This is a genomic window from Diaminobutyricimonas sp. LJ205 (assembly GCF_009755725.1).
Taxonomy (GTDB): Bacteria; Actinomycetota; Actinomycetes; order Actinomycetales; family Microbacteriaceae; genus Ruicaihuangia.
Map to the genome: position 1 here is coordinate 1827841 of NZ_CP046619.1, position 54408 is coordinate 1882248.

Below are 54408 nucleotides of genomic sequence, written 5' to 3' on the forward strand. Positions count from 1 at the left end.
GGATGATCAACTGCTCGGTCACCTTGTGCTCGGGGGCGAGCACCAGCGTCGTCTCCTGCGCATCAGGGGTGCTCGTGTAGGCCACCTGCTTGATCCCTGCTGCCTTGGCCGCCTCGAGCACGTTCGTATGCTGGGCTACGCGCTGGCCGACCTCGCTGCCCGAGATCATGAGCAGCTTGTCGGCGCCGGCGAAGGCAGCCGTGAGGGATGCCTCGTCGGAGTACTCTGCCTGACGGGTCTGCACGCCGAGAGCACCGAGCGCCGCCAGTTTGTCGGCCGAACGGCCGACCGCAATCAGGTCGGCGGCTTCGATTCCCCGTTCCAGCAGGGCGTCGATGGCGAGGCGTCCGAGGTGTCCAGTAGCTCCGGTCACGGCAATTGTCATGAGGTTCCTTTCGGTTGGATCCCCGACTGCAACCGGTTGCCGCCGCGGGGCATTCCCCCGGATCGTTAGATTGGGCAGAATCGTTCACCCCGACGAAGGAGCGACGGATGCCCCGACCCACGCCCGGCATGACCGGAACCTTCGACACGATCATCATCGGCGCGGGGCTGGCCGGTCTCGTCACCGCGGCTGAGCTCCTCGACGCCGGACGGCGGGTGATCATCCTCGAGCAGGAGCCGGAGGCAAGTCTGGGCGGCCAGGCGTGGTGGTCGTTCGGCGGCCTGTTTCTCGTGAACTCCCCCGAGCAGCGCCGGATGGGTGTGCGCGACAGCCACGCCCTCGCCCGGCAGGACTGGCACGGCACGGCGGGCTTCGACCGCGAGGACGACGACTGGGGGCGCGCCTGGGCGGAGGCCTACGTCGCCTTCGCCGCGAACGAGAAACGCGACTGGCTCGCCGAGATCGGCGTGAAGGTGTTTCCGATCGTCGGCTGGGCGGAACGCGGTGGCGGAGGGGCGGCCGGCCCCGGCAACTCAGTCCCCCGCTTCCACATCGTCTGGGGCACAGGACCAGCCCTGCTGGCACCGTTCATCGAGCGGGTCAGGGTCGGCATCCGCCGCGGAATGTGCGACATCCGCTACCGGCACAAGGCCGACGGGCTGGTTGTCTCAAACGGGGCGGTCGTCGGCGTGCGCGGCACCGTGCTGCGCCCCGACAACGCGGGCCGTGGCTTCGCGAGCAACCGGGAGGTCGTCGATGAGTTCGAACTGCACTCGCGCACGGTCGTGGTGGCGAGCGGTGGCATCGGCGGCAACCACGACCTGGTGCGTGAATTCTGGCCGAGCCGGATGGGAACCCCACCGGCGTCGATGCTCTCGGGCGTGCCTGCCCATGTCGACGGCCGCATGCTGGGCATCGCGGAGGCTGCCGGGGCGCGACTGGTGAACCGGGATCGGATGTGGCACTACACCGAGGGCATCACGAACTGGAATCCGGTGTGGGCAGGCCACGGCATCCGGATCCTGCCAGGGCCGTCCTCGCTCTGGTTTGACGCGCGCGGACGGCGACTGCCAGGCCCGCTCTACCCCGGCTTCGACACGCTGGGCACACTCGCGCACCTGCGCCGGGTGGGCTACGACCACAGCTGGTTCGTGCTCACCCAGAAGATCATCGAGAAGGAGTTCGCCCTCTCGGGCAGTGAGCAGAACCCGGATCTCACCGGCCGCAGCATCGCCCGGCTGCTGCGGCGGCTCGGTCCCGGCGCGCCAGGGCCGGTCGAGGCATTCAAGAAGAACGGGTCCGACTTCGTCGTGGCCGACACCCTCGACGAACTGTTCGGCGGCATGCAGGCACTCTCCCCCGACGTCGAGATCGATCTGACCAGCCTGCGCACCGAGATCGAGTCCCATGATCGCGCGCTCGACAACCGATTCGGCAAGGACAGCCAACTGACGGCGGTGCGGGCGGCCAGGAACTACCGGGGCGACCGGCTGATCCGGGTAGCCAGCCCGCACCGCATCCTCGACCGGCGTTCAGGCCCGCTGATTGCGGTGAAGCTGCACACCCTGACCAGGAAGACGCTCGGCGGACTGCAGACCGACCTCAGCGGGCGGGTACTCGGCGTGGACAAGAAACCCATGCGCGGCCTGTACGCGGTCGGAGAAGCGGCCGGCTTCGGCGGGGGCGGCATGCATGGCTACCGCTCACTCGAAGGCACGTTCCTGGGCGGCTGCCTGTTCACCGGGCGGGTCACCGGACGGGCGATTGCCGCGAGCCTGTGACGGGTCCAGCTCAGCGCGCGGTCAGGGCGCGATCGACCAGGACCGCCGCTTGACCAGCACGTGGCCGCGGGCGGTGCTGAGACGGGTCCACGGACCGGTCTCATGCAGGCTGACCTCATCGTCGGCGAGGAAGCCGAGGCTCACGGCGGCGAACGCCGCACCGGCGGGCACGTGCTCGAGACCGTCGATTCCGCGTCCCCAGACATCGCTGCGCACCTTGTGCACGATCTGCTCACCGGCGCCGTTCGGCACGGCCCCGGCAACCTGGTCGATGCCGGCACGGGCGGAGGCATCCAGCACCGAGGCGTCCGCTTGACCGCGACGCTCCCAGCCGCCTCGGGGCGGGGTGATCGCGGTCCAGGTCACAGTGTTCACGCCGAGCGGCAGCGTCATCTCGACCGGGGCGGCGGGATCGGTGACCTCGCCCTTCTTGCGTTCCAGCCGCTCGATCAGTGAACGCACCGGAACGACCTCGTCAAAGGTCGCCGTCTCAGCGAGGGCGAACGTGCGCAGGCCGAGCACCGTCGGAGTCTCGTCCATCAGGCCGATCGGGTAGAGCACGGCGACGTAGACGGCGAGCACCGCCGAGTCGGCGATCAACCGGACGGATCCCTCTTCGACCCGCGCGGCACGGCCGAGAAGGGTGTGAAGGTCGTCGAGGGCGTAGGAATCCACGAGGGTAAATGTGCTGCTCATCTGCTTCTAAACTTACATGCGATGACCGACCTGACTCCCACCGCCCTCGGCGGCATGCTGCACACGCTCGATCTCGTCGACACCGGCGCCCGGACCAGCGAGGACATCTTCACCGGACCAAGCCAGAGGATGCCGCATGGCCGGGTCTTCGGTGGCCAGGTTCTCGCGCAGTCCCTGGTCGCCGCGATGCGCACGGTCGACGACCGGACGGTGCACTCACTGCACGGCTACTTCCTGCGTGCCGGCGACAGCGACCTGCCGATCACGTTCTCGGTCGACCGCATTCACGACGGTCGCTCGTTCAGCACCCGGCGGGTGCAGGCTTACCAGCATGGACTGCCAATTCTGTCGATGATCCTGTCGTTCCAGACCGAGGATGTCGGACTGGAACACCAGGTCGAGATGCCGGATGACATTCCCGAGCCGGACAGCCTGCCAACGATTGAGAACATCCTCGTCGCGGTGGGTGCCGGTGAGACGGCTGCGCAGTTCGCGCAGGGTCGGGCGTTCGACCTGCGCCACGTCGAGGGTCCGGTGTACTTCAGCGCCGACGGCGAGCGGGTTGCGCATCAGGCCGTCTGGATGCGCGCGATGGGCACAATGCCGGATGACCCGAACCTGCACCGTGCCGCGCTCGCCTACGGCAGTGACTACTCGCTCCTCGAGCCGATCTTCCGCCGGCACGGGATCGCGTGGATCACACCGGGACTCAAGACCGCGAGCCTCGACCACGCCATGTGGTGGCACCGACCGGCGCGAGTCGACGAGTGGCTGCTGTACGTGCAGGAGTCGCCGAGCGCCACCGGTGGTCGCGGGCTGTCTCTCGGCCGGTTTTACACGCGTGACGGCGTGCTCGTCGCGAGTGTCGCCCAGGAGGGCATGGTTCGGCTCCCGCAGTACAAGAGCTGAGCCAGTACAAGAGCTGAGCCAGTTCGAGAGCTGAGCCAGGGCAAGAACCGGGCAGGTTTGTTTGGCACTGCGCGCCGGGATTGCCCTGGTTACGGTTCGCGGTCAGCGGGCGTGCTTGAACTTAACCGGCTCGTCGACGTAGGGCAGCCAGGCTTCCCGCTCGTGCGCGCTGATCCGTCGGGGTGTTCCCTGTCGGGAGTCCACGAGCACAACCGTTGTCGTCGCTCGGGCGTACACCGCGAACGGTTCCGCGCCGAGTGGCGTGCAGACCTCGTAGCAGACGTCGAGGCTCGCCCCGCCGAGGCGACCGATCCACAGTTGCACATCGAGCGGTTGCCGCAGGTACGGTACTGCCCCGAGATACTCGATCTCCTGCCGGGCGATCAGGGTCACGGTGTCGGCCTCAGGTCCGGCAGCAATCACCGCAGTGGAAGCTCCGACGGCGTGCTCGCCGCCCACGAGGGACTCGTCGAGCCAGAACGCCTGGATGCGCGCCTCCTCCAGGAGGCGCAGCATCGAGGCATTGTTGACGTGACCGTAAGCATCCAGATCCGACCAGCGCACCCGGATCGGGACATGCAACCGTGCCATCGGTCCGCGGCCTAGCTGCGGGTGAGCTTGCGGTAGGTCGAGCGGTGCGGCTTCGCCGCGTCCGGCCCGAGACGTTCGATCTTGTTCTGCTCGTAGGACTCGAAGTTGCCCTCGAACCAGTGCCAGTTCCCGGGCTCTTCGTCGGTGCCCTCGTAGGCCAGGATGTGCGTCGCGATTCGGTCGAGGAACCACCGGTCGTGGGTGATGACCACCGCGCAGCCGGGGAACTCGAGCAGCGCGTTCTCGAGGCTGGAGAGGGTTTCGACGTCGAGGTCGTTGGTCGGCTCATCGAGCAGCAGCAGGTTGCCGCCCTGCTTCAGGGTCAGCGCGAGGTTCAGCCGGTTGCGCTCACCACCGGAGAGCACACCTGCCTTCTTCTGCTGGTCAGGCCCCTTGAACCCGAACTGCGAGACGTAGGCCCGCGACGGGATCTCGGTCTTGCCGACCTGGATGATGTCCAGCCCATCGGAGACGACCTCCCAGAGCGACTTGTTCGGGTCGATACCCGCGCGGCTCTGGTCGACGTAGGAGATCTGCACGGTGTCGCCGAACTTGAGGTCGCCGCCGTCGAGCGGCTCCAGGCCGACGATGGTCTTGAACAGCGTGGTCTTGCCGACGCCGTTCGGGCCGATCACGCCGACGATGCCGTTGCGGGGAAGCGTGAAGGTCAGCCCGTCGATGAGCACGCGGTCATCGAAGCCCTTCTGCAGCTTCTTCGCGTCGATCACGATCTGCCCGAGCCGGGGACCGGCGGGGATCACGATTTCCTCGAAGTCAAGCTTCCTGGTGCGCTCCGCCTCGGTCGCCATCTCTTCGTAGCGAGCCAGACGCGCCTTCGACTTGGCCTGACGACCCTTGGCGTTCGAGCGAACCCACTCGAGCTCATTGGCGAGCCGCTTGGCGAGCTTCTGGTCCTTCTTGCCCTGCACCTGAAGGCGCTCGGCCTTCTTCTCGAGGTAGGTCGAGTAGTTGCCCTCGTACGGGTACAGCCGGCCACGGTCGACCTCGGCGATCCACTGTGCAACATGGTCGAGGAAGTACCGGTCGTGGGTGATCGCGATGACGGCGCCGTGGTACTGCTGCAGGTGCTGCTCGAGCCAGAGAACGCTTTCGGCGTCGAGGTGGTTAGTGGGCTCATCCAGCAGCAGCAGGTCGGGCTTCTGCAGCAGCAGCTTGCAGAGTGCGACACGGCGCTTCTCACCACCGGAGAGGAAGCTGATCTCGGCGTCGCCGGGCGGGCAACGCAGCGCATCCATTGCCTGTTCGAGCTGGGAGTCGAGGTCCCAGGCGTCGGCTGCGTCGATCTCCTCCTGCAGGGAGCCCATCTCGGCCAGCAGCGCGTCGAAGTCGGCATCCGGCTCGGCCATCGCGGCCGAGATCTCGTTGAACCGGTCGAGCTTGGCCTTGATCTCGCCGACGCCCTCTTGCACGTTCTCGAGAACGGTCTTGGTTTCGTCGAGCACCGGCTCCTGCATCAGGATGCCGACGCTGAAGCCGGGCGACAGCTTGGCCTCACCGTTGCTCGGAGTGTCCAGGCCCGCCATGATCTTCAGGATCGTGGACTTACCGGCACCGTTCGGGCCGACCATTCCGATCTTCGCTCCGGGCAGGAACGCCATCGTGACGTCGTCGAGGATGAGCTTGTCGCCAACTGCCTTACGGGCGCGGACCATCGAGTAAATGTATTCGGCCATGCCGATCAGTCTAGGCGGGATCAACTGACAACACGCTCCGCAGCCGGGCCACGGCGGGGCCTCAGCGCGGGGCCTGAGAACGCTGCCCGGATCGGGGTGTCGAACGCTGCCCGGATCGGGGTGTCGAACGCGGCCCGAAACGGCATCGCACACGCTCCGTTGAACCGACTCTCAGAACGGGGTCGCGCTGAGCGTGCTCTCGGCGGCGTGTGCGGCGGCATGCTCGCGCTCGGCGGACGGCTGCCCGTCGGCATCCTGTTCCTCCGCACCTTCACGCTCGTCACCGCCGATGACATCCGACTCACGTGCGTCGCCGGTCGGCGCCCCGTCGTAGTGGGAAGGCACGGCAGCCTGGGGATCAGCTTGTTGCTGGTTGCCAGAGACGGCCGACCGCGTGAACATGCTGGTGCCGAAGGTCAGATCGTGACCGATTGACTCGGCGTCGATCTCGACTGCGGTGCCGTTCTTCTCGCCGGCGGTCCATTCGCGCACCTTGAGCCTTCCGGTGACGACCACTCGTTCGCCTTTGTGGAGGGACACGAGCGCGTGCAGCGCGAGCGCCCGGAAGGCACTCACGCCGTACCAGTTCGTACCGACGTCGACCCATTCCTGCTTGCCGCGGTCGTACCGCCGCTGGTTGGAGGCGAGCCGGAAGCTCGTGATCGGGACGGCGGCGCTGGTGACGAACTTCGTCGGCTCCGTGGCGACGACGCCGGTGACGGTGATCATGTCGGTCATGGTGGGTCCGTTCTCCGTGGCAGGCCGTAGCCGTGCCGGTGGGTGGGAGGAGGACCCCGACCGCGATATTCGTGCCGGGAGTGTCACGCCCGGGGTCCGTGAGCCCAGTGTGCGACCAGAGCCCGGCGCGCTGTCGAACGAACTTCGGGAAGTGGGGATGGCGGTGGCGGATCGGCCCTGGGGAGGACAAGTGGGCTGATTGTCCCGGTCACCTACCCGTTCAATGTTCCCGATACTCGGGCCGCTCAGAACCAACCGGCAGGCTCGCCTGCAATGCGCTCTTCGCGACTTCCAGCGACGGATACACGCCGCGACTCGCGTCATCCCCGATCAGCCGGAAGGTGTAGCCGTTCTCCATCCGGTGGATCGAGCCGATCGCCCCGGCCGGGCCGATCGCCACCCAGGTCTGCAGGAACTCGCGCTGTGCTGCGGTGTCATTCATCGTTGAACCTCCGTTGCAAGCGACGCTACGCCGGAAGCCGTCACCGGTCGACCCTGCGGGGCGGCTCGGCCAGAGCGCCGGTCAGACGGCGCGTGCGTATTGCGAGAAGCTCGACCGGATCTTATTGACCTTGGGCAGTGCCACCGCCATGCAGTAGCCCTGGCCGGGGTTCTTGGCGAAGAAGTCCTGGTGGTAGTCCTCGGCGACGAAGAACTCGCCGAGCGGCGCCAACTCGGTCACGATGCCGCCGTCCCAGTAGCCGGACGCACGCTCGAGAGCCTGCTCGAACAGTTGCTTCTGCGCGTCATCCGTGTAGAACATCGCCGAGCGGTACTGGGTTCCGATGTCGTTGCCCTGACGATTCAGCTGGCGCGGGTCGTGCAAGGTGAAGAAGACATCGAGGATGACCTCTGCCGGAATCACGTTCTCGTCGAAGGTGACGGCCACCGCCTCGGCGTGGCCGGTCGTGCCGGTGCACACCAGTTCATAGCTCGGGCGGGGTGTGGCGCCGCCGGTGTATCCCGACACCACCTCGGATACCCCGTCCAACGTGCGGTAAACCGCGTCGAGACACCAGAAACAGCCACCGGCGAGCACGAAAGTCTGCATGGGAGAACCCTATGCTGTGCTCATGATGAGCGCCCACAGGTCACAGGGTCTTGGGAGCACCGGATGTCTCCGGCCGACCCGCACCAACTGCTGACGTGGGCTACCTCTACGCGCTGCTCGCCGCAGTGCTCTTCGGTCTGAATGGAAGCGCCAGCAAGGTTGTCATGGCGTCCGGGCTTGATCCGGTGCAGTTGACGCAGTTCCGGGTGCTCGGCACCGCTTTGCTCGCCGGTGGCGTGCTCCTGGTCATCGATCGTGGCGCGTTCCGGATCAGCGGACGCCAGCTCATCCGACTGGCCCTGCTCGGCGTCTTCGGGGTTGCCCTGCTGCAGGCGACCTACGCTGTCGCGGTCCAGCTGCTGCCCGTCGGAATCGCGCTGCTGCTCGAATACATGGCCGTGTTGCTGGTCGCGGTGATCGCCTTCTTCTTCTTCAAGGAGCCGGTCAGGGCACGGCTCTGGGTCGCGATCGGCTGCGTGCTGGTTGGGCTCGCTCTGGTCGCGCGCGTCTGGTCCAGTGAGCTGAATCCGCTCGGCGTCGTGATGGCGTTGGCTGCCGCGGTCTCCCTGACCATCTACTTCATCGGCGGCGAGAAGCAGGTGTCGACGATCCCTCCGCTCACCGTCGCGTTCTGGACGATGACGGCCGCCACGGTGTTCTGGGGTGTACTCAGCGGCTGGTGGCGAATCGAGGTCTCCACGTTCACCGCTGAAGTCTCGCTCGGCGGCGCGCTCTCGGCGATCGAGCTGCCGATGATCCTGGTGCTGCTCTGGGTCATCGTGCTCGGCTCGTTTGCGCCGTTCGTGCTGTCGTTCCTCGCACTGCGACACCTCACCGCAACTGCCGCGGGCGTCGTCGCCTCGTCCGAAGTGCTGTTCGCGTTCCTGTTCGCCTGGTTGTGGCTTGGCGAGACCCTCGACGTCGTGCAGCTCATCGGCGCGGGCGTGGTGCTGGCCGGCATTGTGCTGGCCCAGACGGCCAGGGCGGGCAAGGTCGTGGTGGATGCCGACCTCGCCCTCCCCGAGCCGAAAGCCGCGACATCCGGCCGTTGACCGAATCGGGCATCCCCGCCTGTCGTTACGCGAACTGTCCCCACCTTGTGGGTATCGTGCCAACCATGCAGTGGTGGAATGACCTCGTTGACTGGCTCACTTCCGAAGATGGCTGGAGCGTTCTCACGACCGCCGTCTTCCCGTTCCTGGCGATCCTCGTCGCAGGTATCGTCGCCGCCCTGATTGGGCGCGCCTCGACCAAGCGAGTGATCACCTTCCAGGATCGTGAATTGAAGGCGGCCGCCGTGTCGGCCTTGATCGGCGTTGGCCGCAAGGCGGCGAGCTGGAACACCCTCAGCACGCAGGAGCAGCTGCACTACGACAACCTGATCGGCGAGGCCGACGCCCGCGTGCGTCTGCTGCCGGTGGCGGGTGCCGCAGCCGCAGCCGACTGGGCAGCGCACCAGCTCGCGGAGATGAAGAAGAACTCCGCAATCTTCAGCTTCCAGGCCGAGCAGACTCTCGACGAGTTCCGCGACCGGCTGGTCGAGTGGCAGCACAAGCCCGCCCGGGCCCGCAAGCAGTTCAAGTTCGACCTTGAGCAGTGGAAGTACTCGCAGCCGACGCCGGAGCAGGAGTTGTCGGTGCAGCAGCAGGAATGGGCCGCTTCCAACCGCGCCGCCCAGGTTGCCGCAGCAGCCCTGCCGGAGCGCACGTCGACGACGCCAGCTGCACCGGCCGCGTCGCCCGCGGCACCGACCATCGCCTCGCTCGCCACATCGCGTGCTGCCGATTCAGTCGGTGATTCGACTCAGGCGCCCGCTCGCGACCAGAAGCCTGTCACCATCCACCGCGACGACGTGTTTGCCGCCCCGCGGTCCGAGTCTGCGCTGCCGACGACCGCCGCTCCCGTGATGCAGCCGTTCGCGCCGGCATCTCCGTCGAGCGCGGCTGGCGCCACCGCGGCTCCGGCCAGCGCAGCTCCGGCCGGCGCAGCTCCTGCCAGCGCTGCTCCTGCCAACGCAGCGACGCCGGTCAGCCCGGCCGAGGCGTCGGACTTCGCACGCGAGTCGGCCACTTCTACGGAGGGTTATTCCTCCCCGGTGACCGCGAACACGGTGCGCCAGCGGATCAACCCGCCCACCGACGACTGAACGAAGCCCGCTCACTCCCCCGAGTGCAGCGCGGTGATCTCGAGGTAGCGGTCTGCGTTCGCACGCAGGCCGCTTACTTCTTCGTCGGTGAGTTCGCGGCGTACCTTCGCCGGGACTCCGGCGACCAGCGATCGTGGCGGCACGATCGTGCCCTCGAGCACCACAGCTCCGGCGGCAACCAGGGTCTCGTCACCGATCACCGCGCCGTTCAGCACCGTTGCGCTCATACCGATCAGCGAGCCGTCGCCAATGGTGCAACCGTGCAGCACCGCCCGGTGTCCCACCGAGACGTAGGCGCCGACGGTGGTCGGCTTGCCCGGGTCGCAGTGCACGACGACACTATCCTGCAGGTTCGCGCCCTCGCCCACGCTGATCCGGTCGCGGTCGCCGCGCAGCACGGCGCCGTACCAGATGCTCGCCTTCCGGCTGATATGCACGTCGCCCAGCAGGGCGGCGTTCGGGGCCACCCAGGCCTCGGCATCCACTTCAGGGGTGTATCCGGCAATGGTTCGCAGCAGCGGTGCGTGCTCAGTCATGCGCCCCCGGCAGGAATCGAACCTGCGACCAAGAGATTAGAAGGCTCCTGCTCTATCCTCTGAGCTACGGGGGCCGGGCGATTTATCACGATACCGCCATTCGGCTGCCTGCCTGGTGAACGCGGCCACGAGTGTCTCGAGTTGTGCCGGGTCGCCGTCGGGATCTTCCGGATGCCACTGCACGCCGACCGCCCAGGAACCGTTCACCGACTCAAGTGCCTCGGTGATCCCGTCAGCCGCCCAAGCCGTGACCCGCAGGCCGGCACCTAGCCGGTCCACCGCCTGGTGGTGACCGGAACGGATGCGGAGCACCTGCCGGGCGTACAACTGACCCAACCGCGATTCGGGTTCGACGGCGACGTCATGGTCAACGAGCGGCGCACCCTCCCCCGGGACGTTGTGCATGGTTCCCCGGCCGAGATCCTGCACGAGGCTCCCGCCCGCGGCGACGTTCATCAACTGCATCCCCCGACAGATGCCGAGCAGCGGGACACCGTCATCAAGCGCACGGCGCGCCAGGTCGATTTCGAACGCATCGGCAGCCGGGTCCACCGCGTACAGGTTGTCGACCGCCGGTTCCTCGCCGTACGCGGCGGGGTCCACGTCGGCACCGCCGAGGATCAGCACGCCATCGACATCGCTCACCAATTGCTGCGGGTCCTCAGTGGATCGGCTGGAATCGACCAGCACCACGTCGGCACCCACACCATTCAGAGCATCCAGCGCGCCCCGCGCCAGCGCGTGCAGTTGTGAGCGGAAAGCGGGCGTCGCCGCATCCGCATCCATCGAGTACGCGACCGCGATCCGCGGTCGAACAGCCTCGTCCCCGGTCACGGAGCCTCAGTGCTCGTTGCGCTCGTCGAGATCTTCGACCTCGTCGCTGTCGATGGCGTCCCACAGATAGGTCACCTGCACCTGATTGCCGACCTCGCGAGCGGTCTGCGCCTGGTAGACGAGCATCGTCTCGGTGCCATCGACGGACGCGAGCACGGTGATCTCGTCGTCCCAGCCGCCTTCGCCGGCCACGCGACGTTCGATCTGACCGTCGAACGCACCGCCCTTGAAGAAGACCACATACTGCTCACCGCGCGGAACCACGGGGGTGTTCTCTGCCATGTGACAGTCCTATCAGAAGGGAGGCAGGAACGCAGAGGAAACCGCGGCGTGGACAGCTGCTGTGTGTACGGATGCTGAACTTTCTGCGAACCCGTGAGCGGCGACACCCACGGGCCCCGCCGCGCGGAGACACTGTCATCGTGAGTGACACACCCTGGCGGCGATACGTTGCAGTCGGAGACTCGATCACGGAGGGCTTCTGTGACCCGGGCTCCACCCCTGGTGAGGCATGGCTCGGCTGGGCGGATCGCCTCGCCCGAATCCTCGACGGCAACGCCCGCATCGGGGGTCGCAGCATCGAGTTCGCCAACCTGGCCGTGCGCGGCCGCCGCGTGGCCGACGTCGTACAGAACCAGATCCCGGGCGCCATCAATCTGAAAGCCGATCTGGTGTCAGTGATGATCGGTGGAAACGATCTGATGGGGGCCCGGGCCGACCCGGACAACCTCGCCGCCGAGCTCGAATCCGGCATCACCTCGCTTCGTGCCGCCGGTGCCGATGTGCTGCTGGCCAACTGCTTCGATCCGCAGTTTGCGATCTTCCTCAAGCCCCTGCGCGGCCGGGCCGCCGTGTTCAACGGGCACCTGTGGTCAATCGCCCGTACCCACGGCACCTTCATGCTGGATGTCTGGGGCATCCGGGAGTTCCACAACCGCCTGATGTGGGCCGAGGACCGCGTGCACCTGACCGCAGCGGGACACCGGCTGCTGGCATCCCGAGCCGCGCATTGCCTGGGCGTGCCGTACTTCGAGCTGGGCGCCACCGACGTCAGCCCCCTCCCCTCGTCGGCCGCACCGCTCGCGACCCTCCCCTGGCTCCGCCGCTATGCGCTGCCGTGGGTCGGCCGCCGGTTGCGGGGCATCTCGGCAGGCGACGGCCTGTCGCCGAAGCTCCCGTCGCCGGTCAGGGTCAGCGCCCCGCGATAGAATCGGGGAATGTCAAACGCCTCGGATCGCCTCGTCTGGATCGACTGTGAAATGACCGGACTCGACGTCGAGGTCGATGAACTCGTCGAGGTCGCCGTGGTGATCACCGACTTCGACCTGGAACCCGTGCACCCCGGATTCGAGATCGTCATCAACCCCGACAAGTCCGCCCTCGACAACATGAGCGAGTTCGTGCGCAACATGCACACCGAGAGCGGCTTGATCGACCTCATCCCGAACGGGGTGTCGCTCGCAGAGGCGGAGTACGAGGTGCTCGAGTACATCCTGCAGCACGTGCCCACCGAACAGCAGGCGCCGCTGGCCGGCAACACGATCGGCACCGATCGGGCATTCCTGGCCAGGTACATGCCGCGCGTCGACGGCCACCTGCACTACCGCAACATCGACGTGTCCACGATCAAGGAACTCTCCCGCCGCTGGTTCCCCCGCGTGTACTTCAACGCGCCGGTGAAGAACGGCGGGCACCGTGCGCTTGCCGACATCCTGGAGTCGATCCGAGAGCTCGATTACTACCGTCGGGCGGGCTTCGTCACCGAGCCCGGACCGACCACCGAAGACGTGCAGGCAATATCTGCGTCCGTGGTGTCCAAATGGGAGTCGCGGTTGTAATAGACTCTTCTGGTTGCCAATGGCAAACATGGTGGGCGTAGCTCAGTTGGTAGAGCGCTGGCTTGTGGTGCCGGATGTCGCGGGTTCGAGTCCCGTCGTTCACCCCACTTAGTAGAAAGGCCCGACTTCGGTCGGGCCTTTCGCATGTCCGTTCCAACTCTGCAAGGCTTGAGGTATGCCCCGCACGCTCGACCGGCCTGACGTTCACGGCCAGCGCACGACGGACCGGCCTTGGATGACCGTGGTCTGGAACGACCCCGTGAATCTGATGTCCTACGTCACCTTCGTTTTCCGCAGCTACTTCGGCTTCCCTCCGCCCGAAGCCGAACGGCTGATGCTGCAGGTGCACAACGACGGGCGCGCGGTCGTCGCAAGCGGCGGACGTGAAGAGATGGAACGGCATGTCGAGGCGATGCACGGATACGGGCTATGGGCCACGCTAGAGAAGACCGCGGCATGACCCCGTGGCGTCGGGACGGCGATGACCTGGTCGCCGAGTTCGTCGACATCGAAGTGGCGGTTCTGCAGGATCTGGCCGCGCAGGTCGCCGAACTTCTCGAGAGCGACGAAGCGACCGATCCGGCGCGTGCGCGATTGCTGCCGGATGCCTACCTGAACGACCCGGATTCCGCTGCCGAGTTCCGCCGGCTCACCGAGAACGAACTCGCCGCTCGCAAGGCATCCGCGGTGCGCTTCGTGGCCGAGTCCGTCGGCCCGGCGGTGCGACTCGACACCACGCAGTCGCTTGACTGGCTGAGAGCGCTCACCGACATCCGGCTGGTGATCGCCTCACGACTGGGCATCGAGAACGACGGCGACGAGGGCGACGACTCGAGTGATGAGGCCCGCTTCCTGCGGAACGCCTTCGACTGGCTCGGATTCCTTCAGGACTCGATGCTGCAGGTCGTGGACGCTTGATGGCCCTCGAGCTGGATGCCGAGGAGTTCGAGGCTCTCGTGGTCGATGAGCTCGACTTGCTGCCCGACGACATGGTCGACGGCCTCGACAATGTCGTCTTCGTCGTCGAAGACCGCCCGGAAGATGGCAGCCTCGACCTGCTCGGACTGTACGACGGGGTCGCGGTCACCGAACGAGGCCAGTACGGTTTCGGCGAACTGCCCGACCGGATCATCCTGTTCCGGGAACCGTTGCTCGACATCAGCGCTGACCTGGACGAGCTGCGCGACCAGATCCACGTGACCCTGGTGCACGAGATCGCGCACTACTACGGCATCGACGACCAGCACCTGCACGAGCTCGGCTGGGCCTGATCAGCGGTAGAGCACTTCGTCGGCCAGCGCCCGCGGGTTCTCCCGTTCGATGAACAGCAGCTCCTGAGCAGCCCACCGCTCCCAATGCGGCGCGTAAGCCTCGCCATCCCGGTCCAGCGCCCGCTGCTTGCGGGTCGCATCGTCGAGTTCGACCCAGATCGCCCAGTCCGCGAGCGCCCGGTTCGCCCGTGACAACGCCCCGCAACCCTCGACGATGATCGGCCGGTCGGCGTCCAACTCGTGCCACTCGGCCGGCCGGCCGGTCACCCAGTCCCAGCGCCGCCAGCGCGGACGGGCGCTCAGCACATGCTGGGCAACGTGGGCGCTGCCCGCCTCCAGCCCGTCCCAGCCCGGGTAGATGTCATCCAGGCGCACGAGTTGCGCCTCGGGCCAGCCCGCGGTCATCGCCCGGGCCAGGTCGGACTTCCCGGAGCCTGACCGGCCATCGATGAGGATCCGTTCAGCCGACAATGAAGTTCCAGTTCCCGGTCGCCACGGATGTCGCGATCGCCGTCGCCCCGACCACCAGGCCGCTGGCGGCAACCGCCCAGTCGGCGGATCGGAACCTGGACGGCCGCGCCCAGGTGCGCGTGCGTGACGAGCCGAAACCGCGGGCTTCCATGGCCGTGGCAAGTTTGCTTCCCCGGCGGATCGACAGCACGAGCAGGGCGAAGGCCTGGCCGAGCATCCTTCGGATCCGTCCTCGGTCAGCGACGCCGCGGGCCCGGCGCGCCAATTCAAGCGATCGCCAGTCGTCGAAGAACAGGCTGATCAGGCGAAGCCCAGCAAGGGCGCCGAGCACGAAGCGCGCGGGCAACCGGAGGACCTGGGCGAGCCCATCGGCCAGGTCCGTCGGGTCGATGGTGACGAACAAGACGACCGCGGGAAGGGCGATCGCCAGCACCCGCAACATCGTGGCCAGCGCGAGTTCCAGCGAGCCGTCACTGACCCTGGCCAGCAGGAACTCCCAGTGCACCTGGCCTGAACTCTGTCCGTACAACGCGATCGTCACGCCCGTCAGCGGCGCCGCGACCCACACCGGCGAGGTGCGCAGCCAGAACTGCCGCCAGCTGAGTCCCGCGAAGGGCAGCAGCAGCGCTTCAAGCAGCAGGGCGACCGAGGCGGACACCCAGTCGACGCTGAGCACCAGGCAGAAGCTGAGCAGGAAGGCGGCGGCAAGCTTCGCCACCGGATTGATCCGGTCGATCGCGCGAGTGCTGCGCACGGTGGGCGCGGTCAAGGTCATGCGGTCACCGCCTCGCCGAGCACGAGCTCCACATCGGCCAGCGCGGCCACGAAGTCGGCGTCGTGGGTGATTGCCACGACGGCACTGCCGCCATCCATCAATTCGGCGAGCAGAGCCACCAGCTCGGCCCAGGTTTTCGCATCCTGGCCGAAGGTCGGCTCATCCAGCACGAGCACGCGCGGACGGGTGGCAAGCACGGTCGCCACGCTCAATCGTCGCTTCTCCCCGCCGGACAGGGTGAACGGGTTCGCCGCGGCGAGGTGAGTCAGCCGCAACCGGTCGAGCAGCCCGTCCACCCGTTCGGAGATTTCTGCCTCGGGCAATCCGAGCGCACGCGGTCCGACCTCGAGTTCGGCGCGCACCGAGCCGGCGAGGAACTGGTGCTCGGGATCCTGGAAGACCGTGCCGATGCGGGTGAGCAGGTCACGACTGCGCCAGCGCACCGGCGTCCGGTCGAGCCCGGCGCTCAGCTCGGCAGCCGCCTCGAGTGTTCCGTCAGCGGGAGCAAGGAGCCCGGCGAGCGTGAGTCCGAGTGTGGACTTGCCCGCGCCGTTTCGTCCCGTGATCGCAAGGCAGCCTGCCGCGACCACGTCAGCGTCGATCCCTTCACGCACAATCTGGCCGCGCACCCGGGCGACGGCAAGCTGCCGCGCCCGAACCAGCGGCGCCCCGGCGGGAAGCCGCGAACGCTGGGGCAGCGGCGGCGGGAACTCGGGGACCCAGACGCCCATCCCGGCAAGCTCCTCACCCCGTCCCGCCAAGACCGCATCCGGTGTGCCGTCGGCGAGCACTCCCCCGTCACCGAGCACGACAACCCGTGTGACCAGGTCACGCCAGACGGCGACCCGATGTTCGATCACGACGAGCGTGGCACCAGAACTGTCGAGCACCCGACCGACGGCATCGCGCACCTCAGCGATCCCGACGGGGTCGAGATTCGCAGTGGGCTCATCCAGCAGCAACAGCCCAGGACGCATCGCCAGCACGCCCGCGAGCGCGAGGCGCTGCTTCTGCCCGCCGGAGAGCGCGCTGGTGGGCGCATCGAGCGGCAGGTCCAGGCCGACGGCGTCGAGCGCCTGACGCACGCGTGGCCAAATCTGCTCTGGCGGAACACCGAGGTTCTCGCATCCGAATGCCACGTCGTCACCGACGCGCGCGAGCACGACCTGGCTGTCCGGGTCCTGCAGCACCAGCCCCGGAACACCGTCGACCTCAAGACTTCCGACCTGCTCACCTTCGTCGGCACCGCCGAGCACCCCGGCGAGCGCATGGATCAGCGTGGACTTGCCTGCCCCGGACGCTCCGAGCAGCAGCACGCGCTCCCCCGGTTCGATGACCAGGTCGAGGTCACGGACGGCCCACTCGGTGCGCCCGGCATGACGCCAGCCCCAGCCGCGAGCGCGCACGCCCGCAGCGGTGCCGGTATCGGTGACGGTCAGACCGCTGCCCTCGCTTCACGGCCGGCGGCGAACCGGTTCAGCGCCCCGGTTCTCGCGAGCCCGCGCGCGGCCAGCCATGGCAGCACTCCCGCGAGCAGCGCGCCGGAGATGATCGAGCTGGCCACGTACATCGTGGCAAACGGCACGTCGGCGCCCGCGAACCAGAGGACCAGGTCGTTCAGCGCGCCGGTGAGCCCGGATGCCGCGCCGGCAAGGACCGCGACGAAGACCCGCCAGTTGGCGTACAGGAACGCGGCGAACACGAGTTCGGCGCCGAGGCCCTGAATCAGGCCGGAAACCAGGGTGAGCGCCCCCCACTGGTTGCCGATCAGCGCGGACACCGCGGCGGCGAGCAGTTCGCCGTACAGCGCCGCTCCGGGCTTGCGGATGATCAGCCCGGTCAGCACTCCCGCGAACAGCCATCCGCCGTTCATGAAGCCCTGCAGCCCGGGCAGCAGTGTCTCCAGCAGGCCGCCGGGCACCTGGTAGGCGATGTTCCAGACGAGGAAGATCACCCCACTGGCCACGCCGATCACGCTGGCGACGACGATGTCGACGACGCGCCATCGGTAAGAAATCTGCTTGGTCAAGGTCGTGCCTTTCGGTAGAAACGGCACGGGTTTAAGAGATTCAGTCACTCCCTGCGCTGGCATGATCCAGATCAGGTTCGACGGTCGAAGCTTGGAGAAGCTTCCTCTCAGCCCGGCTCACCGGACTCCCGTGTTCGTGCTCATTCTATCGCCATGCCGACCAGTACGCTCCGCGTATGGACTTCCGGATCTTCACCGAACCGCAGCAGGGTGCCAGCTACTCCGACCTGCTCGCCGTCGCCCAGGCGACCGAGCAACTCGGCTTCGACGGCTTCTTCCGCAGCGACCACTACTTGGGCATGGGACTCGACGGCTTGCCCGGGCCCACCGACGCCTGGACCACGCTCGCCGGCCTCGCCCGGGAGACCAGCCGGATCCGGCTGGGCACCCTGGTCTCCAGTGTCACCTTCCGTCATCCCGGCATCCTCGCCATCCAGGTGGCCCAGGTCGACGAGATGTCCTGCGGTCGCATCGAGCTGGGGCTCGGCACCGGCTGGTTCGAGGCAGAACACAAGGCCCTCGGCATCCCCTTCCCGCACAAACGCTTCGGGCATCTGGAGGAACAGCTCGAGATCGTCTCCGGGCTCTGGTCCACGCCCGTCGGCGAGACGTTCAATTTCGAGGGCAGGCACTACCGGTTGCAGGATGCCCCTGGCCTGCCGAAGCCCGTGCAGTCACCGCTGCCGATCATCGTCGGCGGCACCGGCCCCACCCGGACGCCCGCGCTCGCAGCCCGGTTCGCCGCCGAGTTCAACATCGCCTTCAAGGACGAGACAACGATCGGCGCCCGATTCAGCGCTGTGCGGGAGGCAGCAGAATCCATCGGGCGTGACCCGGCCAGCATCACCTATTCGGCTGCGCTGACGTGCGCGGTCGGCCGGACCGAAGCCGACTACCGGCGCCGGGCGGAAGCGATCCGCCGCGACCCGGACACCTTCCGGCACGGCAACATCGCCGGCACCGCGACCGAGGCCGCTGACACGATCGGCCGGCTGCGTGAACTCGGCGCCGACCGGGTCTACCTGCAGATCCTGGATCTGCACGATCTGGACCACCTGGCGTTCATCGCCGCCGACGTCATCCCCGTCGTTTGACGCCGGATTACCGGTTCGCCTTCTCGGATCGCACCGTTGGTGCTGTAATGATTCCACCCCCTTAGTGGGTAGACCCGACGGAGGGAGCAATGGTGATCTTCCCCGAAAAACGAAGCAGTAAGTCGACCGCCGATCTCAGCCTCATCAGTGACGACACGTGGGCAGTTCTCTCTGAGAACGACACGCTGGGGTTCGTGGTCCGCGCCGGCGAAATCTATGTGGCGCTCAGCGGATCCGATCTTCATCATGCCGTGGAGATCAGCCAGAAGCACCGGTTCGACGAGGCCGTCGCGAGCGTGCGCCGGCACTGAGTTCGACCGAATTCAGTCGCTGGATTCGGTGACCGGAGCGGCCAGCAGAGCAACGGTCACCGCGCCACCTTTCGTCGCCTGCCTGCCCACCTCGCGGAACCCGAGCCGCTCGTGGAACGCCATCGAACCGGGGTTCGGCGGGTCGACGTTGACCTCGCAGGTCACCTCCTCACGGCCCTCTGCGCGGGCGGCTTGGAAGACCGCCTGGTAGAGCACCGCGCCGAGGCCCTGCGACCGAGCCGATTCGGCGATCACGATGCGATCCACGTACAGGCTGTCGGTGCCGCGTTGCTCGAAGAACCGATAGTTCTCGCTGTCGTACGGTGAGCCCGGGTGGAACGCGAGCACGAAGCCGAGCAGGTCGCCGTCATCGTCGACGACCATCGCCACATCGGCGAGCCGGGTCAGTTCAGCCATCTCGGCGAGCGGCGTGATGGGAACGGCAGGATAGGCATGGTTGTTCAGTTGCACTACCACGGGCAAGTCGTCGATGGTCATCATCCGCAGCACAGTCACCCTCTGAGCGTAATCGCCGCGGCATCCCTACCCCGCCGAAACTCAAAGTGCGAGCATGGAGCCATGAGCAACCAGAACGCCCTCCCTCCCGCGGAGCAGTGGTGGCCGAATCTTGATGTCGACGCAAAGCACTGGATTCTCGCCAACCTCGATGAAGACCTTCCGTCCGATGTCGCGCAGGCGATCGCCGATGAGGCCGGAGTCCAGCTTCCGGAGGCCGGTCCGTGGCGACTGAGCGACGATGACGTTCAGTTCATTGAAACGCAGGGCGAAGCCGTCGACTGAGGATCGATCAGCCGACAGCTCGGATGACGGCAGAATAGACGAGTGACTATCGACACTCCCCGTCCCTGGCTGTCCAGCTATGCCCCCGGTGTTCCCCACGACATCGAACTGCCCGAGGGCAGCCTGTTCGACATCGTCGAGGAGTCAGCACAGCGTTACCCGAGCCAGGTCGCGCTCGAGTTCTTCGGGGCGGAGACCACCTACGCCAGCCTTTCCGACCAGATCGCCCGTGCCGCCGAAGGCCTGCGCCGCATCGGCGTGCAGAAGGGTGACCCGGTCGCCATCGTGCTGCCGAATGCTCCGCAGCACATCGTCGCGTTCTACGCGGTCGAGCGACTCGGGGCCATCGTGGTCGAGCACAACCCGCTGTACACGCCACGGGAACTGCGGCACCAGTTCGAGGACCACCGCGCGAAGGTGGTGATCGCGTGGGACAAGGTCGTCGAATCCATCCAGGGATTCCCCGAGGACGTCGCCGTGCGCACCATCGTCTCGGTCGACATCACCAAGGCGATGCCACCGGTGATGCGCGCGATGCTTAGGCTGCCGGTGAAGAAGGCGCGCACCTCGCGTGAAGCGCTCACCACCAGGGTTTCCGGAACGGTGCCCTGGGAGAAGCTGGTCGCGAACGAGCCGCTGCGGGCGGACGCGCCGCGGCCGCAGGCGTCGGATGTCGCGCTGATCCAGTACACCAGCGGGACGACCGGCAGCCCCAAGGGCGCCACCCTCACCCACCTGAACCTGACCTCGAACGCCGCCCAGTCGCGTGCGTGGGTGCCGACGATCAAGCGTGGCTCGGCGGTCGTGTACGCGGTGCTGCCGATGTTCCACGCGTACGGCCTGACGCTGTGCCTCACCTTTGCGATGAGCATGGGCGCCCGCCTGGTGCTGTTCCCGAAGTTCGACCCGGATCTGACATTGAAGGCGATGCGCAAGCACCCCCCGACATTCCTGCCCGCGGTTCCGCCGATCTACGAGCGGCTGACCACGGCTGCCGCCGAACAGGGGGTATCGCTCGAGGGCATCCAGATCGCCATCTCCGGTGCCATGCCGCTGTCCGAGAAGGTCGTCGCACCATGGGAAGCAGCCACCGGCGGTTACCTCGTCGAGGGCTACGGGCTGTCGGAATGCTCGCCCGTGCTGATGGCGAACCCCGTCGCGGAGAACCGGGTCGCCGGCACCGTCGGGCTGCCGCTGCCGAACACCGAGTGCCGGGTCGTCGATCCGGAGAACCCCACCGTCGATGTCCCGGCCGGATCCGAGGGGGAACTGGTGGTGCGCGGGCCGCAGGTGTTCAGCGGCTACTGGGGCAAGTCCGAAGCGACCGCGGAAGCGTTCGCCGATGGCTGGTTCCGCACCGGCGACATCGTCACGATCGATGAGGCAGGATTCGTGCGCATCGTCGACCGGATCAAGGAACTGATCATTACCGGCGGATTCAATGTCGCGCCCTCCGAGGTCGAGGACGCCCTCCGTAGCGCCCCGGGCGTGGCCGACGTCGCGGTGATCGGGCTGCCGAGCGAGCACAGCGGCGAGGACGTCGTCGCCGCGGTGGTCATGAAGCCGGGAGCAGTGCTTGATGAGGACGCCATCCGCGATTATGCCCGCGGGCTGCTGACCCCGTACAAGGTTCCGCGCCGCGTTCTGGAGGTCGAGGAACTGCCGAAGTCGATCATCGGCAAGGTGCTGCGGCGCAAGGTGCGCGCACAGCTGATCGGCGCTGACTAACCGCTCGGCTGACCGGCTCGGTTGGCGAACTCGATCAGCCGACCGCGGGATCAGGCGAGGTTGGCGCCGAACGCGAGTCCGAGCAGGTAGGTGACGGCTGCCGCGCCGTAACCGATCAGCAGCTGCCGGATCGCGCGTGCGAGCGGGGATGCTCCCGAGAGCAAGCCGACGACCGCGCCGGTGATCAGCAACGCTATGCCGACAAGGATCGAAGCAACGATGATCGCCACCATCCCCTGGAGGCCGAACAGATACGGCAGTACCGGAATGATCGCGCCCGAGGCGAAGAACAGGAAGCTTGAGGTGGCCGCGCCCCACGCTGATCCGTGGGTCTCGTGCTCGGCGCCGACAACACGGACCGGTCCGGTTGCGTCAGCGCGCCAGTTGGCGATCACGTCGGCCGCGTGCCTGGCAGCCTCGGAGGCTTCCATCCCGCGAGCCCGATAGACCAGGGTCAGTTCGTTCGCATCGACGTCGAGTTTGGGCACCGCGCGCGTGGCATCCGGATCGGGAGTGCTCGCGTCAAGCAGTTCGCGTTGCGATCGCACCGAGACGTACTCGCCGGCACCCATCGACAGTGCTCCCGCGAGGAGACCGGCAACTCCGGTGAACAGCACGGTCTGGTTGGAGACGCCGGTGGCACCGATACCGAGCACGAGGGCCAGGTTCGAGACCAGTCCGTCGTTCATCCCGAAGACCGCGGCCCGGAAGGTGCCCGCCAGCCGGTTTCGGCCTCGCGCGGCGAGGGCTCGCACGACCTCGCCGTGGATGCGCTCGTCGGCGGCCATCGCGTCGGTCGCGTCGACATCCATGTCGTACGGCGACCGTGCCTCGGCGCGTTGCGCGAGCGCGAGCACGAACACCGATCCGAAGCGACGGGCCAGCCAGCCCAGGGCGCGAGTGCGCGGGGCTCCCTTGCGCGGTTTGCCGACCTGATCGCCGAGCAGCGCCAGCCAGTGCGTCTCGTGCCTGCGCTCCGCCTCGGCCAGCTCGAGCAGGATTTCTCGTTCTTCGCCCTCGCGTCGACCGGCCAGGTCGCGGTAGACGGCGGCTTCGGCGCGCTCGTCGGCGAGGTAGCGGCGCCACCGGCGGATGTCGGCCGGGCTTGGGTCGTGAGATACGCGTCGTTCGGTCATGCGGACTCCTCGGTCTGCCGACCGAAGGGCTGCGCGCGCCTTCGGCCGGAATCGGTCGCGCGAGAGCGCGGTCTGGCCGAAGGTCTCGCTCGCCCGCAACGCGGGTGGCACACCGGGCTTATCGCCAGTATGTCGATGTACCGTCACCGTTTCTGTTATACCGAACCGGCGGGAGCTACTCCCCTTCGCCAGCCAGTCTAGCCAATCCCCTCCGCCATCCTTCGCAGCCCGTTCACGGCCACCCGGCCTAACCTGAGCACAACCCGTTTAGTCAAGGAGAACTCACATGGGCTTTTTGGACCGACTGCTTGGCCGCGAGAACAGTGACGAACCCCGCGCTCCGCGCCAGAACACTCCGGCTCCCGCCGCTCAAAGCGACGACCAGCGAGCCGTTGAACGTTACCGCTACCTGCTGCGGACGGCTCCGCCGGAGACGATCGAGCAGGTTCACGAAGAAGCCTTCACCAAGCTCACCCCGGAACAGCGGCGGATGCTGTTCGATGAACTGACCCGCAACGCTCCGGCGGGCGAACAGCCGCGAGGCGACGACGCCCACTCGCTGGCCCAGTCCGCCACGCGCTCCGAACTCCGCCGACCAGGCACGATGGAGCGCTCCATGGGCGGACCGAGCTTCGGCTCGATGCTCGGCGCATCGCTGCTCGGAACCGTGGCCGGCTATGTGGTCGGCTCGGCACTGGTCGGTGCGTTCCTGCCCGGACCGGAAGCGGATGCCGCGGCCGGCGATTCTGGCGCAGAATCAGCTGACGCCGGCGGCGGCGACACCGGTGGTGCCGACACCGCCGGCGCTGAAGGCGGCGACTTCGGTGGTGATTTCGGCGGCGGATTCGGCGATTTCGGCGGCGGCGACTTTGGCGGCGGCGACTTCGGAATCTAAGCCGAGGGGATCAGACGTTCGCGCGGGCGGAAAGCCAGGCGTACGGGTCAACGGCGTTGCCGCCGGCATCCCGGATCTCGAAGTGCAGGTGAGCGCCGGTGCTTGCACCGGTGTTGCCGACCTGACCGACCTGCTGACCCATCTTGACGGTGTCACCCTCGCTCAGGGTGCGCGACCCTGAGATCATGTGGCCGTAGACGCTGGTCCAGGTCTGGCCGTCGATGGTGTGCTGGATCTTGATGTGCGTTCCGAGGCCGCCGGACGAATCTCCAGTGGAGACAACCACGCCGTCGGCGATGGAGTTGATCGGGGTGCCCGAGCCCGGGGTCCAGTCGATGCCCTGGTGGTTGCTCGAGCAGCCGGCGCACGGCGCGTTGCGCGGACCGAAGTCGGCACTCATCTGGACGCCGGCACCCAGCGGCCAGGTGATGACGGTGAAGAAGCTCATCGAGAAGCCGTCGCGGATGGTGGGCTGGGCGGAGACTTCAGCGGGCACGGTGAGCGACTGCAGCGGGGCGTTCAACTGTGCCTCGGCAGTCAGCGGGGCAGCATCGGCGGGCGCAGTGTTGACCAGGGCCATGGCGCCGGCAAAAAGCGTGGCGGTGAAGGCAAGCTGGCGACGGCTGACGTGCAGCAGTCCACCGTAACGGGCAGGGGTAGCGAGGTGACGGGGCAAAGGGGTAATTCTCCGGGTTGTTGACGGCGCAAAGGCCTAGGACGCGCGGGGGCTACGCGCGTCGTCGAGCACGGACAGACACCGACGGGAACGGTGTCGGGGACGTCTTCGTTTCGCGGCGGGCGGTCGAATAGTCACACCCTGGAAACTCAGTCCCGGCGCGTTAGCGCCTCATAAAGTGTGACTTATGACCCTCCGTGTTTCCTGAATGATCACAAATCGTTATCTAAAGATCACTCAAGAGACGAAATAGGTGCTATAGCGGCGCATCCAGCGAGCGGGTGAGCTCCGCCAGCATCGCCTCGATCTGCGGCTCAACCAGCCGCTCGAGCGCCGCTGCGATGCGCTCGCGATGTTCGGTGAGCGACAGGCAAACGGCCATCCCGGTGCGCGTCGCGTGGTCGTCTGCGAGATCCACCTCGTGTCGCAGTGCCGCCTTGGCGGCATCCGTCAGCGGCTCCGGCTCGGGAAGCGGAACGGTCTCGGCTGACGCGGCGAGTTCCGCGATGGTGAACAGGAACGGCTGCCCGGGATCGGGTTCGGGATCCAGGTCCAGGCCCTGGTACTCCGGCGCGAGTCCCTCCCCCGGCCGGTATGACCTGGCCTGTTTGCGCGCCTCCGAGTCGCGCAGTTCGCGCGCGAGCAGCGGGAGGTTGCGCTGGGTGTACTCGTCGACCTCGGCGTCGATCAAATGGGTGAGCCGCATGACCAGGGCGTGCTTCACCGCGTGCGGGACATACCCGTCGAATCCGGCCGCGGCCACCAGAGGCGATCCGACGCAGCGCCGACAGACGCGAGTGCGCGACCGGTGCGTCGGTGGCTCCCAGCGGGGAAGCCACCGCATCCAGGCATCGACCGCGGCACGAACACGACCGTCGATGCTGTCCCCAGCGCCTTGCTGCCCCATGTCATGTCACGCTACTCGGTGCAAGAGCGCGGATCACGCCGGCTCGGCGGGTTTCTCCCGACTGACCACGCGCCGGGCGATGACGATGATCACGAACGCCACCGCTGCTCCGATCCCGGTTTCGATGACCCGGTCGACCAGCAGTGGCCCCCACGGGTCCTGTGGGCCGAGGTTGCTTGCGCCGAGGGCCAGTGGGGTGATGAAGAGCAGCGCGATCCCGTAGTGCAGTCCGACGAACAGTTCGGCACCGAACTGGCAGAGAACGATGATGAGGATCAGCGCCAGCGGACTCGGATTCCAGAGGAACAAGCCCGCTGCGACGACGACACCGGCCGCGGTGCCGAAGAATCGGTGCCACATCCGGCGGTAGACGGTGAGCGAGGCCAGCGTCGGCATGATCGCCGCCACCGCTACCGCCGCCCAGTACGGGTGTCCGATACCCGCCGCAAGGGCCAATGCCCACGCGCCGACGACTCCGACGATATTGACGCCGGCCAAGTACCAGTAGGTGCGGGTCTTCACCGGGGACAGCTTGCGCACCGGTCGGTTGTGCAGCGAACGGAATCTCGCCTTCGCCCGACGTGGCGCGATCTTGCGCAGCAGCCAGCCGCTCATGCCGATGAGGACGGAGAAAGCCGTGACCGCGGCAGTGACCGCGAGCGCCTCCCCCATCGCTGCCGGCTCGATCGGCACATTCGAGATGACGAGCATGGAGAAGACGAAGAAGATCGAGCCGCGCGGGATCCAGCCCATGACCTCGCTGGACGCGATCCCGTAGGCGACCGCCAGGGCGAGCGCAATCGCCAGCAGCCACAGCGGGGCGTCGTACGCGGACAACAGGATGGCCACCCCGATCGTTGCGATGAACGACAGCGCAGAGACGATCAGGGTCTGCGCGCGCAGCCGGTATGGCTCGCTGCGGCCATAGAGCGAGGTGAACGCACCGAAGGCGGCGTAGACCGCGAGGTCGAGCCGGTCCAGGCCGAAAAGAATGAGCAGCGGCACGAGCAGGGAGATGGATGCCCGGACTCCGGCTTCGACATCGAGGGCTCCGATTCCGTTCAACCATCGGGGCCTTCGTGTCGTCATTCCCGCAATTCTATCCAGTGGATCATGTGCGTTCCTCGGGAACGGCGGTGACGAAGTCGATCAGTTCCTCGACCCGACCGAGCAATACCGGCTCCAGGTCGGCGTAACTGCCCACCGTGCCGAGGATGCGTTTCCAGGCCCTGGCGATGTCCGCCTGGTCATCGTGGGGCCAGCCGAGCGCTTCGCAGATGCCGTGCTTCCATTCCGTGCCTCGTGGGATGACCGGCCAGGCGGACAGGTTCAGCCTGGCTGGTTTGACCGCCTGCCAGATGTCGATGAAGGGATGCCCCACCACGAGCACGTTCTGGCCGTGCGGGCCGCGGCGCACGGCATCCGCGATCCGGGACTCCTTGGAGCCCGGGACGAGGTGGTCGACGAGCACGCCGATGCGCTTGCCTGGCCCCGGTTCGTAATCGCGGATGAGGAAGTCGAGGTCATCGATACCGGCCAGGTACTCGACCACGACCCCCTCGATGCGCAGGTCGTCTCCCCAGACACGTTCGACCAGTTCAGCGTCGTGTCGGCCCTCGACGAGGATCCGGCTGGCTCGCGCCACGCGGGCTTTTGCGCCGTCGACGGCGAACGAGCCGGATGCCGTGCGCGCGGTCGTCGACTTGGCCGGTGCAGACTGGCGCACCAGCACAACCGCTTCGCCGTCGATCAAAAAGCCCGGCCCGAGCGGGAACGCGCGCACTTTGCCGAAGCGGTCCTCGAGCTGCACGGCGCCCGCTTCGATGCCGACTACCGCGCCGCAGAATCCGGACATCACCTCCTCGACGACGAGACCCTTCTCGGCGGCGGCCTGCCGGGCGGGCGGCTTTGCCGACCGCTTCTTCCAGTCGCCGGCGAGCACATCGGTTCCGTATTGGTCGTAGTCCACCGAACGAGGGTAACGGCGGGCGGCCGTGGTGCCGGGTGATGGCTCCGGCGTGGGAGAGAATGTGCGGATGCGGGCAACGATGATCTATGGCGAACGCGACATCCGATTGGAAGAGCGGCCGGAGCCGCAGGTACACCTGGCCACGGATGCGGTCGTGCGGGTGGTCGCTGCGTGTGTCTGCGGGTCGGACCTGTGGCCTTATCGGGGTGTGTCAGCGACGCGCAAGCCACGGGCGATCGGTCATGAGTTCGTCGGAATCGTAGAACAGATCGGCGCCGAGGTGCGATCGCTGTCGGTGGGCGATTTCGTGATCTCACCGTTCACGGTGAGCTGCGGAGTGTGCGTGCCGTGCCGAAACGGCGTCACCTCGGCGTGTGAGCGCCTCGGCTCGTTCGGCGGTGTCGATCGGGAGGGGTTCCCGATCGATGCCGGGCAGGGCGAGCGGGTGCGCGTGCCTCTCGCCGACGGCACGTTGGTGGCGGTGCCCGGGCCGGTGGACGACTCCCTCGTTCCCCACCTGCTGACCCTGTCCGACGTCTTCTCGACCGGTCACCACGCCGCGGTGTCGGCTGGGGTCGGACCGGGCTCGACCGTGGTCGTCGTCGGTGACGGTGCGGTCGGATTGAGCGCCGTGCTCGCGTCGGCGAGACTCGGCGCCGAACGGATCGTGGTCATGAGCCGGCATGCCGACCGCCAGGCGCTGGCCAGGGAGTTCGGTGCGACGGATGTAGTCGCCGAGCGCGGTGCTGAGGGGATCTCGGCGGTGCGCTCCGTGCTCGGCGGTCTTGCCGACTGCGGGCTGGAGGCGGTCGGGACCAAGGATTCAATGGTCCAGGCGCTTGGAGTCACCCGTCCGGGCGGGCGGGTGGGCTTCGTCGGCGTGCCCTCGGGCGGTGCGGAGTTGCCGATTCGCCAACTGTTCGACAGCAACATCATCGTCGGTGGCGGGATGGCGCCGGCTCGCGCCTATATCCCCGAACTGCTGCCCGATGTGCTCGCCGGACGGGTGCAGCCCGGCCGGGTCTTCGATCTCGAGTTGCCGCTCGCCGAGGTCGCCGAGGCGTACGCCGCGATGGACGAGCGTCGTGCGATCAAGGTGCTGCTTCGACCGTGACCGCCGTCGCCGTCAGCGCTGCACGCCGTGCTCGCCGATCAGCGGGACAAAGGTGACCGGGATAAGGATCTCCTGTTCCCACTCGCTGTCGGCGGTGCGGGTGAGGCGCACCAATCGCTGACCGCCGTTCGGGATGTCGCGCGGCAGCACCAGCCGCCCGCCGATGGCCAGCTGCTCGCGCAGCGGTGGCGGAATCTCCGGGCCGGCCGCGGTGACCAGAATCGCGTCAAACGGCGCCTCCTCCGGCAGTCCGAGCGTGCCGTCGCCGGTGATCACCGTCACGTTCGGGTACGCCTGAAGCCGAGCGGTCGCGGTCTCGGCAAGCGCCGGAATCCGCTCCATCGTGAACACCCTGGCGGCGAGCATGGCGAGCACGGCGGCCGCGTATCCGGAGCCGGTCCCGACCTCCAGCACCCGGTCGTCGGGCAGGATACGGGCCGCCTCGGTCATGACCGCGACGATGTACGGCTGCGAGATGGTCTGCCGTTCCGGGATGTGCAGCGGGAAGTCGGAGTAGGCGCTGTCGGCGGAACCGGGGGCGACGAACTCGTGCCGCGGGACCGTCCGCATCGCCTCCAGCACCCGCTGGTCACGCACGCCGCGACGCGCGATCTGCTCATCGACCATGCGTTCGCGGTCGCGCTGGTAGTCGCGCATATCCCCAGTGTCGTCCCTGTGGACACGCCGCGCATCAACGGCAGGCGGCCGACGGTCTTGCTAGGCGCTGCGCACCAGGCAGAACGGATGTCCGGCGGGGTCGAGGTAGACCGCCCACGGGGCCGTACTGAGGTCGACGTCCTCCTGCGCAGGCACCGCCCCGAGCGCGAGCACCTGAGCGTGCGCATCGTGCAGGTCGGCGACATTCACGTCGAGATGCAGCTGCTGCGGAACGTCCTGTCCTGGCCACTGCGGCGCGCGATATCCGTCCACCTGCTGGAACAGGAGGCCGTATCCCTCACCGGTCACGCTCGGCCACGCCGGGTCGCTCGAGTCGACCGGCAGGCCGAGCACGCGGCCGTAGAAGGCGGCAAGGCCCGTGGCATCCGGGCAGTCAATGACGATATGGCCGAGGCGGCCGACGGCGGTGTCAGTCATGACCGCGACCGTACACGAGAGCGGTGAATTCCGGTGACGGCGAGGCGCCACCCGATCAGGAATGCGCCGAGTACCAGCGCGGTGACCAGGATGAAGCTCCAGGCGGTCCCCTGACCGGAGACTGCCCGCAGGACCATCCCGACCACGACCACGATCGGCCAGAGCAGCACGCCGGTCAGCGGCGCGGTCGGCCGGCGCCATGCCCTGGTCACCAGCCAGCCGACGCCGAGGGCGGCGAGGAACGGCCAGAGGGTGGTCAGAAACCCGATGAAGGCTCCGGCAGAGTCATGCTCGCGGCGGCCGATCGCAACGAACACGACGATCAGCGCCACGTCCGCGAGCAGCGCGACGATCACGAGTCGTCGGTCAGTCATTGTCGTGTCCGTCCAGGTCAGTCCCATCGAGCCGGAGGATTCCGTTGTCGATGAGATCGCGCACCCGGGGCAGCACGTCGCGCAGCACGTCGCCGCCGTCGACGTCGAGCAGCTGGCCGATGGCCGCGCAGATTGCCGCGATGCTCAGGGTGCCGTCGCAGGCGCCGACCACCGCGGCGAGTGCCGTGTCCAGGCTGATGGTGCGCGCGAATCCGCCGCCCTGGCGGAGCAGCATCACTGTCGGATCGTCGTCGCCCGGCCAGTAGTGGCGTTCCTCGGTCGCATCGGTGGCGACGGTGAGTGCGGATGCCGCCAGCTCGGCGTCGCTCAGCCGAGTTTGCGCGTCCCACGCGGCGATGCAGTCGGCGAGGTGCCTGCCGAGGCCTGCGGGGTTGTCGCCGAGCGGCCCGTGCTGCCGTTCCAGCCGGCGCAGCGAGGGCGCGCCTGGCTGCGGGCGGCGCAGGGTGACGTAGCCGAAGCCGACCTGGGCGACCCCGCGGGCTTCGAAGTCGGCGAGCCACGCCGCATACAGAGTGTCGAACTCGGCGCCCGGAAGGGTTCCGCCATCCCTGATCCAGGTTTCGGCGTAGAGCGGAGCATCCTGCAACTCACGCTCGATCACCCAGCCGTCGAGGCCGGCCGTGTCGAGCCAGCCGCGCACGCGGTCGAAGGCGTGCACCGAGCCGCGATACTCCCAGTTGCCGAGCAGCTGCGCGATGCCCCCGTCGGCGAGGTGATCGGCGGCGCCGACGATCACCGCCTCGACGATGCCGTCGCCGATGAGCCCGCCGTCCCTGTATTCGTATTCCGGGACGCCCTCGCCGCGCGGCGTGATCACGAACGGCGGGTTGGACACGATGGCATCAAACCGCTCCCCGGCAACCGGTTCGTACAGGCTGCCCAGCCGGAACTCGATGTTCTCGATCCGGTTCAGCCGCGCGTTCAGTGCGGCAAGCTGAAGGGCCCGCTCAGAGATGTCGGTCGCGACCACCTGCTCGGCGTGCCTGGATGCATGCATGGCCTGGATGCCGCACCCGGTGCCGAGGTCGAGCACCCGCTGAACCGGGGTCTGGATCATCAGGCCGCTGAGTGTCATCGACGCCCCACCAACACCGAGCACGTGCCCCTCGGGCAGCTCCGCACCGAGGGCGAGCTCGCCGAGGTCGGAGACGATCCACCACGACCCGGAGCCGAGTGCGTCCGTGAAGCTGTACGGACGCAGGTCGAGCAGGGGCCGCACCGATCGTTCATCGAGAGCGGCGAGATCTCCGCCGGCCCGATCCGCGGAGGTGAGTCCGAGTTCACTCGCTCCGGCTACGCCCACGGTGGGCAACGCCCGGGCGAGCGCTTCCTGATCGACCGGCAGCCCGAGCACGAACAACCTCGCCAGGGTGGCCGCTGCCGAGTGCTGCGATTCCAGCGCGCGCAAGGCCGGCACCCGGTGCCCGCGTAAGAGGGCAGCCTCGGCTTGGCCTCCCCACAGCGCCTGCAGAGACTCGACGGTGAAATCGGCTGCGGTCAGGTCGGCACGGAGGCGATCGATGAGGGTGTCCACCCGACCATTCAATCGTGTTGGGATCCCGGCAAGCTCGATCAGCCGGGGCGCAGGTGAGCGCAACGCGAGTTTGCATGAATTGCTTAGGTAAGGCTAACCTCAGCGGATAAAGCATATTTGGGGATGGCCTTACATGCTTGCCCTGCCGCCAGACAGTACGGAGTTTCACCCCGATGTTCGATCTCAAACGTCCCCGGCTCGCTGTCGGTGTTCTGGCCGCTGGCCTCGCTCTGGCTCTGACCGGTTGCGCGGCTTCGGCTGCCCCGGCCGAAGAGTCCGCGGCATCCGTCACCATCGAGACGAACAACGGTCCCATGGAGGTGCCGGTCGAGCCGCTGCGCGTCGCCGCCCTCGACAACACGTCGTTCGCGACGCTGGAGGCGTTCGGTGTCGAACCGGTTGCGCTGCCGAAGCCGCTGCTGCCGCGCGAGGGATTCAACGAGTGGGCGTCGGATGACGAGATCCTCGACGCCGGCACCCACCGCGAGCCGGATCTGGAGGCGATCAGCGAAGCAGCGCCCGACCTGATCATCGGCGGCTACCGGTTCGCCGACTTCACCGACGAACTCGAGAAGATCGCCCCGGTCGTCGACGTGTCGCCGTCGGACGAGTCCGAGGACGGTTTCGTCGAGGGTCTGAAGACCCAGACCACCGCGCTCGGCGCCATCTTCAACAAGGCGGACGAGGCCGAGTCCCTGATCGCCGGCCTGGATGAAGCCATCGAGGCTGCGGCAACCGCGACCGACGGTGAGAGCGTCTTCCTTGCCAACGTCTCGGCCGGAAAGATCGACAACGGCGCCGGCCGTATCGGCCGCCTGCTGGAGCCGCTCACGCTCAAGGATGTCTTCGCATCCGAGGATCTCGACAGCGACTCCGTGCACGTCGACTCCGGAATCGCCCCCGAGACCATCGCCCAGGCGAACCCCGACTGGATGATCGTGCTCGATCGCGACGCTGCCACCGCAGATGGTGAGGTCACCCCTGCGAAGCAGGTCGTCGCCGCCCAGGAGGCGTTCACGAAAACCACCTTCGTGACCAAGGACCAGATCATCTACCTCGACTCGTACTTCTACGTGACCGAGGGGATCCAGGCCTATACCGACGCCTTCGAGAGCATCGCCTCGGCCTTCAACGCCGCCTGACCATCAGCCACCAGGGGCGCCGGTTGCCCGCATCCGGCGCCCCTCACCCGTGAGATCCACCAGTGCCCTCTCGAACCATCATCCAGACGACCAGTGTCGTGGTCGTCATCGCGCTGGTCGCCGCCTCGCTGTTCGTCGGCGGGTACAACATCTCGCTCGGCAACCTGTTCACCGATCCTGCCGCGGCCGAGATGTTCTTAATCTCCCGGGTGCCGCGCACCCTCGCGCTGATCTTCGCGGCACTGGCGATGAGCATCTCCGGCGTGATCATGCAGCTCATCACCCAGAACCGTTTCGTTGAGCCGACCACCGCAGGCACCAGCCAGTGGGCCGGGCTCGGACTGCTGGTGATGCTGATCGTGTTCCCTGAGGCACCACCGATGCTGCGCATGGTCGCTGCGACGGCGTTCGCCTTCGCCGGCACGGCCGTCTTCCTTGCCGTGCTGCGCCGGGTCGCGGTGCGCTCCTCGATCATCGTCCCGCTGGTCGGCATCATGCTGGGCGCGGTGGTGGGCGCCATCACCACCTACCTGGCCGGCACCTTCAACCTGCTGCAGGCCATGGCGGCCTGGCGCTCTGGCGGATTCAGCGGCATCGTGCGCGGTTTCTACGAGCCGCTCTGGATCGTTGCGATCGTCGCCGTGGTCGCCTTCATCGTGGCGAACCGGTTCACCGTGGTCGGCCTCGGTCGAGACCTGGCCACGAACGTCGGGCTGAACTACGACAAGGTGGTGCTGCTCGGCGTCACCATGGTGGCGCTGTCGACCGGCGTCTCCACGGTCGTGGTCGGGTTCATCCCCTTCCTCGGGTTGATCGTGCCCAATATCGTCTCGATGGTCCGCGGCGACGACATGCGCTCGAACCTGCCCTGGGTGGCCATGATCGGAGTCGGACTGCTGCTGGCCTGCGACCTGATCGGCCGCACGATCGTGGCGCCGATGGAGATCCCGGCCTCGGTGGTGCTCGGCGCCCTCGGCGCCGCCGTGTTCATCGTGCTCGTGCTCAAGCAACGGAGGACAGTCAGTGCTTGAGACTGTGGCCGTGGCATCCGCCAGCCGGATGAAGCGCCTGACACCGGGCATGCGACTCGTGATCGTCGGCGTGCTGGTCGCGATCGCCATCGCATGCTTTTTGCTGCTGTTCATTCGCGGCGGGTTCTGGTTCAGCTTCGAACGCCGGGCAACCATGCTCGGCGCGATGACAATCGCCGCGTTCACGCAGGGTGTCGGCACGGTGGTATTCCACACCATCACGAACAACCGCATCCTCACCCCGTCGATCATGGGCTTCGACTCGCTGTACGCGCTCATGCAGACCGTGACCGTGTTCATCTTCGGCGGCGCGGTACTCGCTGAGACCGAGGGGCTGCCGAAGCTGATCACCCAGACGGTGCTCATGGTGATCTTCGCAACGCTGCTGTACCGCTGGCTGTTCTCCGGCCGCTTCGGCAGCCTGTACCTGCTGCTGCTGGTCGGCGTCGTCTTCGGACTCGCATTCGACAGCGTGTCCGTGTTCCTGCAGCGGTTGCTCAACCCGACCGACTACGACCTGCTGTCGACGCGGCTGTTCGGACGGATGAGCAACGTGGACGACAGCTACCTGCCGCTCGCGTTCGGGGTCTGTCTGGTGGTTGGCGCGGTGCTCTGGGCGAGGCGGTACCGGCTGGATGCGTTGCTGCTCGGCCGGGATACGGCGACGGCGATCGGCGTGCGGCACAAGCGCGAGATGACCCTGATGCTGATCCTCATCGCGGTGCTGGTCGCCTTCTCGACCGCACTGGTCGGCCCGATGACCTTCTACGGCTTCGTCGTCGCGCTGCTCGCCTACCAGGCGGCGGGTACTCACCGGCACGCGTTTGTGATGCCGATGGCGTTCCTGCTCGGGCTGCTCACCCTGGTGGGCGGGCAGTTCATCATGGAGCACGTGTTCTCGGCATCCGGCTTCCTCACCGTGATCATCGAGTTCGCCGGCGGCATCATCTTCCTCATCCTGCTTCTTAGGAAGGGCACCCTGTGATCGACTTCGTCGACGTCCGCATGACCTACAACGACACCGTCGTGCTCGGGCCGGTCACCGGTTCGATCGCCCGCGGCGGGATCACCGCCCTCGTCGGCCCGAACGGCGCAGGCAAGTCGACGCTGCTCGGCATCATCGGCCGGCTGATCGAGCCCGGGAGCGGCACGGTCACCGTCGGCGGGCTGGATGTTCGGGCATCCGACGCCCGTGAACTGGCTCGCACGCTGTCAATCCTTCGCCAGGAGAACCAGGTGTCCGCGCGGTTGACCGTGCGTGACCTGGTCGGTTTCGGCCGGTTCCCGCACTGCCAGGGCCGGTTGCGCGCCGAGGACCACGCCCAGGTGGCGAGTTCGCTCGAGTTCTTGAACCTGACCCCGCTGGCCGACCGGTTCATCGATGAACTGTCGGGCGGGCAACGCCAGCGCGCGTTCGTGGCGATGGTGCTCGCGCAGGACACCGAGTACGTGCTGCTGGACGAGCCGCTGAACAGCATGGACATGAAGCATGCAGTGCTGATGATGCGGCAGCTGCGCCGGGCTGCCGACGAACTCGGCAAGACCATCGTGCTCGTCGTGCACGACATCAACATCGCCGCGGCCTACTCCGACCGCATCGTCGCGCTCTGCGAGGGCCAGATCGCAGGATCGGGCACGCCGGCGGAAATCATGCGGGAGGACGTGCTCAGCCGCGTGTTCGACACCCCGGTGCGGGTGTTCGACGTCGACGGCCAGCCAACGGCGGTCTACACACGCTGAGCGTTGCCTGCTCGCTCGGGATGCCGCGCGCTCTGGACGCCGGGCGCGACGAGGCGTACCGTGCCACGCATGAGTGAGACCAACCGTGGCGGCGACGACGAGCAGGTGCGGCGCGACACCTCGTACAGCCCAGCCAGCGACAAGGAAACCGAGCAGCGTCAGCAGGACCCGGCCCAAAGCGCGGCCACCGACGATGCAGCCATCGACGAGAACGATGTGAAGGTGCTGCCCGGTACCGGCGGGCCGGATGACACTGGCGACGTTGAGGTCGATGACGACGAGCTCAACATGCCGAGGAATCCGAGCTGAGGATCAGCGTTTCGCCGGTTCTCAGCGCTTCTCGCCGGGGATGACGATCCAGAGGACGAGGTACAGCAGGATCTGCGGCCCCGGCAGCAGCAGACTGAGCAGGGTCAGCACGCGAACGGTAGTGGGATTCCAGCCGAACCGGTTGGCGATCGCGAGGCAGACGCCCGCGATGACACGGCCACGACGGGGTCTTCTGAGTTCCATGACTCCAGCCTTCCCGGCATGAAGCGGCGCCGCAATCCGGGGTTCCCCTGATTGCAGCGCCGGTGCCGTCAGACGATCAGCTGTTCTGATCCTTGGTTTGGGACTTTGCCCGCTTCTCGGCTCGCTTCTGCTTGATCGACTTCGTTGCGGCGGTCTTATGTTCGGACTTCTTCGGTGACTTGTCAGGCATATCGACTCCTCCCACGACGTGTTGTTCCCGGCAGAATACGCCGCGTGGCCGGTCGATGCGAGCGGGTACGGGTGATGCTCAGGATGCCGCGGCCTCGGCCTGTCCAGCGTGTTCAGTCGAGGCATCCAATGGGTGCTCCAGTTCGTCCCGATGCATCCGGAACAGGAGAATCGCCCCGATCGCGAGGAAGGTCGGAATGACACCGGCGATCAGGAACGCGGGGCCGAGCCCGATCGCCAGCCCGATCGGGCCGGCGATCGCCATGGAGATCGGCATCAGCGCGAGCGAGACGAAGAAGTCGAGACTCGAAACCCGGCCGAGCAGTGCCGCGGGGACTCGGCGTTGCAGCAGCGTGCCCCAGATGACGCTGCCGGCTGAGAAGGTGAACCCGACGATGAACAGAGCGATCACCATCAGCCAGAGCTGTGAGGTGTAGCCGATGATCGCGAGCGGGAGACATCCGACTCCCCACGCCAGGTTCATGATCGTGAGGTAGCGGCGTGGCAGGCGGACGGATGCCACCAGCATCGAGCCGGCCGCACCGCCGATGCCGAACGCGGCGAGGGCTAGGGCGAAGCCTTCGGGGCCACCGTTGGCCTGATCCTTGACCGCGAACGGCAACAGCACCTCGATCGGTCCCATGATGACCAGGATGAGCAGGCAGGCAAAGACGAGCGTGCCCAGCAGCCACGGTGTCTTCACCATGTAGACGAAGCCGTCGCGCATGTCCTTCAGCACCAGCATGACCGGGTGCTGGGGTACTGCCTCACCGCGCGTGCTGCGCAGGGGCGTGGGCTTCATGAGGCTCAGCCCGATCACGGCGAGGAGCTGCGAGCTCGCGACGAGCGCGAAAGTGAGTCCGGGTGAGAACGCGGAGATCGCCGCGCTCGCCACCGCCGGACCGGCCGCCTGCATGATCACCGGACGCAGCATCCCCTCAACGCCGTTCGCGACCAGTAATTGGTCCGCGGGCAGGATGCCAGGGAGCAGCGCCGAGTATGCGGGGTAGAAGAACCCGTCGGCGACTCCGAGCACGAACGAGATCAGGGCGAGGTGCCAGATTTCGAGGGTGCCGGTGAGAGCCAGCACGGCGCCGGTGGCGATGCTCGCCGTCTTGGTCGCTTCGACGGCGACCATGATCCGTCGTTGCGGGATGCGGTCGGCGGCGACCCCGCCGAAGAGCACCGCGGCGACCAGGCCGACCGCCGAGCCGGTGGCGACGATCGAGAGTTCGATCGGTCCGCCATCCAGCTCGATGACCTGCCAGACGACGGCGACCAGCCACATTCCCGCGCCGAACAGCGACAGGGTGAGGGCACCCATCAGGATGCGGTATTGCGATTCCAGGAATGGGCGCGCGGCGCGGGGCAGGCGGCTGGGGCGAACGGGAGTCTTAGGGGCGTCATCCGACACTGGATGCGTTCCTCTCGAGATGTTGGGATGTATCGGCTTCGCGCCGGATTTTGGTTTATTGCCGGGCGCGTCGGGCCATTTCCTCCTGGGCCGCGATTGCCTCCTGGTTGTTGCCCACCAGACCGAGGACGTTGCCAGCAGGATCCTTAAACCAGGCCATCATGGCCAGGTTGTTCTCGTCGCGCCAGATGCCCTTGGAGTCGTTGGGCATGTCAGGTAGCTCGTCGTCGCCGTAGATCTTGGTCTGCACGCCGGCCGAGTTCAGCTCGTCGACCGCCTTCTCGACGTCTTCGACGCCGAAGTGCAGCACCGTGAAGCTGGCCGGCCGGTGGTTGTCCTTCGGGTAGACGAAGACCTGGCCGCCACTCGCGAGGGTGATGTCGATTCCGCCGAGCTGATTGTCGGCAACCTTCAATCCGAGCTTCTGTCCGTAGAACTCCTTCGCTGCCTCGATGTCGTCGGTCGAGAAGGAGCTGAATACCTGGGTGTGTGTAAGCATCTGTGCCTCCCGGCATCGGGTCGATCCAATGTGTACGCTGTCAACACTCTCACTTCGTCATTGCCACTGTCCAGAGGAATCCCGCCATGTCCCTCGCCCGAAGCACCTACCACCACGGAGACCTGCGCGATGCGCTGATCGCCGCCGGGCTCGCGCTGGCGCGGGTCGGCGGACCGGACGCCGTGGGCGTCCGCGAGGTCACCCGCCAGGTCGGAGTGTCGCCCTCGGCTGCGTACCGCCACTTCTCGGACCGGCAGGCTTTGCTCGACGCCGTCTCCGCCGCCGCGCAGGGGCTCGCCGCGGATCGGATGGAGCAGGAGTTGCTGAAGGTTTCGACGGGTTCTTCGGGTTCGACTGGTTCTTCTGGTTCGTCAGGTTCCGGTTCGCCAGGTTCTTCCGGTTCGCCAGGTTCTTCCGGTTCGCCAGGTCCTTCCCGTTCGTCAGGTTCGCCCGGTACGCCCGCTTCCTCCGCTCCTTCAGTGGCTCCCGCTACTCCCGCTCCTTCAGCAGCTCGTGACCGTTTACGTGCGGTCGGTGTCGGCTATCTCGCGTTCGCTCGTGAGGAGCCTGGACTATTCCGAGTGGCATTCACGGTGCCCCACGATCTCAGTGAGGCTGTCGCGCCCGACAAGGCGGGGGCATCCGGTCGCACCCCATTCCAGTTGCTGTCGCTCGCGCTTGATGAATTGGTCGCTGCTGGATCCCTTCCAGCATCGCGGCGGCCCGGAGCGGAGCTGCACGCCTGGTCGGCGGTTCACGGGCTCGGGATGCTTGTGATCGACGGGCCGTTGCGCGGGCTGACCGATGAGATGGTGGATGCCGCCACGGTGCAGCTGCTCGACATGGTCGAGCGCGGGTTGTAGCGCAGCACAAAACGCCGCACTCATCTCCTCTTCCTGTTTCTCCGCTCTTCTGTCTTATTGCCCTTCCCCATTTCCCCGCGACGTCGCTCCTCTGGCCCCGTCTCTTCGCGGACTGTCTCACCCCGTCTTCCTGCTTCCTGCCTCTCCCTGCTCCCCGCCTCTTCCTGCTTCCTGCCTCTCCCCGCCTCTTCCTGCTTCCCGCCTCGCCCTGCTCCCGGTCTCGCCCTGCTCCCTGCCTCTCCCCTCTTCCTGGCTCCCTTCTTCCTGTCTCTGACTATTTCTGTCTTTCCGCCGTTCAGGCTCGCCGCTTTCCTGCCCTCCCTTCTGCAAATCGCCAGCAGCACTGCGTCTTCTCGTCCACAGCCAGAATCTTCGCGACTTATTCGAAACCCCTTCATAAATGTGTTCGAGCCTGGGAGAATTGATGCATGGAATCAGTCGTAGACACCTTCACCGGGGCCCTTGCCGCGGTAGCGTCTACGACCACCGATCTCGCCGCGGGACTGACCGTCGACACCGCGATGCTGGCTGGGCTGTTGCAGGGCCTGGACGACCAGCAATTGCTGGCCGCGCAACGATCGACGGCCGAGTCGCGGCGCCGGTTGGATGCCTGCGCGGCGTTGCTGGCCGGGGAGATCGCGCACCGCTCCCGCCGAGACCTCGGCCACACCGGGCTGGCGCAGCGTGAAGGTTTCCGCAGCCCGGAAGCCTTACTGCAACACACCACCGGGTCCACCTTCCGGGACGCCGCGACCATGGTCCAGGTCGGCGGGATGGCGCATCAGTCGATCCTCGACCCGACCGGCGACCGCGGCGGCGACACTCCCGGTGGCGATTCGACCGGCGGCACTACGCCCGACGGAACCGCCTGTGGCCCGTACGGACCGGATGCCTCCCGCCCATGGCTGCGCGCAGTGGGCGCCGCGGTCACCGCCGGCACCCTGTCTCTAGAACAAGCACGTTCGATCCGGACCGGGCTCGGCGAACCCCGCAGCGAAGACACCGGCATCGAGATCACCATTGCCGACCTCACCGCCGCTGCCGAGATTCTGCTGGTCGAGGCGGCGGCCGGCTTAGACGCGGACCGGCTGTTCAAACGAGCCCGGGAACTCCGCGACGACCTCGACGAGGCGGGGATCCGTAGCCGGGAACAGGCAATCCACGCCGACCGGGCGATCCGCCGGACCCGACGGCCGAACGGGGTGCACCGCTACATCATCGACCCGGACCTGGAATCCGCGGCCTTCTGGGACGCGGTTTACGACACCCTGACCTCCCCGCGCCGCGGCGGACCGCGCTTCACTAGCGAAGCCGACAAGGCGTGGGCGGAAGGCGTCGCCACCGACCCACGGAGCACCGAGCAATACCTGCACGACGCCATCACCGAACTGCTCCGCATCGGCACGGCCGTCGACCCGACGAAACCGGTCATCGGTCCCAAACCGCCCGCCGTCCGGGTGCTGGTCAGCCTCGGCGCCCTCGAAGAGCGCACCGGGCACGGCTGGATCGAAGGCACCGACACCCCGGTGTCGATCGAAACCGTGGAACGAGTTGCCTGCACGCAAGGCACCATCCCGATCGTATTCAACGACGACGGCCAAGTGCTCAACCTCGGCCGAGAACAACGTCTGTTCAGCCCCAAACAGCGGATCGCGCTGGCGGCCCGGGACGGCGGATGCATGGACCCCGACTGCGACCGCCCCGCCGCCTGGACCGAAGCTCACCACGTCAAGCACTGGCGGCGCGACGAGGGCAACACCGACATCGCCGACGGCATCCTGCTCTGCCGCTACCACCACCTGCTCTTCCACAACAATCACTGGGAGATCCACTACCGTGACGGCCACTACTGGCTGATCCCACCCCCGGACATCGACCCGGAACAGACTCCACGACTGATGCGCTCCAAGAGCGCAGCACTCCGCGACCTCCAACGAGAACAAGAAAGCGAGCACCCGCACGACCGCGGCCGCGCACGACCACCGGACCACGAACAGGAACGGGAACGGGAACGGGACAACGAACTAAACCGCGAGACGGGGATCACGGACAAGAAACTGGACGCCCAGCGGGAACGGCTACCTCAACTCCCCCGAGAACGAGAACGAGATGACCGTCGCCACCAGGTAGATGACGCAGATGCCCCCAGGAACCGCGGCACAGGGTGACAGGAATGGGTTCACGACGCACCGATGCAAAGCAAGACGGGAGGGGTGCCAGAAGCATTGATCAGAGGGGCCGAACAACAGTCTGATGGTGAGCTGAGCAGTGACCGAAAGAGGCGCTCCTCAGACGAGCTGATCATGATTTGGGCGGCCGCTCGCGCCACACCACCTAATCAGGACTTCGGATATGCCGAAACCTTGAGCGCCCGGGCCAGGTGGACCGCATTCGCCGCCAGGGACTTGTTCGTTGCGACCACCACATCCGGCGTCGAGTCCAAATCCTTGTAATCGACCTTTTGCATGGCCTCACCGTTCCAATAGGTGCCACCCTGCGCCGGAATGCTGAAGCCCACATCATTGAGGGCCTGCATGAAGTCCGCGGTGATCTTGTGGGCACCGTCCTCGTTGCCGACCACGGCCGTGACCGCGACCTTGTCATAGAGGATCGGCCGACCCTGCTCGTCCGTCTCGGAGAGTTCCGCATCGAGACGCTCCAGCACCCGTTGCGCAACGCTGGACGGGTGCCCCATCCAGGTCGGCGAACTGAGGATCAGGATGTCAGCGGCAAGGACCTTCTCACGGATCGCCGGCCACTCGTCGCCATCGCCCATGTCGGTCTGGACTCCGGGCTTGACATCGTGATCAACGACCCGGACAACAGAGCCGGTCACGCCATGTTGTCCGAGTTCGTCCAGGAGCTGCTGCGCGAGCAGCTCGCTGCTCGACTCGGCGGGCGAAGGCGACAGCGTGCAGACCAAGGCGATGGCGGTGAGATTGGTATCCATGCCCCTACTGTGGCCGGATGCCTCAGTGCCGCCAACCCCACACGGCCATTTGTTGAGCGCTTCACAGGACTTGTTGAGCGCTTCACAAGACTGGTTGAGCGTTTCACAAGACTCCTTAGCGCTTCACGGGGCGGGTTGGCGCGCTTCACGAGCGCACCGCTTCGCTGATTGAGCTTGCCGAAAATCTCGGCAAGCTCGATCAGCGGAGGCTCGATCAGCGGAAGCTCGATCAGCGGAAGCTCTATCAGCGGTTGCATGACGCGAGGAGCTTCTCGACCACTTGCTGCTCCGGTGGCTACTTCTTCAGCGCCTTGACGATCTTCGACAGCGCAGTGCCCACAGCAGCGACAAGCGGGATGCCAACCGCCATCGCAGCGATCACGTTGGGCCGGAAGACGGGACCGTCCGGTCCGGGAACGTAGGCACCGATCGGGACGCTAACGCCTCCGCCACCGCCGCCACCAGCACCCTCACCGGTCCCGGAATCGTCGCTGCCGCCACCGAAGCCGAACCAGACAAGGGAAACGGGAACCACTTCGACCCCGCCCACGATGATCGGATCGCCGTAGTTCTTCTTGACACCGAGGCCAGCCGGAATCGACTCAGAGAGCTTCTCTACAAGATTCACCATGCCGGTGACCCTACTCTGATCGTTGCCGCGTTTCGAGACGCGCCTTGAAGGGCTCGCTCGAGACTCCCCTGGCGGCCTCGATGCGCGTGCGACTGCCTCGCGCGCCAATCAACCGCCTGAGTGACCGGGCTTCGAAACGCGGCACGGCGTAGCTGCGGCGGCACTGACCGGAGGCACTCACCGGCGGCGCCGCAGCGCCAACTACTCCCCTACGGGCAGACGCAGCTAGCCGTCGATCCGCTTCAGGACGTGGATCGGGATGGCCACCGCGACACAGACCGCAACGATGCCCGCGGCGAATACGTAGATCTCGTACCCCGGGAACTCAGCTGCATAACCAAACAGAAACAGACCACCGACAAAGATGATGATGGAAACGATCGCGGCGAGAATGTTCATGAAGTAGGCCCTTCTTTCAATGTGAGTCTAGTGGCGCGACAAGCGCCGAAGCCGGATTGACGGCTCAGGATTGGGCACGCTCGAGCACGAGCTCACGAACGCGCGCGGCATCCGCAGTGCCTTTCATCGCCTTCATGACCGCACCGATCACCGCACCGGCAGCCTGTACCTTGCCATCGCGGATCTTCTCGAGCACATCCGGCTGAGCGGCAAGCGCCTCGTCGATGGCGGCGATAAGCGCACCGTCGTCGGAGACGACCTTGAGTCCGCGAGCCTTGACGACATCCTCGGGCGATCCCTCACCGGCGATGACGCCCTCAAGCACCTGGCGGGCGAGACGGTCGGTCAGGTCACCGGATTCCACGAGAGCGATCAGCTCGGAGACATGGTGCGGGGTGATCAGCGACGCCGGTTCCACGTCGCGCGCGTTGGCTATGCGCAGGATCTCACCCATCCACCACTTGCGAGCCTGCAGTGCGGCCGCACCGAGTTCCGTGGTTTCCCGCACCTCGGTGAGGAGACCGGCATTGACAATGTCCTGGAACTCCTGCTCAGCGAAGCCCCAGTCGGCCTTCAGCCGACGTCGCATTACGACCGGCTGCTCGGGGAGAGCCGCACGCAACTCGTGGACGAGTTCCTTGCTCGGAACCACCGGCAGCAGGTCCGGCTCCGGGAAGTAGCGGTAGTCGTCGGCGTCGCTCTTCGGACGGCCGGGCGAGGTGGTGCCGCTGTCCTCGTGCCAGTGACGGGTTTCCTGCGTGATGGTGCCACCCTTCGCGAGGATGTGCGCCTGACGCTGGATCTCATAACGAACCGCACGCTCAACCGAACGGAACGAGTTCACGTTCTTGGTCTCGGTGCGCGTGCCGAGTTTCTCCTGGCCGCGCGGACGCAGCGACACGTTCGCGTCGCAGCGCAGGTTGCCGCGCTCCATGCGGGCCTCGCTGATGCCGAGCGAACGCACCATGTCACGGATCGTGGACACATAAGCGGCACCGAGTGCCGGTGCGTCGTGCTCGGCTCCGAAGATGGGCTTCGTGACGATCTCCACCAGCGGCACACCGGCGCGGTTGTAGTCGACCAGCGAGTATTCGGCGCCCTGGATGCGACCGGTCGACCCGCCGACGTGGGTCAGCTTGCCGGCGTCCTCTTCCATGTGCGCACGCTCGATCGGGATCTGGAAGATCCGGCCGTCGCCGAGTTCGACCTCGACCGATCCCTCGAAGGCGATCGGCTCGTCGTACTGGCTGATCTGGTAGTTCTTCGGGGTGTCCGGGTAGAAGTAGTTCTTGCGGGCGAACTTGCTCGACGGCGCGATCTGGCAGCCGAGGGCGAGTCCGAGCGAGATGCTGTAGCGGACGGCCTGCTCGTTGATCACCGGCAGCGACCCGGGCAGTCCCAGGTCCACCGGGGTGATCGCGGTGTTCGGCTGAGCGGCAACGCTTTCCGCGGCTGCCGGGTTCGGCGCATCCGAGAACATCTTGGTCTGGGTCGACAGTTCGACGTGCACCTCGAAGCCGAGCACCGGCTCGAACAGTTCAAGTGCCTTGTCGAAATCCATCAGGTCGGCCTTGGCCATCAGAGCGCACCCTCCGTTGCTGCAAACATCTCGCCGTAGGCCAGGTCAGGTGCCTGGCTGATCAGGGTGTGCCCCCACTTGCGCTCAAGCAGCTGCTCGAGCGCCGCACCGACCCGGTACAACCGGGCATCCTCGCGCTGCGGAGCCATGAACTGGATGCCGACCGGCAGCCCGTCCTCGGGCGCAAGCCCGATCGGCAGGCTGATCCCGGGCACTCCGGCGAGGTTCGCCGGGATCGTGGTCAGGTCGTTCAGGTACATCGCCAGCGGGTCATCGATCCGCTCGCCCAGCTTGAACGCGGTGGTCGGCGCCGAGGGCGAGACCAGCACGTCGACCTTGGCGAACGCGGCGTCGAAGTCGCGCTGGATCAGCGTGCGTACCTTCTGCGCGCTGCCGTAGTAGGCGTCGTAATAGCCGGCGCTCAGGGCGTAGGTGCCGAGGATGATGCGTCGCTTGACCTCGTCGCCGAAGCCCGCCTCGCGGGTGGCAGCCATGACCTGCTCGACGGTGCCGCCACCGTCCGGTGAGACGCGCAGGCCGAAGCGCACCGAGTCGAACCGTGCCAGGTTCGACGACGCCTCCGCGGGCAGGATCAGGTAGTAGGCGGCAATCGAGTACTCGAAGTTCGGGGCGCTGACCTCGACGATCTCGGCCCCGGCGTCACTGAGCGCGTCCAGCGCCTCCTGGAAACGCTGGCTCACCCCAGCCTGGAAGCCTTCGCCGCCGGCGATCTCCTTGACCACGCCGACCTTGAGGCCCTTCAGCGCGTGACCGGTCTGGCCCGAGCGCGCGGCATCCGCGAAACTCGGCCACTTGTCGGTCAGCGACGTGCTGTCGCGCGGGTCATGCCCGCCGATGACATCGTGCAGCAGCGCGGAGTCGAGCACGGTGCGCGACACCGGGCCGACCTGGTCGAGCGAGGACGCGAGCGCGATCGCGCCGTAGCGGGAAACGCCACCGTAGGTGGGCTTCATGCCGACCGAGCCGGTCACGGCGGCCGGCTGACGGATGCTTCCACCGGTGTCCGAACCGAGGGCAAGCGGTGCCTCGAAGGCCGCGACAGCGGCAGCCGAGCCACCGCCGGAGCCGCCCGGGATCCGGTCAAGGTCCCACGGGTTATGGGTCGGGCCATACGCCGAATGCTCGGTCGAGGATCCCATGGCGAACTCGTCCATGTTGGTCTTGCCGAGCGGCACCATCCCGGCGGCACGCAGACGTGCGACGACGGTGGCGTCGTACGGCGACACCCAGCCCTCGAGGATCTTCGAACCCGCAGTGGTGGGCATGTCGACCGTGCAGAGCACGTCCTTGATGGCAACCGGAACACCCGCAAGAGCCGGGAGCTGCTCGCCGGCCTTCCGGCGTTCGTCGATCGAGGCTGCGGTCTCGAGCGCCTGGTCGTTGACGTGCAGGAACGCGTGGACGTCAGCGTCCACCGCGGCGATGCGGTCAAGGTGCGCACGCGTGGCGTCCACCGACGTGACCTCGCCGGATGCCAGCTTCGTCGCGAGTTCCGCGGCGGTGATTCGAGTGAGGTCACTCATTACTGCTCCTCCCCCAGGATCGCCGATACCGTGAAGCGGCTGCCGTCGTGCTCGGGAGCACCCGAGAGCGCCTGCTCCGTGGTCAAGGTCTCGCCGACAACGTCGGGGCGGAAGACGTTCTGCAGGGCGACCGGGTGGCTCGTCGCCGGCACATCCGGAGTGGCGACCTCGGTCACCGTCTCGACCGCGTGCACGATCTGAACGAGTTCTGCGGTGAGTTTGGTGATCTCCTCGTGGGTGAGATCGATCCGGGCGAGATTCGCCAGATGGGCGACCTGGTCCGTGGTGATGTCAGACATTCCGCTCCGTGCTTGGTGGCTGGGGGTACCGGCCAAGTCTACCGATGGGGCCGACCCCGAAGATGACCGGCGCCACTAGTCCGGTCGGCACTCGCTCTCTCCTTGCAGGGTCATCACGTTGTCGGAGACGCGGAAAATGAGCGCCTCACCGTGTTCGCCGGTCGCCTGCAACTCGGTCGCCTTGCCGACCGTGGCGCTCTCGACGCTGAGCCCGAGGTCTTTCCAGACAGCACGCACGGTCTCGACGGCATCGCTCGCGGGGTCGCTGGCGATATCGCTGGAGGTATCGCTTGCAGTAGCGCCGTCCGTTTCAGGCTGAGGGCTGATCCGGAGGGCGGGGAACCGCTCACCATCCACCCACAGCGGAAGGGTGCATCCGCGCGCGGTCGGGTCATCGCGGATCTCCCACTCGCCGCCCACCGCCGTCTGGGTCTCGTCGAGGATCAGCTTGAAGGCGTCGCGCGCTTCATCCGCGCTCAGTCCGGAGCCCCCGGCGAGAGCGCAGCCGGACAGCGCGAGAAGCGACAGTGCCGCCATTGGCACCGCAATAAGTCGAGCGTTCATTGGATCCATCCGCGCCGGAGTGCGGTCAGGCTATCACTGCGGCGCGTTACCGCAGCAGCGCCAGCGTGCGGGCTTCATCGGCCGGGTCGCCTCGGGTTACGAGCTGACCCTGGTTGATGCCGATCAACGCCAGGTTTCGGAGCGACTCCGTGCCGGTGCCGAAGTATTCATTGTGGCCGGTCGCTGCCTTGAGCTTCTCATGGGCAATGTGGTCGAAGCCACCCGCGACGCTCATCTTCTCGGCGCCGAAGGAAGCCGCGCCGGGGTCGCGGCCGAAGAACGCGCTGTTGGGGATGGGGTCCCAGCCGGCTTCGCCGACGAACACCTCACCGCGCACGTTCAGGTCAGCGACGGACTCGGCCGGCCCGCCCGGAGAACCCACCAGGGCGAGGGCGTCGACGGTCAGGTCGTCCTGGGCGAGCGCCATCAGCGCGGCCGTCGACCCGTAGGAGTGAGCGAGGATCGAGACGAACGGCTGCTCCGCGCCCCGCGAGGCCTGCAGTCCCTGGACGGTGGCGGTGAGTGCGTCGCGGCCCTTATCGGCCAGATCGAGCGACCCGACGTTCAGCAGGTTCGGGGTCTGGTAGCCGATCCAGGCGACCGTGGCGACGGTCTTGTTTGCTTCCGCGCTGCCGACCTCGCTGAACAGTCGCAGCCAGCTGGTCTGTTCCACGTAGAGTCCCGCGGCGGTGTCGACCCACTCACCGATCTGCGCCTGGACACCGAAGAACATGCCGGGAATCAGGTAGCTGACGTAGTCGGCCCTGTCGAGGTCGCCAAGCGCGATTGCGGCGGTGGGCTCATCGCCCACGCTGAGGGAGACCAGTTCGCGCATCGGTCGCGCCTGCGCGGAACCGAGCGCGCTTTCAATCTCGTTCAGAGTGTTCAGTCGATCGCGGAGCACGGTTGCCTGGCTGCGGCCGACGCCGTTCTCGAGTTCGGCGGTGAGCCGGTCGATCGTCTGGTTCAGGAAGGTGCGGTTCGCGACATCCCGGAACGCATACGGAACGCCGTTCAGGTTGCCCACGATCTCGGGCGCCGCGGATGTCAGGACGACCTTGGATTCTGTGGGCAAGGTGTTCCACCAGCCGGCCACGACGCCGGCCTTGGGCGGGGTGACCAGCAGGGAGGCGAGCGAGGACGGATTGTTCGCCGCGAATGAGTGCAGCTCGACGTTGTTCAACGTCGACAGGCCGCTGAGCAAGGCACCGCCGGTCATCCGTGAGAGCGGCAGATCGGTGCGTCGCAGCAGCGACATCGTGTCCTGGGGCTTCGCGCCCTGTGGCGTCACACCCAGCGACATCGTCTGCTGGGGCGATTCGATCACCTGCTCGATGACGAGCGCGCTGCTGGTTTCCGGCACGCGAAATACCTCGGTGGGCCCTCCGAAAACCCCCGAGGTCAGTGCTAACGCTGCGAATTCGAACAGCATTTGTGGGCGATTGCTCCTCGCTCGCGGACGCCCTTTCCCCTGATACAGGGCGACACGCGATTCTGATTCTAAGGGAGCAATCAGCCGGAATGAGAAGAATTTACGAGTTGGACACCTTGTTGGTCATTATTCGACGTCCAGGGCGGATGGGCCGCCCTCGACCAACAGCTTGAACTGCGCCGCGTCGATGATCCGAACGCCGAGTTGCTCGGCCTTGGTCAGCTTGGACCCAGCACCGGGGCCGGCAGCGACGAAGTCGGTCTTCTTGCTCACGCTGGACGCCGCCTTACCGCCCGCAGCGATGATCGCCTCCTGCGCACCCTCACGCGAGTACCCCTCGAGCGATCCGGTCGCGACGACGGTGAGCCCGGCGAGCGGACCGTCGGCGTTCGCCGATTGCCCGGGTCCCTGATGGCCCGGCGTGGAGAACTGAACCCCCGCGGCCGTCCAGCGGTCGATGATCTCGAGATGCCAGTCCACCTCGAACCAGGCAAGCACGGAATCGGCGATGATGCCGCCGACGCCTTCAACCTCGGCGAGCTCATCGCGGGCAGCGCCACGGATGCCGTCCAGCGAGCCGAAGTGCGCAGCCAGGGCGCGAGCCGCGACCGGGCCGACGTGGCGGATGTTGAGGCTCACGAGGATCCGCCAGAGCGGTTTGGTCTTCGCCTTCTCGAGCTCGTCGAGCAGTTTGACCGCAGCAGATGACGGCTGCAGGCCGGTGATCCCCTGCTTCTTCTCTGCGGCGGACGGGTTGCGGCGGAATGGTGCCCGGCGGCGCGCGGTGCCGTCTTCCTCGAGCTTCGGCATGCCCGTCTCCGAGTCGCGAACCACAACCTCGATCGGCAGCAGGTCTTCGAGGGTGAGCTCGAACAAGGCCGCTTCGGTTTCCAGCGGCGGGTCGGCGGGGACATCCGGCTGGGTCAGCGCTGCGGCGGACACCTCACCGAGTACCTCGATATCGAGCGCCCCGCGGCTGCCGATGTGCTCGACCCTGCCACGCACCTGGGCGGGACAGCTGCGCGCGTTCGGGCAGCGCAGGTCGATGTCGCCCTCCTTCATCGGCCGCAGCGGTGTGCCGCACTCCGGGCAGTCCGCCGGCATCACGAATTCGCGCTCGCTGCCGTCGCGCAGTTCGACCACCGGTCCGAGGACCTCGGGGATCACGTCGCCCGCCTTGCGCAGCACGACGGTGTCGCCGATGAGCACGCCCTTGGCCTTGACGACATCCTGATTGTGCAGTGTGGCCTGGCGCACCTCGCTGCCCGCCACGCGCACCTTCTCCATCACCGCGAACGGGGTTGCCCGGCCGGTGCGGCCGACGCTGACGACAATGTCGAGCAGCTTGGTGTTCACCTGCTCGGGTGGGTACTTGTAGGCGATGGCCCAGCGCGGCGCCCGGCTGGTGGACCCGAGTTCGTCGTGCAGCGCGAGCTCGTCGACCTTGATCACGATGCCGTCGATCTCGTGTTCGACGCTGGCCCGGTGCTCACCGAAGTGCTCGATGAACGCCGCGGCATCCGCAGCGCTTTGCGTGACCTTGAAATGCGTGCTCGTCGGCAGCCCCCACTCCGCGAGCTGCGCGTACACCTCGGACTGGCTCTCGAGTGTTGGACCGTTTCCATCGGAACCGCGCCAGGCGCCGATCCCGTGCACGAGCATCCGCAGCCTGGTCAACCGGTTCTTCATTAGCTGCAGCCCGGCCGCGGTCTTGCCCTCGGACTTCTGCCGCAGGCTTCCGGATGCCGCGTTCCGCGGGTTCGCGAAGACGCGCTCTCCCGCCGCTGCCTGCTCGGCGTTCAGCTCACGGAACGCCTCGACCGGGAAGAACACTTCGCCGCGCACCTCGACGATCGGCGGGTGTCCTTCGCCGGTCAGCCGCTTCGGGATGCCGGGGATGAAGGCGACATTTTCGGTGACGTCTTCACCGGTGACGCCATCGCCGCGGGTGGCCGCGGTGACCAGGACGCCGTTCTGGTAGCGGAGGTTGAGCGCGAGCCCGTCGATCTTCAGCTCGCAGAGGTAGTCGACCGGGCGGCTCGAGTCGCGCTCGACCCGCGCGGCCCAGGCCAGGAACTCCTCGATACTGAACACGTTGTCGAGGCTGAGCATCCGTTCGGCATGCTGGACCGGGTCGAACAGGGTCTGCGCTCGGCCGCCGACGGTTTGCGTCGGGCTGTCTTGTCCCTGCAGCTCGGGGAAGAGGCGCTCCAGCTCTTCCAGCCGGTGCATGAGCGAGTCGTATTCCTCATCCGAGACCAGCGACTCGTCGCGCTCGTAGTAGGCGTCGCGGAGCTCGAGGATCCGGGTGGTCAGCCTCTCGGCTTCGGCGTGGGCCGCTTCAAGTTCGGAAAGGGTGTACTGGCCGCCCTGCTCGGCGATGCTCGCATTTGCCACCCCGTCAGTCTACGAACAGGCGGCGACACCCATCCCGATATGCTCCGAGGTGTCCACAGACAGCCGTGTTCACAGACAGCCGTGCTCACAGACAGCCGTGCTCACAGACAACAGGGGGAACCAGTGACCGAACCGACCGATGAGCTTCGCGCCTACGCTCGGAAGCGGATCAAAGCCAGGCAGGATTTCAAGCAGATCCTCATCGTCTGGGTGGCGATTTCTGCGCTCGCCATTGCGGTCTGGTACTTCACCGGAATAACGCAGTACTTCTGGCCGGGCTGGGTCATGTTCGGCATCGGGATCGGGGTTGTCGTGTCCGGCTTCGAAGCCTACGGCCCGCGACTCGGCGTCATCACCGAGCAGGACATCGACGCCGAGGTGGAGAAACTCAGCCGACGCTGACGGCTGAAACCGTGCGGTCGATCGTGCACTGGCCGAGCACCCGGGTGCCGACGTAGACCACCGCGGTCTGGCCGGGCGCGACACCGTTCAACGGCTCGGTCGGCGTGACCACCAGCTCGAATTCTGAGCTGGTCTGGGCGCTGCGTGACGCGGAGATCTGCTCGGCGCCGACGGCGTAGTCCTCGAGGTTCACCCGGGACAGGCGGGCTCGCGCGGGCACCGGGTCGGCATGCGCACGGATCTGCACGTCGCAGTCGAATTCATCGAACTCGTCGGCGATGATGCCCGACTCGAGTGGTCCGAGCCCTGCCCAGCTGAACTTGCGGCCGGCGATGAGCGCGACATCCAGCGCCTCGCGGGGTCCGACGACGACCTCGTTGGACTTGGGACGCACTTCGAGCACGAAGCGGGGCTTGCCGTCCGCAGCGGGAAAGCCGATGTTGAGGCCCTTGCGCTGGCCGACGGTAAAGGCGTGGGCGCCTTCGTGGGTGCCGATGTTCTCGCCGTCGCGGTCGAGGATCGCGCCCGGCTCGGCACCGACCTTGTCGGCGAGCCAGCCGCGCGTGTCGCCGTCCGGGATGAAGCAGATGTCGTGGCTGTCCGGCTTGTTCGCGACACTGAATCCGCGGTCGGCTGCCTCGGCGCGCACCTCGGCCTTCGACGGGGTCTCCCCCAACGGGAACATGGAGTGGGCCAGCTGCTCACTGGTCAGCACACCGAGCACATAGGACTGGTCCTTCGCCCAGGCGCTCGCGCGGTGCAGCTCGCGGTTGCCCGCGGCATCCGTCACCACCTTTGCGTAGTGACCGGTGGCGACCGCATCGAACCCGAGCGCGACTGCCTTCTCGAGGAGCGCTGCGAACTTGATCTTCTCGTTGCAGCGCATGCACGGGTTGGGCGTGCGTCCGGCGGAGTATTCGGCGATGAAGTCGTCGACGACGTCGAGCTTGAAGCGTTCGGAGAAGTCCCACACGTAGAACGGGATTCCCATCATGTTCGCGGCCCGCTGCGCGTCCATCGAATCTTCGATGGTGCAGCAGCCGCGGCTGCCGGTGCGGAGGGTGCCGGGCATCCGGCTGAGGGCGAGGTGCACGCCGACGACGTCGTGCCCTGCTTCGACCGCACGCGCGGCAGCTACCGCGGAGTCGACTCCGCCACTCATTGCCGCCAGAACTTTCACCCGGATAGTGTAGGCGCTCGAACTGCGCGCTGGAGCAAAAGGGATCGCGCAGCGATCCGCGACGCCAGCGCCGCCGGAGCCTGCGACGGCGGTCGTCGGCTGAGGCGGTCGTCGGCTAGTGTCCGAGAACCGGCGTCCGCTCGGCGAGTCCGGCACGGCCCGCCTGCTCGACCGCGGCGGGCAGCGCGGCGAGGAATGCGTCGATCTCCTCCGCGGTCGTCTCCGGCCCTAGGGTCATCCGCAGCGCGCCACGGGCATCCGCTTCCGAGAGGCCCATCGCCATCAGGACATGGGATGCCTCGGGCACCCCGGCCGTACAGGCCGAGCCGGTCGACACCGAGAACCCGGCCATGTCGAGCAGGAACAGCAGCGAGTCGCCTTCACAGCCTGGGAAGGTGAAGTGCGCGTTGCCCGGCAGGCGATTCACCGGGTCACCGCGCAATATCGCCGACGGCACCGCCTGGTGCACACCGTCGATCAGCCGGTCACGCAGCACCCGCAGCGGTGCGGGGTCGGGCAGGGTGGCTGCGGCCACTCCGAACGCGACGGCGCCCGCGGCATCCTGCGTCCCGGACCGGGCACGCTGCTGGTTCCCGCCATGCAGGAGCGCCTCGACCTTCGCCGACCTAGCCACCAGCAGGGCGCCGGTGCCGACCGGACCGCCGATCTTGTGGGCCGAGACGCTGAGCGCCGCAATGCCCGAGCCGCTGAAGGCGATCGGCAGGTAGCCGTAGGCGGCGACCGCGTCCACGTGGACCGGAACCCCGTGGCGCGCCGCGAGGGCGACCACCTCATCGATCGGCTGAATCGTGCCGACCTCGTTGTTCGCCCAGAGGATCGTGACCAGGGCAACGTCGTCGGCGAGCGCCGCCTCGAGCGCGTCCAGGCGGATGCGGCCGGTCTCATCCACCGGAATCCACTCGATCTCCGCGTCCTCGAACTTCTCCAGCCACTCGACACTGTCGATGGTGGCGTGGTGCTCGGCGCGGGTGACCAGAATGCGGCGACGCGGTTTGCGCGCCCAGTACAGGCCCTTGATCCCCAGGTTCACCGACTCGGTGCCGCCCGAGGTGAACACCACTTCGATCGTCTCCGCCCCGAGCGAGATGGCAACCTGCTCGCGAGCCTCCTCGAGCATCCGCTTCGCGTTCTGCCCCTGGCTGTGGATCGACGCGGGGTTGCCGACGAGACCGAGCGCCTGCGTGTAGGCGCTCAGAACCTCGGGCCGAATCGGCGAGGTGGCGGCGTGGTCAAGGTAGATAGGCATGTGCTTCGTCAGGGCCTGTCGTGGCTGTTTACTACTCTAGGTCTCATGTCCGCCGCCGACCCTCTGCGATCTCTCGGCGTCCGGCACACCTCTCGGGGTGGCGAACTGCGGGTCTGGAGCGAGCATGCCACCGGGATGCGGCTGGTGCTGTTCGATGAGAAGGACCCGGACTGGGTGAGCCGCATTATCCCGATGGCTCGGGATACGCACGGCGTCTGGGTCGGCCGCTCCCGCTCGCTCGTGCCCGGCGCGCGCTACGGGCTTCGGGTGTCCGGCCCGGAGGGCCCGACGCATGCGTTCGACGACAGCCTCGACCTGCTCGATCCTTACGCCCGCGGGCTGGTGCGCACTCCGACTGGTAACTGGCGCAGTTACGTGCAGGACGAAGACTTCGACTGGGGCGGCATCCAGAAACCGCGGATTCCGCTCGACCACACCGTGCTGTACGAGGCCCACGCGAAGGGGCTGACGAAGCTGAATCCGGATGTCCCGGAAGAACTCCGTGGCACCTACGCCGGTCTCGCGCACCCGGCGACGATCGCCTACCTGAAGGATCTGGGTGTGACCACGGTGGAGCTGCTGCCGGTGCACCAGTCCGTGAGCGAACAGCGCCTGATCAAGCAGGGATTGGTCAATTACTGGGGGTACAACACCCTCAACTTCTTCACCCCGCACGGCGGTTACGCGACCGCCGAAGCCCAGAACGGCGGCACGGGTGCGGTGCTGCGTGAGTTCAAGGGCATGGTGCGGTTGCTGCACGAGGCCGGCCTCGAAGTCGTGCTCGATGTCGTCTACAACCACACCGCCGAGGAAGGCCGTGGCGGCCCCACCTCGAGCCTCCGCGGGATTGACAACGCCAGCTACTACCGCCAGGACGACGCCGGCAACTACATCGACACCACGGGCTGTGGCAATGCGGTGAACTTCTCGGTGCCGGCCGCTCAGCGACTGGTGCTCGATTCGTTGCGCTACT

The 54408-nt window shown here is 66.9% G+C and carries 63 protein-coding genes, 2 tRNA genes and 1 riboswitch (2 of these 66 cut by a window edge); of the genes, 25 read left to right on the forward strand and 40 right to left on the reverse strand.

The window, feature by feature from the left end; all coding sequences use genetic code 11:
• Window positions 1–385, reverse strand: partial view of an SDR family oxidoreductase gene (locus GO591_RS08780; RefSeq protein WP_157156473.1) — the beginning only. 491 nt of this gene lie to the left of the window's left edge; the window shows 385 of its 876 coding nt (coding positions 1–385); the start codon lies at window positions 383–385; its stop codon lies off the left edge, out of view.
• A gap of 107 nt (window positions 386–492) precedes the next feature.
• On the opposite strand from GO591_RS08780, the gene GO591_RS08785 reads away from it, so the two are divergent.
• Window positions 493–2166 (forward strand): FAD-binding dehydrogenase, encoded by a 1674-nt coding sequence (locus GO591_RS08785; RefSeq protein ID WP_232466109.1) that lies wholly within the window; start codon window positions 493–495, stop codon window positions 2164–2166.
• A gap of 21 nt (window positions 2167–2187) precedes the next feature.
• Here the strand turns inward: GO591_RS08785 and GO591_RS08790 are convergent, their stop codons facing one another.
• Window positions 2188–2862, reverse strand: coding sequence for a DUF8185 domain-containing protein (locus tag GO591_RS08790; protein ID WP_157156474.1), 675 nt, complete (start codon window positions 2860–2862; stop codon window positions 2188–2190).
• Between the two features lie 21 nt (window positions 2863–2883).
• On the opposite strand from GO591_RS08790, the gene GO591_RS08795 reads away from it, so the two are divergent.
• Window positions 2884–3771 (forward strand): acyl-CoA thioesterase, encoded by an 888-nt coding sequence (locus GO591_RS08795; RefSeq protein WP_157156475.1) that lies wholly within the window; start codon window positions 2884–2886, stop codon window positions 3769–3771.
• A 102-nt stretch (window positions 3772–3873) separates the two neighbouring features.
• Here the strand turns inward: GO591_RS08795 and GO591_RS08800 are convergent, their stop codons facing one another.
• The 5 genes from GO591_RS08800 to msrA all read right to left on the reverse strand — a co-directional run bounded on the left by GO591_RS08800 (window position 3874) and on the right by msrA (window position 7845).
• A complete protein-coding gene (locus GO591_RS08800; protein WP_157156476.1) occupies window positions 3874–4362 on the reverse strand; it encodes an acyl-CoA thioesterase in 489 nt (162 codons plus the stop codon).
• Window positions 4363–4373: 11 nt separating this feature from the next.
• Window positions 4374–6056 carry an energy-dependent translational throttle protein EttA gene (gene ettA, locus GO591_RS08805; protein WP_157156477.1) on the reverse strand — a complete coding sequence of 561 codons (1683 nt, stop codon included), beginning with the start codon at window positions 6054–6056 and terminating at the stop codon, window positions 4374–4376.
• 171 nt (window positions 6057–6227) lie between these two features.
• Window positions 6228–6794 (reverse strand): single-stranded DNA-binding protein, encoded by a 567-nt coding sequence (locus GO591_RS08810; RefSeq protein WP_157156478.1) that lies wholly within the window; start codon window positions 6792–6794, stop codon window positions 6228–6230.
• A 220-nt stretch (window positions 6795–7014) separates the two neighbouring features.
• Entirely contained in the window at window positions 7015–7236 is a 222-nt protein-coding gene (locus GO591_RS08815) for a methyltransferase (protein ID WP_157156479.1), read from the reverse strand.
• A gap of 81 nt (window positions 7237–7317) precedes the next feature.
• Window positions 7318–7845, reverse strand: coding sequence for a peptide-methionine (S)-S-oxide reductase MsrA (gene msrA, locus GO591_RS08820; protein ID WP_157156480.1), 528 nt, complete (start codon window positions 7843–7845; stop codon window positions 7318–7320).
• A 95-nt stretch (window positions 7846–7940) separates the two neighbouring features.
• On the opposite strand from msrA, the gene GO591_RS08825 reads away from it, so the two are divergent.
• Both GO591_RS08825 and GO591_RS15785 read left to right on the forward strand, forming a co-directional pair.
• Window positions 7941–8897 (forward strand): DMT family transporter, encoded by a 957-nt coding sequence (locus tag GO591_RS08825; protein ID WP_167139252.1) that lies wholly within the window; start codon window positions 7941–7943, stop codon window positions 8895–8897.
• A 65-nt stretch (window positions 8898–8962) separates the two neighbouring features.
• The gene (locus tag GO591_RS15785; protein WP_198295446.1) at window positions 8963–9991 is read left to right on the forward strand and encodes a hypothetical protein; all 1029 of its coding nucleotides are present in this window, start codon (window positions 8963–8965) and stop codon (window positions 9989–9991) included.
• A gap of 11 nt (window positions 9992–10002) precedes the next feature.
• Here GO591_RS15785 and GO591_RS08835 read toward each other — a convergent pair whose 3' ends face one another.
• The 4 genes from GO591_RS08835 to GO591_RS08850 all read right to left on the reverse strand — a co-directional run bounded on the left by GO591_RS08835 (window position 10003) and on the right by GO591_RS08850 (window position 11643).
• A complete protein-coding gene (locus GO591_RS08835; RefSeq protein ID WP_157156482.1) occupies window positions 10003–10527 on the reverse strand; it encodes a gamma carbonic anhydrase family protein in 525 nt (174 codons plus the stop codon).
• Window position 10528: 1 nt separating this feature from the next.
• Window positions 10529–10601 (reverse strand) — tRNA-Arg (locus GO591_RS08840).
• Complete coding sequence (locus GO591_RS16130) at window positions 10564–11313, reverse strand: gamma-glutamyl-gamma-aminobutyrate hydrolase family protein (protein WP_157157846.1); 750 nt, start codon at window positions 11311–11313, stop codon at window positions 10564–10566. The genes GO591_RS08840 and GO591_RS16130 overlap by 38 nt, the downstream gene beginning before the upstream one ends.
• Window positions 11314–11367: 54 nt before the next feature.
• Window positions 11368–11643: an oligoribonuclease gene (locus tag GO591_RS08850; protein WP_157156483.1), complete on the reverse strand. Its 276-nt coding sequence runs from the start codon at window positions 11641–11643 to the stop codon at window positions 11368–11370.
• Window positions 11644–11783: 140 nt separating this feature from the next.
• Between GO591_RS08850 and GO591_RS08855 the strand changes: the two genes are divergently transcribed.
• The 6 genes from GO591_RS08855 to GO591_RS08880 all read left to right on the forward strand — a co-directional run bounded on the left by GO591_RS08855 (window position 11784) and on the right by GO591_RS08880 (window position 14470).
• Window positions 11784–12569 (forward strand): SGNH/GDSL hydrolase family protein, encoded by a 786-nt coding sequence (locus GO591_RS08855; protein ID WP_157156484.1) that lies wholly within the window; start codon window positions 11784–11786, stop codon window positions 12567–12569.
• Between the two features lie 9 nt (window positions 12570–12578).
• Window positions 12579–13199 (forward strand): oligoribonuclease, encoded by a 621-nt coding sequence (gene orn, locus GO591_RS08860; RefSeq protein ID WP_157156485.1) that lies wholly within the window; start codon window positions 12579–12581, stop codon window positions 13197–13199.
• 31 nt (window positions 13200–13230) lie between these two features.
• Window positions 13231–13306, forward strand: a tRNA-His gene (locus tag GO591_RS08865).
• A 68-nt stretch (window positions 13307–13374) separates the two neighbouring features.
• Complete coding sequence (clpS, locus tag GO591_RS08870; RefSeq protein WP_157156486.1) at window positions 13375–13659, forward strand: ATP-dependent Clp protease adapter ClpS; 285 nt, start codon at window positions 13375–13377, stop codon at window positions 13657–13659.
• Complete coding sequence (locus GO591_RS08875; RefSeq protein WP_157156487.1) at window positions 13656–14117, forward strand: DUF2017 family protein; 462 nt, start codon at window positions 13656–13658, stop codon at window positions 14115–14117. Before clpS ends, GO591_RS08875 begins: the two co-directional genes overlap by 4 nt.
• Window positions 14117–14470, forward strand: coding sequence for a metallopeptidase family protein (locus GO591_RS08880; protein WP_157156488.1), 354 nt, complete (start codon window positions 14117–14119; stop codon window positions 14468–14470). Before GO591_RS08875 ends, GO591_RS08880 begins: the two co-directional genes overlap by 1 nt.
• Here GO591_RS08880 and GO591_RS08885 read toward each other — a convergent pair whose 3' ends face one another.
• From GO591_RS08885 to GO591_RS08900, 4 genes are read right to left on the reverse strand one after another with little or no spacing between them, the layout of a single operon-like run.
• Window positions 14471–14941 carry a nucleoside/nucleotide kinase family protein gene (locus GO591_RS08885; RefSeq protein ID WP_157156489.1) on the reverse strand — a complete coding sequence of 157 codons (471 nt, stop codon included), beginning with the start codon at window positions 14939–14941 and terminating at the stop codon, window positions 14471–14473. It lies immediately after the preceding gene.
• A complete protein-coding gene (locus GO591_RS08890) occupies window positions 14931–15716 on the reverse strand; it encodes an energy-coupling factor transporter transmembrane component T family protein (RefSeq protein ID WP_157156490.1) in 786 nt (261 codons plus the stop codon). Before GO591_RS08890 ends, GO591_RS08885 begins: the two co-directional genes overlap by 11 nt.
• Complete coding sequence (locus tag GO591_RS08895) at window positions 15713–17122, reverse strand: ABC transporter ATP-binding protein (protein WP_157156491.1); 1410 nt, start codon at window positions 17120–17122, stop codon at window positions 15713–15715. Before GO591_RS08895 ends, GO591_RS08890 begins: the two co-directional genes overlap by 4 nt.
• Before the next feature lie 29 nt (window positions 17123–17151).
• Window positions 17152–17745 carry an ECF transporter S component gene (locus tag GO591_RS08900; protein WP_232466111.1) on the reverse strand — a complete coding sequence of 198 codons (594 nt, stop codon included), beginning with the start codon at window positions 17743–17745 and terminating at the stop codon, window positions 17152–17154.
• A gap of 31 nt (window positions 17746–17776) precedes the next feature.
• A riboswitch (TPP riboswitch) is annotated at window positions 17777–17887 on the reverse strand.
• A gap of 34 nt (window positions 17888–17921) precedes the next feature.
• On the opposite strand from GO591_RS08900, the gene GO591_RS08905 reads away from it, so the two are divergent.
• Entirely contained in the window at window positions 17922–18839 is a 918-nt protein-coding gene (locus GO591_RS08905) for an LLM class F420-dependent oxidoreductase (protein ID WP_157156493.1), read from the forward strand.
• An 89-nt stretch (window positions 18840–18928) separates the two neighbouring features.
• Window positions 18929–19150 carry a hypothetical protein gene (locus tag GO591_RS08910; protein ID WP_157156494.1) on the forward strand — a complete coding sequence of 74 codons (222 nt, stop codon included), beginning with the start codon at window positions 18929–18931 and terminating at the stop codon, window positions 19148–19150.
• 12 nt (window positions 19151–19162) lie between these two features.
• Here the strand turns inward: GO591_RS08910 and GO591_RS08915 are convergent, their stop codons facing one another.
• Window positions 19163–19666 carry a GNAT family N-acetyltransferase gene (locus GO591_RS08915; RefSeq protein WP_232466112.1) on the reverse strand — a complete coding sequence of 168 codons (504 nt, stop codon included), beginning with the start codon at window positions 19664–19666 and terminating at the stop codon, window positions 19163–19165.
• Window positions 19667–19729: 63 nt separating this feature from the next.
• Between GO591_RS08915 and GO591_RS08920 the strand changes: the two genes are divergently transcribed.
• On the forward strand, window positions 19730–19951 hold the full coding sequence (locus tag GO591_RS08920; RefSeq protein WP_157156495.1) for a hypothetical protein: 222 nt from the start codon (window positions 19730–19732) through the stop codon (window positions 19949–19951).
• A gap of 42 nt (window positions 19952–19993) precedes the next feature.
• Window positions 19994–21679: a long-chain-fatty-acid--CoA ligase gene (locus GO591_RS08925; RefSeq protein WP_157156496.1), complete on the forward strand. Its 1686-nt coding sequence runs from the start codon at window positions 19994–19996 to the stop codon at window positions 21677–21679.
• Between the two features lie 50 nt (window positions 21680–21729).
• Here GO591_RS08925 and GO591_RS08930 read toward each other — a convergent pair whose 3' ends face one another.
• Window positions 21730–22815 carry a VIT1/CCC1 transporter family protein gene (locus tag GO591_RS08930; RefSeq protein WP_157156497.1) on the reverse strand — a complete coding sequence of 362 codons (1086 nt, stop codon included), beginning with the start codon at window positions 22813–22815 and terminating at the stop codon, window positions 21730–21732.
• A 286-nt stretch (window positions 22816–23101) separates the two neighbouring features.
• Between GO591_RS08930 and GO591_RS08935 the strand changes: the two genes are divergently transcribed.
• Window positions 23102–23710 (forward strand): hypothetical protein, encoded by a 609-nt coding sequence (locus tag GO591_RS08935; RefSeq protein WP_157156498.1) that lies wholly within the window; start codon window positions 23102–23104, stop codon window positions 23708–23710.
• Window positions 23711–23720: 10 nt separating this feature from the next.
• Here GO591_RS08935 and GO591_RS08940 read toward each other — a convergent pair whose 3' ends face one another.
• The 4 genes from GO591_RS08940 to GO591_RS08955 form a co-directional block, all read right to left on the reverse strand.
• On the reverse strand, window positions 23721–24386 hold the full coding sequence (locus GO591_RS08940) for a M23 family metallopeptidase (protein ID WP_232466113.1): 666 nt from the start codon (window positions 24384–24386) through the stop codon (window positions 23721–23723).
• A 256-nt stretch (window positions 24387–24642) separates the two neighbouring features.
• Window positions 24643–25293, reverse strand: coding sequence for a spermidine/putrescine ABC transporter substrate-binding protein (locus tag GO591_RS08945; RefSeq protein WP_157156499.1), 651 nt, complete (start codon window positions 25291–25293; stop codon window positions 24643–24645).
• A gap of 33 nt (window positions 25294–25326) precedes the next feature.
• Complete coding sequence (locus GO591_RS08950; RefSeq protein WP_157156500.1) at window positions 25327–26382, reverse strand: FUSC family protein; 1056 nt, start codon at window positions 26380–26382, stop codon at window positions 25327–25329.
• 22 nt (window positions 26383–26404) lie between these two features.
• On the reverse strand, window positions 26405–27262 hold the full coding sequence (locus tag GO591_RS08955) for a DUF3097 domain-containing protein (RefSeq protein ID WP_157156501.1): 858 nt from the start codon (window positions 27260–27262) through the stop codon (window positions 26405–26407).
• A gap of 67 nt (window positions 27263–27329) precedes the next feature.
• On the opposite strand from GO591_RS08955, the gene GO591_RS08960 reads away from it, so the two are divergent.
• On the forward strand, window positions 27330–28376 hold the full coding sequence (locus GO591_RS08960) for a zinc-binding dehydrogenase (protein WP_157156502.1): 1047 nt from the start codon (window positions 27330–27332) through the stop codon (window positions 28374–28376).
• Window positions 28377–28388: 12 nt separating this feature from the next.
• On the opposite strand, the gene GO591_RS08965 is transcribed toward GO591_RS08960, so the two are convergent.
• From GO591_RS08965 to GO591_RS08980, 4 genes are read right to left on the reverse strand one after another with little or no spacing between them, the layout of a single operon-like run.
• Entirely contained in the window at window positions 28389–29033 is a 645-nt protein-coding gene (locus GO591_RS08965) for a protein-L-isoaspartate(D-aspartate) O-methyltransferase (RefSeq protein WP_157156503.1), read from the reverse strand.
• A gap of 60 nt (window positions 29034–29093) precedes the next feature.
• Window positions 29094–29471, reverse strand: coding sequence for a VOC family protein (locus tag GO591_RS08970; RefSeq protein WP_157156504.1), 378 nt, complete (start codon window positions 29469–29471; stop codon window positions 29094–29096).
• Complete coding sequence (locus GO591_RS08975) at window positions 29468–29845, reverse strand: DUF3054 domain-containing protein (RefSeq protein ID WP_157156505.1); 378 nt, start codon at window positions 29843–29845, stop codon at window positions 29468–29470. Before GO591_RS08975 ends, GO591_RS08970 begins: the two co-directional genes overlap by 4 nt.
• On the reverse strand, window positions 29838–31400 hold the full coding sequence (locus tag GO591_RS08980; protein WP_232466114.1) for a DUF7059 domain-containing protein: 1563 nt from the start codon (window positions 31398–31400) through the stop codon (window positions 29838–29840). Before GO591_RS08980 ends, GO591_RS08975 begins: the two co-directional genes overlap by 8 nt.
• A gap of 173 nt (window positions 31401–31573) precedes the next feature.
• Between GO591_RS08980 and GO591_RS08985 the strand changes: the two genes are divergently transcribed.
• From GO591_RS08985 to GO591_RS09005, 5 genes are all read left to right on the forward strand, one after another.
• Window positions 31574–32542: an ABC transporter substrate-binding protein gene (locus tag GO591_RS08985; RefSeq protein ID WP_157156506.1), complete on the forward strand. Its 969-nt coding sequence runs from the start codon at window positions 31574–31576 to the stop codon at window positions 32540–32542.
• A 62-nt stretch (window positions 32543–32604) separates the two neighbouring features.
• On the forward strand, window positions 32605–33573 hold the full coding sequence (locus GO591_RS08990; RefSeq protein ID WP_198295447.1) for an ABC transporter permease: 969 nt from the start codon (window positions 32605–32607) through the stop codon (window positions 33571–33573).
• Complete coding sequence (locus tag GO591_RS08995; protein WP_232466115.1) at window positions 33566–34558, forward strand: iron chelate uptake ABC transporter family permease subunit; 993 nt, start codon at window positions 33566–33568, stop codon at window positions 34556–34558. The genes GO591_RS08990 and GO591_RS08995 overlap by 8 nt, the downstream gene beginning before the upstream one ends.
• Window positions 34555–35313, forward strand: coding sequence for an iron ABC transporter ATP-binding protein (locus tag GO591_RS09000; protein ID WP_157156507.1), 759 nt, complete (start codon window positions 34555–34557; stop codon window positions 35311–35313). The genes GO591_RS08995 and GO591_RS09000 overlap by 4 nt, the downstream gene beginning before the upstream one ends.
• Window positions 35314–35382: 69 nt before the next feature.
• A complete protein-coding gene (locus tag GO591_RS09005; protein ID WP_157156508.1) occupies window positions 35383–35622 on the forward strand; it encodes a hypothetical protein in 240 nt (79 codons plus the stop codon).
• 21 nt (window positions 35623–35643) lie between these two features.
• On the opposite strand, the gene GO591_RS09010 is transcribed toward GO591_RS09005, so the two are convergent.
• From GO591_RS09010 to GO591_RS09020, 3 genes are all read right to left on the reverse strand, one after another.
• Complete coding sequence (locus GO591_RS09010; RefSeq protein ID WP_157156509.1) at window positions 35644–35826, reverse strand: PspC domain-containing protein; 183 nt, start codon at window positions 35824–35826, stop codon at window positions 35644–35646.
• Window positions 35827–36094: 268 nt separating this feature from the next.
• Window positions 36095–37429: an MFS transporter gene (locus tag GO591_RS09015; protein ID WP_232466116.1), complete on the reverse strand. Its 1335-nt coding sequence runs from the start codon at window positions 37427–37429 to the stop codon at window positions 36095–36097.
• 55 nt (window positions 37430–37484) lie between these two features.
• Entirely contained in the window at window positions 37485–37928 is a 444-nt protein-coding gene (locus tag GO591_RS09020) for a VOC family protein (RefSeq protein WP_157156510.1), read from the reverse strand.
• Window positions 37929–38014: 86 nt separating this feature from the next.
• Here GO591_RS09020 and GO591_RS09025 point away from each other — a divergent pair, with 86 nt between their 5' ends.
• Entirely contained in the window at window positions 38015–38791 is a 777-nt protein-coding gene (locus tag GO591_RS09025) for a TetR/AcrR family transcriptional regulator (protein WP_157156511.1), read from the forward strand.
• Between the two features lie 20 nt (window positions 38792–38811).
• Here the strand turns inward: GO591_RS09025 and GO591_RS09030 are convergent, their stop codons facing one another.
• On the reverse strand, window positions 38812–39135 hold the full coding sequence (locus tag GO591_RS09030) for a hypothetical protein (protein ID WP_157156512.1): 324 nt from the start codon (window positions 39133–39135) through the stop codon (window positions 38812–38814).
• Between the two features lie 84 nt (window positions 39136–39219).
• On the opposite strand from GO591_RS09030, the gene GO591_RS09035 reads away from it, so the two are divergent.
• Window positions 39220–40959 carry an HNH endonuclease signature motif containing protein gene (locus tag GO591_RS09035; RefSeq protein ID WP_157156513.1) on the forward strand — a complete coding sequence of 580 codons (1740 nt, stop codon included), beginning with the start codon at window positions 39220–39222 and terminating at the stop codon, window positions 40957–40959.
• Between the two features lie 170 nt (window positions 40960–41129).
• Here the strand turns inward: GO591_RS09035 and GO591_RS09040 are convergent, their stop codons facing one another.
• From GO591_RS09040 to ligA, 9 genes are all read right to left on the reverse strand, one after another.
• Window positions 41130–41741 (reverse strand): flavodoxin family protein, encoded by a 612-nt coding sequence (locus tag GO591_RS09040; protein WP_157156514.1) that lies wholly within the window; start codon window positions 41739–41741, stop codon window positions 41130–41132.
• A gap of 295 nt (window positions 41742–42036) precedes the next feature.
• The gene (locus GO591_RS09045; RefSeq protein ID WP_157156515.1) at window positions 42037–42372 is read right to left on the reverse strand and encodes a hypothetical protein; all 336 of its coding nucleotides are present in this window, start codon (window positions 42370–42372) and stop codon (window positions 42037–42039) included.
• Window positions 42373–42597: 225 nt separating this feature from the next.
• Window positions 42598–42771, reverse strand: coding sequence for a hypothetical protein (locus tag GO591_RS09050; protein WP_157156516.1), 174 nt, complete (start codon window positions 42769–42771; stop codon window positions 42598–42600).
• A gap of 64 nt (window positions 42772–42835) precedes the next feature.
• Entirely contained in the window at window positions 42836–44350 is a 1515-nt protein-coding gene (gene gatB / locus GO591_RS09055; RefSeq protein WP_157156517.1) for an Asp-tRNA(Asn)/Glu-tRNA(Gln) amidotransferase subunit GatB, read from the reverse strand.
• Window positions 44350–45894, reverse strand: coding sequence for an Asp-tRNA(Asn)/Glu-tRNA(Gln) amidotransferase subunit GatA (gene gatA / locus GO591_RS09060; protein WP_157156518.1), 1545 nt, complete (start codon window positions 45892–45894; stop codon window positions 44350–44352). Before gatA ends, gatB begins: the two co-directional genes overlap by 1 nt.
• Entirely contained in the window at window positions 45894–46193 is a 300-nt protein-coding gene (gatC, locus tag GO591_RS09065) for an Asp-tRNA(Asn)/Glu-tRNA(Gln) amidotransferase subunit GatC (protein ID WP_157156519.1), read from the reverse strand. The genes gatA and gatC overlap by 1 nt, the downstream gene beginning before the upstream one ends.
• A 75-nt stretch (window positions 46194–46268) precedes the next feature.
• The gene (locus GO591_RS09070) at window positions 46269–46757 is read right to left on the reverse strand and encodes a hypothetical protein (RefSeq protein ID WP_157156520.1); all 489 of its coding nucleotides are present in this window, start codon (window positions 46755–46757) and stop codon (window positions 46269–46271) included.
• A gap of 46 nt (window positions 46758–46803) precedes the next feature.
• The gene (locus tag GO591_RS09075) at window positions 46804–48120 is read right to left on the reverse strand and encodes an alpha/beta hydrolase (protein WP_157156521.1); all 1317 of its coding nucleotides are present in this window, start codon (window positions 48118–48120) and stop codon (window positions 46804–46806) included.
• Window positions 48121–48315: 195 nt separating this feature from the next.
• Window positions 48316–50586 carry an NAD-dependent DNA ligase LigA gene (ligA, locus tag GO591_RS09080; protein ID WP_232466117.1) on the reverse strand — a complete coding sequence of 757 codons (2271 nt, stop codon included), beginning with the start codon at window positions 50584–50586 and terminating at the stop codon, window positions 48316–48318.
• Window positions 50587–50709: 123 nt separating this feature from the next.
• On the opposite strand from ligA, the gene GO591_RS09085 reads away from it, so the two are divergent.
• Window positions 50710–50988: a 2TM domain-containing protein gene (locus tag GO591_RS09085; protein ID WP_157156522.1), complete on the forward strand. Its 279-nt coding sequence runs from the start codon at window positions 50710–50712 to the stop codon at window positions 50986–50988.
• On the opposite strand, the gene mnmA is transcribed toward GO591_RS09085, so the two are convergent.
• A complete protein-coding gene (gene mnmA / locus GO591_RS09090; protein ID WP_198295448.1) occupies window positions 50975–52168 on the reverse strand; it encodes a tRNA 2-thiouridine(34) synthase MnmA in 1194 nt (397 codons plus the stop codon). The two genes, GO591_RS09085 and mnmA, sit on opposite strands and share 14 nt — an antisense overlap.
• A gap of 115 nt (window positions 52169–52283) precedes the next feature.
• A complete protein-coding gene (locus tag GO591_RS09095; protein WP_157156523.1) occupies window positions 52284–53435 on the reverse strand; it encodes a cysteine desulfurase family protein in 1152 nt (383 codons plus the stop codon).
• A 45-nt stretch (window positions 53436–53480) separates the two neighbouring features.
• Between GO591_RS09095 and glgX the strand changes: the two genes are divergently transcribed.
• On the forward strand, window positions 53481–54408 hold the beginning of the coding sequence (gene glgX, locus GO591_RS09100) for a glycogen debranching protein GlgX (protein WP_157156524.1). 1118 nt of this gene lie beyond the right edge of the window; only the first 928 of its 2046 coding nucleotides appear in the window; the start codon lies at window positions 53481–53483; the stop codon falls past the right edge of the window.

Bases quoted from the DNA above. Each gene is read 5' to 3' on its own strand.
- GO591_RS08970 (WP_157156504.1), bottom strand. From the start codon at position 29,471: ATGACTGACACCGCCGTCGGCCGCCTCGGCCATATCGTCATTGACTGC.
- GO591_RS08935 (WP_157156498.1), top strand. From the start codon at position 23,102: ATGGGCTTTTTGGACCGACTGCTTGGCCGCGAGAACAGTGACGAACCC.
- GO591_RS09050 (WP_157156516.1), bottom strand. From the start codon at position 42,771: ATGAACATTCTCGCCGCGATCGTTTCCATCATCATCTTTGTCGGTGGT.
- GO591_RS08875 (WP_157156487.1), top strand. From the start codon at position 13,656: ATGACCCCGTGGCGTCGGGACGGCGATGACCTGGTCGCCGAGTTCGTC.
- GO591_RS08910 (WP_157156494.1), top strand. From the start codon at position 18,929: ATGGTGATCTTCCCCGAAAAACGAAGCAGTAAGTCGACCGCCGATCTC.
- GO591_RS09020 (WP_157156510.1), bottom strand. From the start codon at position 37,928: ATGCTTACACACACCCAGGTATTCAGCTCCTTCTCGACCGACGACATC.
- GO591_RS09040 (WP_157156514.1), bottom strand. From the start codon at position 41,741: ATGGATACCAATCTCACCGCCATCGCCTTGGTCTGCACGCTGTCGCCT.
- GO591_RS08905 (WP_157156493.1), top strand. From the start codon at position 17,922: ATGGACTTCCGGATCTTCACCGAACCGCAGCAGGGTGCCAGCTACTCC.
- msrA (WP_157156480.1), bottom strand. From the start codon at position 7,845: ATGCAGACTTTCGTGCTCGCCGGTGGCTGTTTCTGGTGTCTCGACGCG.
- GO591_RS08850 (WP_157156483.1), bottom strand. From the start codon at position 11,643: ATGGCAGAGAACACCCCCGTGGTTCCGCGCGGTGAGCAGTATGTGGTC.
- GO591_RS15785 (WP_198295446.1), top strand. From the start codon at position 8,963: ATGCAGTGGTGGAATGACCTCGTTGACTGGCTCACTTCCGAAGATGGC.
- orn (WP_157156485.1), top strand. From the start codon at position 12,579: ATGTCAAACGCCTCGGATCGCCTCGTCTGGATCGACTGTGAAATGACC.
- GO591_RS08795 (WP_157156475.1), top strand. From the start codon at position 2,884: ATGACCGACCTGACTCCCACCGCCCTCGGCGGCATGCTGCACACGCTC.
- GO591_RS08930 (WP_157156497.1), bottom strand. From the start codon at position 22,815: ATGACCGAACGACGCGTATCTCACGACCCAAGCCCGGCCGACATCCGC.
- clpS (WP_157156486.1), top strand. From the start codon at position 13,375: ATGCCCCGCACGCTCGACCGGCCTGACGTTCACGGCCAGCGCACGACG.
- GO591_RS09025 (WP_157156511.1), top strand. From the start codon at position 38,015: ATGTCCCTCGCCCGAAGCACCTACCACCACGGAGACCTGCGCGATGCG.
- GO591_RS09010 (WP_157156509.1), bottom strand. From the start codon at position 35,826: ATGGAACTCAGAAGACCCCGTCGTGGCCGTGTCATCGCGGGCGTCTGC.
- GO591_RS08945 (WP_157156499.1), bottom strand. From the start codon at position 25,293: ATGGGGCAGCAAGGCGCTGGGGACAGCATCGACGGTCGTGTTCGTGCC.
- GO591_RS08790 (WP_157156474.1), bottom strand. From the start codon at position 2,862: ATGAGCAGCACATTTACCCTCGTGGATTCCTACGCCCTCGACGACCTT.
- GO591_RS08975 (WP_157156505.1), bottom strand. From the start codon at position 29,845: ATGACTGACCGACGACTCGTGATCGTCGCGCTGCTCGCGGACGTGGCG.
- GO591_RS08880 (WP_157156488.1), top strand. From the start codon at position 14,117: ATGGCCCTCGAGCTGGATGCCGAGGAGTTCGAGGCTCTCGTGGTCGAT.
- GO591_RS09095 (WP_157156523.1), bottom strand. From the start codon at position 53,435: ATGCCTATCTACCTTGACCACGCCGCCACCTCGCCGATTCGGCCCGAG.
- GO591_RS08950 (WP_157156500.1), bottom strand. From the start codon at position 26,382: ATGACGACACGAAGGCCCCGATGGTTGAACGGAATCGGAGCCCTCGAT.
- gatB (WP_157156517.1), bottom strand. From the start codon at position 44,350: ATGGCCAAGGCCGACCTGATGGATTTCGACAAGGCACTTGAACTGTTC.
- GO591_RS09045 (WP_157156515.1), bottom strand. From the start codon at position 42,372: ATGGTGAATCTTGTAGAGAAGCTCTCTGAGTCGATTCCGGCTGGCCTC.
- GO591_RS08815 (WP_157156479.1), bottom strand. From the start codon at position 7,236: ATGAATGACACCGCAGCACAGCGCGAGTTCCTGCAGACCTGGGTGGCG.
- ettA (WP_157156477.1), bottom strand. From the start codon at position 6,056: ATGGCCGAATACATTTACTCGATGGTCCGCGCCCGTAAGGCAGTTGGC.
- GO591_RS08965 (WP_157156503.1), bottom strand. From the start codon at position 29,033: ATGCGCGACTACCAGCGCGACCGCGAACGCATGGTCGATGAGCAGATC.
- GO591_RS08800 (WP_157156476.1), bottom strand. From the start codon at position 4,362: ATGGCACGGTTGCATGTCCCGATCCGGGTGCGCTGGTCGGATCTGGAT.
- GO591_RS08810 (WP_157156478.1), bottom strand. From the start codon at position 6,794: ATGACCGACATGATCACCGTCACCGGCGTCGTCGCCACGGAGCCGACG.
- GO591_RS08960 (WP_157156502.1), top strand. From the start codon at position 27,330: ATGCGGGCAACGATGATCTATGGCGAACGCGACATCCGATTGGAAGAG.
- GO591_RS08890 (WP_157156490.1), bottom strand. From the start codon at position 15,716: ATGACCTTGACCGCGCCCACCGTGCGCAGCACTCGCGCGATCGACCGG.
- gatC (WP_157156519.1), bottom strand. From the start codon at position 46,193: ATGTCTGACATCACCACGGACCAGGTCGCCCATCTGGCGAATCTCGCC.
- gatA (WP_157156518.1), bottom strand. From the start codon at position 45,894: ATGAGTGACCTCACTCGAATCACCGCCGCGGAACTCGCGACGAAGCTG.
- GO591_RS08920 (WP_157156495.1), top strand. From the start codon at position 19,730: ATGAGCAACCAGAACGCCCTCCCTCCCGCGGAGCAGTGGTGGCCGAAT.
- GO591_RS08835 (WP_157156482.1), bottom strand. From the start codon at position 10,527: ATGACTGAGCACGCACCGCTGCTGCGAACCATTGCCGGATACACCCCT.
- GO591_RS08985 (WP_157156506.1), top strand. From the start codon at position 31,574: ATGTTCGATCTCAAACGTCCCCGGCTCGCTGTCGGTGTTCTGGCCGCT.
- GO591_RS09005 (WP_157156508.1), top strand. From the start codon at position 35,383: ATGAGTGAGACCAACCGTGGCGGCGACGACGAGCAGGTGCGGCGCGAC.
- GO591_RS08785 (WP_232466109.1), top strand. From the start codon at position 493: ATGCCCCGACCCACGCCCGGCATGACCGGAACCTTCGACACGATCATC.
- GO591_RS09070 (WP_157156520.1), bottom strand. From the start codon at position 46,757: ATGAACGCTCGACTTATTGCGGTGCCAATGGCGGCACTGTCGCTTCTC.
- GO591_RS16130 (WP_157157846.1), bottom strand. From the start codon at position 11,313: ATGGATGCGGATGCGGCGACGCCCGCTTTCCGCTCACAACTGCACGCG.
- GO591_RS09035 (WP_157156513.1), top strand. From the start codon at position 39,220: ATGGAATCAGTCGTAGACACCTTCACCGGGGCCCTTGCCGCGGTAGCG.